The organism is Atopococcus tabaci DSM 17538 (assembly GCF_000429585.1).
GTDB lineage: Bacteria > Bacillota > Bacilli > Lactobacillales > Carnobacteriaceae_A > Atopococcus > Atopococcus tabaci.
Genome location: NZ_AUCD01000008.1, coordinates 1 through 54371, shown reverse-complemented (window position 1 = coordinate 54371; position 54371 = coordinate 1). Strand labels below are relative to the sequence as shown.

Sequence of the window (54371 nt, the reverse complement as noted above, 5' to 3'; positions counted from 1 at the left end):
GTGGACGTCTATTTCAGCCATCCCTACTGCTCCTGGGAACGCGGGACCAGCGAGAACCAGCACCGGCTCATCCGCCGCTTCCTCCCGAAGGGAAAAGCTATCAGCGCGGTGAACGAAGCCCACTGCCTCCGGATCCAGCAGTGGATGAATGACTATCCGCGGAAAATCCTAGCCTACCAGACGCCACACGATTGCTTCGTGAAGGCCATCCGGCAGGAACAGGCGGCAGCCTAAACCAAGAGCCAAAACAGACAGCAATATACCGATTAGGTATGGCCACGTTTTCCCTCGATGGGGGTGGCTAACTTAAACTTGAAATTTACGTTATGAAACAGACATTCAGTTTCAAAAAAAAAAATGAAAGGAATTTCTTATAAAACTTATTTTATAAAAGAAGAGGAAGAAGCGGCGTTTACACTTCCTGTTCCAACTTCACATTTCATTGAGAATGAGTTCTATAAAATTTTTCATGATGAAAAAGGGGTGCATATCCTAGATAAAAGAACGCAAGCCATTCACGAGCAAGCCATACTCATTGAAGATGCCGGAGATGAGGGTGACAGTTTCGATTATTCATATCCGGATTACGATTGGCAGATAACAGATCAATTAGAACATGCGAACATTGATTACACTGCTTCACCATACGAGCAGTCGATGAAAATCAGTGGGTGTATGGAGGTGCCGAGAAATTTACAAGAAAGAAAAGAGAAAAAGCAAACGGGAATCCTGAACTATGAAATAAACTTAAGGCTCGAAACTCAATCTCCGGTTATCAAAATTTCTGGCACATTCAACAATGATTCAGAGCAACATAGAGTGCGCCTGATTTTTACAGGACAACAAGCAAATACTCATTCATTTGCAGGTACACAGTACAGCATCATCAAACGTAAAACATTCAGCGAAGAAGAGACCTACTGGAAAGAAAAAGAATATTTTGAAGAACCAAGTCCAATCTATCCACTCTTGAATCATGTATCAGCAGTTCATGACAAGCAAGTGATGACGGTTTATACGAGAAGCAGTAAAGAATATGAATTTGTCGGAGAAGGATACAAAAATATTGGCGTAACAATTTTTAGAGCATATGGTGCACTGGGTTACCCAGATTTGAACCGACGACCGGGACGACCTAGTGGTTTGGATTATAGAGTCTTTGAGACTCCGACTTGCCAGATGCTGGGTGACAATCATTTCGAACTGGGACTAAGCTACCAAACAGAGTTTGAAGAAAACACTGTATTCAATCAGTATGTTGAATATGCGACAGATTCATCTGTGTATCAAAAACAGTCGTTTGACAAGTCCATTAATCCAATTGATTACTTCCCGACAAACCCATTAAAAAATCAACTGCCAACGGAATGTGAATTTCTAGAGATTGAAAATGGGGAAGGGGTTTTTGGGAGTCTCGTAAAATCCGATCAATCCAATGCTTATCTGTTGAGAGTGTTTAACAGTAAGGCGGAAGAAGTGGATGCCGGACAATTAAAAGGAGCCATTTCAAAAAATACGAGTGTCGTTACTAATCTTGAAGAGACAGAAGAAAAAGCAATGAACGAAAAAACAACCCGTCTTCAATCGGGTGAATTAAGAATAATAAAAATTAATAGAGGAGAGAATTAATATGAAAAAAGTAATCGGAGTTTGTGCATGTCCTGCAGGAATTGCTCACACATATATGGCAGCTGAAAACTTAGAAACTGTTGCAAAACAAAAGGGGTACGAAGCAAAGATTGAGACGAACGGATCATCAGGAGTAGAGAATCCCTTAACTATAGAAGATATCTCTCAAGCAGAATTTGTAATTATAGCTGCTGATACAAGAGTAGAAATGGAGCGGTTCAGAGGAAAAAAATTAATCGAAGTCTCAGTAACCGATGCTATCCGTAATGCTGAAAAGATTTTTAATGAAGTAGAACAAGGGCGAGTAAGTGAATATTAGGAGGGATTAAAATGAACAGAAAGAAAATATATCAACATTTAATGACAGGTGTATCTTATTTTCTTCCGTTTGTTATTGGCGGAGGAATCATTACAGCTTTGGCTTATTTAATTGATGTAGGGAATGCCACATCACAAACATTTGGTTCTTCGACTCCTTTGACTGCTTGGTTTCTGCAAGTCGGTGGTCTGGCAATGGGGATGATGTTCCCTATCTTGGCAGGTTACATTGCTTTTTCCATCGGTGATAAGCCAGCTATTCTACCCGGAATCATCGCCGGTATGTTGGCCCGTGACGGAGAATCGGGGTTCCTTGGAGCCATTGCAGCTGGTTTTATAAGTGGGTACGTCATTCTGTTATTAAAAAGACTGACTCAAAAACTCCCTCGGTCGATGGAAGGGATAAAATCTCTTTTAGTTTATCCTATTGGAGGGTTGTTATTAACGTCCTTAGCAATGGTATTGGTCAATATGGTAGTATCTCCGATCAACGTCGGATTGACAAACTTACTTGTCAGTCTCAGTGACACAAGTGCAATCCTGATTGGAGCAATTATCGGTGTGATGTTGGCGCTAGATTTAGGAGGACCAATCAACAAAACAGCGTATCTTTTTGCGGTCGCCACATTGACCGATGCTGCTGGAAACCCAGTCCCTAGTGTGATTATGGCTGCTTGTGGCAGCAGTGCAATGGTGATCAGTACTTCCTGTGCAGTAGCGGCAACCATTTTCCCAAGAAAATTCAGCCCGGCTTTACGTGCGGCGAAAACAGGGGCGTACATTATGGGATTGGCATTTTTTGTGGAAGGCGCTATCCCTTATGTCATTGCAAAACCAAAGAAAATACTGCCAGCTCTTTGTATAGGTGCAGGAGTGACAGGAGCATTGACATCTGCGATGGGGATAACATTGTCTGCTCCGATCGGCGGACTGGAGACACTTCCATTGGTAAGTAATATCCCTTTGTATTTGCTGTCCTTTATTGTAGGAACAGCGGTCTCAGTGTCAATTATTTACTTCACTACACGCACGGACGAAGATTATGAACTAGTCCCAAACGAGGTATGACTATGGGAATCATTACAGGAGAACTCATTCGATTAGATGCGACTCTGAACGATAAAGAATCGGTCATTGAGTATTTGGTAACTACGATGAAGAATCAAAACCGAATTACTGACAGAGAAAAGTTATTAGAAGATATCTATATTCGTGAAGAAGAAGCATCCACTTCCATGGGGCTGGGCATTGCCTTGCCCCATGCTAAGTCTGAAGCAGTCACACAAACTTCCGTAGTGTTTTTACGGCTCGATCACACAATTAGCTGGAATACGGACAATGACATCCAACTGATTTTTGGCATCTTTGTCCCCATTGAAAATACAGATAATGAACACTTAAAAATACTAGCACATCTTGCAAGGAAATTGATGAGTCAAGACTTTCGAGAACAACTATTGGCTGCTCAAACGGTAGAGGAATGTCAGGATCTGCTGCAATCTCTCAATAAAGAAAAGAAGGATGAAGAAGTAATAAACAATGAGAGGGAGAGGTAAATGTATAGATTGCGTCCTGGGCTGAAACTAAAAAAGCCTGTGGAAGTCACTATAGGGATCGAAAACATTACGAATAAAATAATAAGTGAAATGAACAAGACTGGTTCTCAACAGATAGCGATTGAGAGTCATCCTGGAATTGAAATCAGTAAGCTGGAAAAAGCAGTGAAGCAACATCTTCCGGAAGCATTAGTTTTTGACACCGAAGATCTTTTTCTTTCTTCCCGAGACATTTTCAAAGTAATCCAGGAAGATTTGACTGAAGATAAAGTCTTTGGAAGATTTTCTCATAGAAATTTCTTTGAGTTTATTTCACCTATTGCTTTAAAGAGGCTTTACGAGAAAGTTCAACATCACAGCGGGCCAGTTGTTGCTCTGGGAGTTTGTGCATCAGACGTTATTACTCCGGATACATTGATTTATTTGGATATTCCGAGGTGGGAAATACAAAAGCGTTATAAAAAAGGGTTAATCAATTGGAAAGGATATAAAGAAACTGATTTTAGTGAAAAACTAAAAAGAGCTTACTATTTTGAGTGGCCAGCCGCTTTAGAATTGAAAGAAAACATATTGCCAAAGTGTGATTTTTATATAGATATGACAGACGAAAATGAAGCAAAGATGATACACGGTTCTGATATGCGGGAACACATATTTGAATTTACTCAACAGCCTTTTCGATTGGTTCCATTTTTTGAACCGGGAGTTTGGGGCGGAAAGTGGATGCAGGAAAAATTTGATGTAGGGCGCGATGAAGTGAATTTAGCTTGGTGTTTCGATGGTGTGCCAGAAGAAAACAGCATCATTTTATTTAATGACGGCATCGAAATCGAAATGCCAGCGCAGAATATCGTAAGTTTATATCCTAAGGAATTACTAGGGAGAAAAGTTTTTGGAAGATATGGAAAAGATTTTCCTATCCGTTTTGATTATTTAGATACAATGGACGGCCAAAACCTTAGCTTGCAAGTCCATCCCACACTGGACTACGCGTATAGAAATTTCGGTGCAAAATATACACAAGATGAAAGTTACTATATTCTCGACTGTAAAAAAGACGCTAAAGTGTATTTAGGGGTAAAAAACGAGATTGAGGCTTCACAACTAGTAAGCGATCTTGAAAAAGCTCAAGAAACTGGAGAGTTTAATGACGAGAAATACATTAACCAAATATCGGTTAAGAAGCATGATCATTTGCTGATTCCAGGAGGAACTATTCATTCTAGTGGTAGAGATTGTGTCGTATTAGAAATCAGTTCAACTCCAAATCGATTTACATTTAAGCTGTGGGATTGGGGAAGACTGGATTTGGATGGGAAGCCGAGACCAATATCTATACATCATGGGAAGCATGTGATTAATACTGACTTCGATGAAACCTTTGTTCAAGAAGAGCTCTATAACAAGGTTGATGTGATGCATGAACAAGAAGGGTTCAGAGAAGAACGTACTGGATTACACGAGTTGGAGAGTATTGAAACACGTAGATTAATTTTTTCACGACAAATATCTCAAAAGACTGAAAAGAGTGTAAATATGCTTAATTTAGTTGAGGGAGACCACATAAAAGTCCTTTCACCGACTGATCAATTCGAACCATTTGATGTGTATTACGGCGAAACCTTCATTATTCCAGAGAAAGTCGTAGAATATGATTTGGTGCCGGTCGGAGAGGGTAAAGAAGTCATGGTTCTAAAAGCTTATATTCGATAAAGACTCTCTTTAAGAGTTTTAGCTGTCAGATAATGGATATTTTTACTATTAAACTGTAATATGTCCAAATTCATCATAATAAAAACTGCTTCTCTTTAACGGAGGAGCAGTTTTATCATGTTCAGAGCTTTGAGCTCGCAGACTCACTCAGATAACCAAAGTTGAAAAATATATGAAGAATGGGTTCAAAACCTGGTTTCCACTGTTCCTTTCCTTCAAGCCAAATGAGAGGTCGAGTTTGAAATAGACAGGCGCTAAATTAAACTCAAGGGTTAAAAGAGAGCTCCAGTTTGAAATAGAGGGGTCCTATCTTAAACTCGAGTGATAAAAGAGAGTACGAGTTTGAAATACACCGGCTCTATCTTAAACTGGTAAGTCGAAAAAGAGCATGAGTTTGAAATACGACCGCATTCAGCAAAAAGTTTGGTGGCTTTAGTGATATGGCTGAGGCCCTTTTTTTGTTATGATGGGAAAAGAATGGTTTCGCTGGAAGGAGGGACACCAAAATGGAGCGGTACATCTCGGATACACTCGGCTTATGCATGGGTATCGGGAAATTATTATTGGAAAACGGCGCAGAGACGTACAGGGTGGAAGATACGGTGTACCGTGTCGCCCAGAGCTACGGCTACTTGAACATTCATGTATACTGCGTTCCGAACACCATCATCTTGAACGTGGAAACAAAAGACGGCGACGTGTATAACCGGCTCATGCGTGTCCCGACGCGTGATACCAATTTGGGGAAAGTGAAAGAAGCCAACGAAATGTCGCGCCAAATCACGGCAGGAAAATTGACGGTGACGGAAGCCCGCGCCCAGTTGAAAATCATCACCAACCAAAGGCGGATTTATGAGTCATATGAGCGGTATATCGCTGCTGCGGTTCTCAGCGGATTTTTCGCGCTGATGTTTTTAGGAAGCTGGCTGGATTTGGCAGGATCAGCCGTCGCAGGCGGCATTGGCTACATCTTTTTCAAACAAATCAACCGGCTCACAAACCTCCAGTTTTTCTCGGAAATCACCTCTGCCTTTGTCATCGGGTTGCTGGCGGTCTTTATGGGAACAATTGGAGTGGGCGAAAATATGGATACGATGATTCTTGCCAGTGTCATGACGCTCGTCCCGGGGAGAGCCATCACAAACGGCATCCGGGATTTGATGGCGGGAGATTATGTGTCGGGTCTCAGCATTTTGGCGGACGCCTTTTTGACCGCTGCAGCGATCGGCATCGGTGTGGCAGGCGTGCTATCCATTGTATAGGAGGGAAGCGGCGTGGAGTGGAGTGACTATTTGGTACAATTTCTATCAGGCTTTGTGGTATCTATCGGCTTCGGCATCATTTATGACATCCCGAAAAACAACTTGTTCCATTCGGGGCTGACGGGAGCCGTCGGGTGGATGATTTCATTCGTCATGATTCATTTGTGGGATATCCATTTGTTCATCAGTACGACAGCCGCTTCTTTCTTTGTGGCACTGATCGGGCAGGCCTTTTCCCGGACGCTCAAAACACCCGTCACGTTGTTCATCATGCCGGGCCTCATCCCGCTGGTTCCTGGAGGGGTGGCATTCAACATGATGCGCTCGTTCATCGGGGGCGACAATGCGGGCGGCTCCCAGTACGCAATTGACACGTTTTTGGTGGCCGGCGCCTTGGCTCTCGGACTCGCATTAAACAGTGCCGCGTTCCAGTTGTTCACGACGCGCAACCTTTTCCGGAGAGGCCGGCGGTATATTCCTTAATGAGAAAAGAAGAAGCCCTGTTTTTCCAGATTGCTGGAGAAACAGGGCTTTTTTATGTGCAATGGAAGTCAGAAGACCGTTTGTTGTTATCATAAGTGCAAACGCTTTACGAAAGTGCAAAATGTATTGCGGCACTTCAAATTCTTTGTGTTACTATTTCATTGTGGAGGTGAGACAGATAGAAATAAACTGTATTGTATGCGATTTAGACGAAACCTTATTAAATGATGAGGAAAAGATTGATGGCAAAACAACTGACCTTTTGATAGAGTTGCAAGAAGCAGGAATACTGTTGATTTTAGCAAGCGGCAGGGGCTACAAGCGGATGATCGCTTACGCTGAACAATTACATATGTTTCAACATAATGGCATATTGATCGATGGCAATGGAACATCGATTTTGAATCTGGCCGACGGTAAAAGAGAAAGACTTTCTTATTTGAGTAAAGAAAACAGCAAGGAAATATTTCATACTCTTAGAGATGAAACTATTGAAATTCAATTTAATTTGGACGATGCAATTTATGTTTACATGTCAGCAGAAATTTATGAGCTTAAAAAGAAAATTCGGACTGAAATGCGTTTACCTCATAATTATCCATGGACGGGAGGATCTTACGGCTGGTTGAGTGATATGAGGGATGGATACCCTTTTTCAACGGTTGTAAACCGTATGGAAGACGTACCTGAAAAAATCAATAAAATCACTCTTAATCAAGACAAAGAATATATTGATTCATTAATGAAAAAATTGAATCAAAACAATCTTCTGTCCAGTTATTCCATGACAAAAACTTCAGAGCGGACAGTGGAGATTGTCAAAAAAGGCGTCAGCAAAGGAAATGCATTAAAGAAAGTTCTTGAAGAGAAGAACTTAAGTGGAGAACAGATCATTGCATTCGGGAATGCAGAAAACGACATTTCCATGTTTGCCTGTACTCCTAACTCATACGCAGTTGCTAATGCGTTGGATAATGTAAAGGAGTATGCAAACTACCTCACTGATTCCAATAACAACAGCGGAGTCTATCAAACTCTCTCAAACTTAGTGCGAACAAAATGATTTTTAGACGGAAGCTACCAGTTGCTAAGGCGGGACAATTTTGTAACCGCTTTTAAAAAGATTGAGGAGGGGTACTGTGAATGAGAGACAACGTGACTTAATCCATACTTTGTTGTATAACGTCTCTCCAACTAGTATAAGTCAACTTCAAACTCAATATGGAGTAAGTGAACGAACAATAAAATACGATATCGCGACTTTGAGGCGGGAGTTCAAAAAAGCGAACTTGAGTATTTTGAACAAAAAAGGTATGGGATATTATATTCCTCCGGAAGATAAGCCGCTCGTCTTGGAAAGATATTCTATGGATGATGAACTAGAAGAAAAAAAACAAGAAGATTTTACAAAAATTTTGTTGTACCTTCTCTTCGTCAAAGACCCTGCGAATATTAAAGATATAGCACAAGAACTTTATTTCAGTGAACTCTCAATAAAAAAGTTCATTGAAGAGGGGAAAGAGGGACTTCCCGAAAACTTGACGGTTCAATCGAATCACTCTTCAGATATTTCGCTCGTTGGAGACGAGCGAGACATTCGTTCTTACTACACAACTACCTTGTACGAGAAATTAAAGAAAGCAGGCAAGCAGGAAATTTCAACCGCTTTCCAAGAAGTCTTTTCACACTATGGAGAAAACATCGATGAACAGCGTCTGATCAGGATAGAAAAAACGTTGAATAAAACATTGAACAAATGGAATGTATGGATATCAGGAGATGCGTATATTCACCTGTTTTTACATTTGTATGTAGGCGGCCTTCGAATGAAAAACAAAATTCGATTTTCAATCGAGGAAGCAAATATATATAAAGAATTCCAAGGAGAGTATACGTTCGCACATGAATTATTCACAGAGTTATATTGGGGCGTTTACGACCCTGATGAATTACTTTACCTAGTTGAAGTGATGACCGATAACAACGTATTTATAGACGATCATTTAGAAGCGGAAACAGCTGAACACTTGGATCGGGTATTGAATAAGATGACGGATATTGTGAATGAACGGTACTCCTCCTATAAATTTAATTCAGATGATTTTATTCAAGATGTGACGCCTCACTTGAAACAAGTCTTAAGAAGAGCTCGATTAGGCATAAAAGAAAAGCCGAACCCCCTTTTTTACCAAATCAAACAAAACTATCAAGAATTCTTTTCTGCAGCAAAAATTTTGTACAGGGTGTTCGCAGAAGAGTTCAACTTAACGTATTCTGAAGATGAAGTGAGTTATTTGACGATTTACTTGTATAAAAACATTTCTCATCATTCACAAAAGAAGTATCACATTTACATCGTTTGTGGAACCGGAAGAGGATTTTCAAAATTGTTAAAAACAAGGTTGACCAATATTTTTGACAATATTGAGGTGGTTGATTGTGTCTCTTCCTTTCATCTGTTGAAAAGACAAAAAGTTTTGAAAGCGGATTTTATCGTCAGTACGATAGATTTACCTGCAGTAGGCATACCAGTGATCAAAATTTCTTCTTTTTTAGGGCAAGAAGATGTCAACAAAATTCAGCAGTTATTGGATTATGGCACTCAAGTATCAGCTCTTCCGCTTCCCCCTAAACAAACACAGACAATCATGGAAGAAATACAGGGAATAAGTAATGTGTCCAGCGAAAGTGCGGCAGTGTTTTCGAACTTATTTTTGACTTTATTCAATTTAATGGTAGACCTGCCGGCTGAATACCGGATCAATCAAGAAAAAATCTTAGGAGTCACAATCCACTTGATCATTGCGCTGCCTCGTTATTTCCAATCGGACTTTATCGATGACGATGAAGAAGTTGTGCAAGAAGTGATCAAAATTGAAAAGGAACATCCTATAGTATCTAAAAAAATGGCTGAATTTCTTGAGCTGATTGAAAATGTTATCGGAAAAGGAATCCCTTATGGCGAAAGGTACGCATTGTATCAATATATTGTGAATGAAGGAGAACAAGATGAAAGCAGAACAGTACACGGTTATTAAAGAACATGTACCTGATATTGAAAAGTATTCGAAGGAGGTAGGGTTAATCGAAGAGTTTTTCGTGGAAAAGAATTTGCAGATTGAAAAAACGACGCCTGTCTTTTGGAACCATGTCATCACCTTAATGGAGAGGATTGATAACGATGAACAAAACGACTTAGATCTCGACCAAACAGAAGAAATGTCAAAAACAGCGAAAGAACTGACAAAAGACTTTGTTGACCACTTGAACCAGTCCAGAGCATTTGAGACGACGGATTTTGAAAATTATTTGTTAACCATTTATTTTGAACAATTAAAAAATGAAAAGGAGACTAACCAATGAATAAACCAGTAGTAGTTATCGGGCATAGACTCGGAAAAGGAAACAAGGTGGCGAAGGGAGTCGAAGAAGCGGGGGGAACAGCTATTGTCATCCAAGGGGTGACTGCAGATATGAAATTGGGTGATGTTATGAAAGAAAATGACGGAGATATTGGCATCTCATTTTGCGGATCCGGAGGTGCAGGAGCCATCACTGCACAAACCAAACACGGTTATAAAGCAGAGCATCATTTGAGAACAGTAGAAGCAGGCGTAGGCGCACTTCGAGCAGGGAACCAAGTGTTAGGATTTGGATTTATGGACACAGAAGAGCTGGGAAAAAGGCTAGTAGAAGAATGGAAAAATTTAAATGAGTAGCCATCTAAAAACTGACATACAATGGGTGGAAGTTTCAGGGAAAGGGGAAACTAAGCATCAAGCGATCGAGCAAGCATTCAAAGAGATGCGCAAAAAGGTAGGAGCTGAGTTTTCCAAACCTGTAGTGGCTATCCGGACAGACGATGTGGTGTTGACGCAAGTTGTAAAAGAAGAAAGAGAAGAAGCATTTTTATTCTTTTTTATGAAAAGGATAAGAGAAACATGGAACATTCAAGCAAAAATAAAGCTAAGTATTGATTATGTTGATTTTGACGGGAGTGAAAAGTAATGATTGAGTTGATATTTAAGTCGTTAATCATCGGAGTATTAGTCGGGGCATCTATTTCAGCAGGAGCTGTCAGAATGTTTAAAGCTCCTGAAGTTCAAGGAATGGGAGCCTTTCGTACACTAGGAGAGTTGAACGCAAGTAACGGAGACCCCATTTCACATTTTTCATTTGGATTAGGCTTTTTCATTACATCTGCAGCCTCAGCAGTGGGAACGGGTTCATTGACACAAGATGTATTGCACCGCGTCATTCCTAACTGGAGTGCGGCAATCGTTAACTTTGGAAACAAGAGAGATTTTAAAGAACATATTGTTCCGATGACATTTTGGGGAGCGATCATTGGTGCTGCTGTTTATATCCTATTGAATACCTCCGCCTCTATGGTTCCTGTAGACTTGGCGCAAATGTCCCGAGATATATTGGCACCTGCAGCACAAAACTTGATTGATTTAATCATGCCGCTGTTATTCCTTTGGGCTGCCATGGATTCGGGACGGACAACTGGTGTCTGGTCGATTGTCTTCGGAGGACTAATGGCTATGGTATCAGGAAATGCTCTGCCAGGAGTAATTTTTGGGATTCTTTGCGGGACACTCGCAGAAGAACAAGGATACAAAAAGAGAAGCACCATTACCATGTTTACGATTACAATCGTATTGATTTTACTAATCGCTTACTTTAGAGAATTCCACTTGGTCTTGTTCGATCTATTTTAATCATTAAGAAGGAGTAACTCATGAATAATAAAATAAAAGAATTTTTAGAGAAAGATTCCGCCTTTATTTTGTTGTTAGGTATGGCTTCTGCTGGAGTCATCGGAGGGACATCATTGTTCCTTGAAAGTGGTACAGGACTGTTCAATGAAATCTACATTGGTGAGATGTTTAACGTTGGTCAAGAAACAGGCGACTACACGGCACCAGCTGCGTTCGCTGTTGGATTTCTGATTGCTCGTATTTTGGAAGGTCCACTGGTCGGGATTTTAGATATTGGTGGTTCCTTGATGACAGGTATCGGTGTAGGAATTCCTGCCTTGCTGTTGTCCGCTGGTTTAGGGTTTTTGGTCACAAATTTTGGAATGTCCCTTTTGACAGGGTTTGCTGTAGGCGTAGTGATTGGCGCTGTAATGATCCTCATCAGGAAATTGGCTCCTGACTTATCTCTGGCAACTGCCACCTCAATCATGATGGGAGCAGGAAACCAATCAGGAGAAGCTTTAGGACCGTTGGTTTTGTTGAGTGCAGTTTCTTATAGTATTCCTGTAGGAGTAGGCGCAATTATTGGTTCCGTCATATTTTATAAATACAAAAGACCGATGGTGGGTGGAGCCATCTTAGGAGCTATTATTGTTGGTGGAATTTACCTACTATTAGGCGGAACATTGCCAGAAGTGGCTCAATAATAAGAAAGAAGTGAGTTTATGATTGATTTACTCATTAAAAACGGGAAGCTAATAAATGGAACCGTTGTAGACATCGCTATTGAAAATGGAAAAATTGTAGATGTCAAAGAAAGCATAACCGAAGAAGCATCGGATGTGCTTGAGTTAAATAAAAAGCAGTATGTATCTGCTGGCTGGATTGATGATCATGTACACTGTTATGAAAAAATGGATTTGTACTACGATTATCCCGATGAAATAGGTGTAAAAGCAGGGGTTACTTCGATTATTGATGCAGGTACAACCGGGGCAGAGAATATTTATGACTTTTACGAAACAGCAAAAGAAGCAAGAACAAATGTGTATGCGATGTTGAACATTTCCAAATGGGGGATTGTTGAACAAGATGAACTAGCCGACTTAGAGAAAATTCAAGAAAAATTAGCTAAAAAAGCGGTAGAAGACCTATCAGATTTTATCGTGGGTATCAAAGCCCGTATGAGTAAAACTGTTATTGGAGACAATGGCATCACTCCTTTGAAGTTGGCGAAAAAAATTCAAGAAGAGAACAAACATATTCCTTTGATGGTTCACATAGGAAGTGCGCCTCCAGAACTGGACGAAACCTTGTCTTATTTGTCTAAAGGAGATATTGTCACCCACTGCTTCAATGGAAAATCAAACGGTATCTTGGATCAGGGAATAAATAAAATAAAACCATTTGCTCGAGATGCTTATGAAAAAGGTATTATCTTTGATGTCGGTCATGGAACAGCCAGTTTCAATTTTCATGTGGCTGAAGTGGCGTTGAAAGAAGGAATAAAGGCATCCTCCATCAGCACTGATATCTACTATACGAATCGAACAGAGGGACCAGTATATGACTTTGCAACCACTATGGAAAAAATGCATGTAATTGGATATTCATGGGAAGAGATCATTGAAAAGGTCACTGCTGCTCCGGCTGCTAATTTTCGACTGGAAAATAAAGGACAATTAAAAAAAGGGTACGATGCGGACTTGACGATCTTCACTATTGAAGAGAAAGAAAAAGACTTAGTGGACTCAGACGGCAATCACCGCCAAACGAAAGAAAAGATTCAGCCGTTAAAAGCTATTGTTGGAGGAAATATATATGAAGTCGATTTATGAGAAATACGATTTAACAGAAGTTATTAACGCAAGTGGGAAAATGACTGCATTAGGAGTATCAAAATACCCCGATGAAGCTATAGAAGCGCAACAATTCGGAGGGAAAAACTTCTTTGTGATGGACCAGTTGGCAGAAAATGTAGGCGCATATGTTGCCAAACTAATTGGAGCAGAAGATGCCCATATCGTTTCTTCGGCTTCTGCGGGAATTGCGCAGTCAGTAGCAGCCGTAATTGGAAAGGGAAGTATGTATCACTTGCATCATCCTTTTTCGAAAAAAATTACCCAACGAGAAATTATTGTTCCCAAAGGTCATAACGTAGATTATGGCGCACCAGTAGAAACAATGGTGGAATTGGGAGGTGGAGTCGTTGTTGAGGCAGGATACGCGAATAAATGCACACCTGCGCTTATTGAAGAAATGATCACAGATGAGACAGCGGCCATTCTTTATATAAAAAGTCACCATACCGTTCAAAAGAGTATGCTTTCGGTAGAAGAGGCAGTGGATGTGGCTCATCGACACAACCTGCCATTGATCATTGATGCGGCTGCCGAACAGGATTTACATAAATACCTCGAGTCGGGAGCCGACTTGGTTATTTACAGTGGAGCCAAAGCATTGGAAGGGACAACTTCTGGACTTGTGATTGGCGCTGGCAATCTTGTGAAATGGGTCCGGATGCAGTCATATGGTATTGGCCGAGCGATGAAAATAGGTAAGGAAAATATTTTAGGGCTTGCCGCAGCTATTGAATTATATTTGGAAAAAGGAGCCGAGCCGGGAGAAGAAATGAAAGCAAGATTGTCTCCTTTTATAGAAGAATTATCTAAAATTCCGGGAATCAACGTGTCTGTTGCACAAGATCCGGCAGGTAGGGAAATTTATCGAGCTAAAGTCGTGGTAAGAGACGATGCTCCTTTGAACGCACTCGAATTAATTGAAGAACTGAAAAAAGGTGAGCTGGCTATTTACACACGAGAACATCAAGCGAATAATGGCATTATTGAATTTGATATTCGTTCAGTCAATGAAGAAGAAATGGATAAAATCATTATCCGTATGAAAGAAATTTTGACTAAAAAATAAAAGGAGACAACGAATGAACGTCACTCCAAAGTACCTTAATAACCGTATTTCATTGAACATATTGGCAAACTCAGTAGAAAACGCCAAAGAGTGTTTTGATGCTGCAGAAGGACATATTCTGTTAGGAGTCTTGTCGAAAAATTACGATTCTGATGAAGCAGCGATTGAAGATATGCTGCATTATAAAGAAACCATAGACAATGCATTATCTGTCGGACTGGGTGCTGGTGATCCTAGACAAAGTGAAATGGTGTCTCGAATTTCCGGAAAACTTCAGCCCCAACATGTAAATCAGGTGTTTACTGGAGTTGGAACTTCACGGGCCCTACTGAATCAAAGTGACACAGTTGTCAATGGGTTAATTTCGCCTACTGGTAAAGTGGGGTATGTCAACATTGCTACTGGGCCTTTAAGCAGCCAAACAGAAGAAAAAGCAGAAGTGCCTATTAAAACAGCAATTGCTCTTTTAAAAGATATGGGTGGAAGTTCGGTAAAATACTTCCCAATGAAAGGGCTGACTTACAGAGAAGAATATGAAGCAGTAGCGAAAGCTTGTGCGGAAGAAGACTTTATGTTGGAACCTACTGGGGGCATTACGCTAGACAACTTTGAAGAGATTCTTCAAATCGCGTTGGATGCTGGAGTGAAGAAAATCATTCCTCATGTTTACAGCTCAATCATTGATAAAGAAACTGGAGATTCCAGACCTGAAGATGTGCAGAAATTGTATTCAATTATGAAGAAGTTAGTCGGATGATTAAAGTCAGCAAAGTAAAACAACCAGCCTTGTCCTCTTTATATAGAGGACAAGACTGGTTGTTTTTTTATAGACAAACTTTCAATTTACGCCAAGTACGGAGGTAATTTGATGTGGTTACGGATTTCTTCCAAGTAGGGATTGCCTTCTCCTAGAATTTTGATCAACACCTGTAAAGTATAGTAGCTGATGAAGAAATGCAAGTAATCAATATACGTAAAAGACGGCAATGGATAAGGATTGTCTCTCAAGTATTTATGTACAATGTTTTCGTGGGATTTCGGCCCAGAGATAAATCCGAAATCTTGTTTTTGTTTTTCGGCCCATGCCCACTGGATATAATACATGTTAGCCGCTCGATCCAGCTGTTTGAGAAAACTCGCTTTAGTGATTTCTAATGTCAAAAGAGGGTATTTATTGGCGTACAGCCGAACTTCTTTTTCTTTCGTGCAGAAGACCTTTTTGGACACATGATGCAACGTATACCAACTGGCTGGCTTTTTGGAAGTCCCGCTGTCCGGCAAGAAGATTTGTTCTCCAATCACATGTGGCGTGCACTGTTTGAACCCCAGCATCGCGCCTAAACTTAAGCTCAAATCATAAGGAGAGCCTAAGGAAGCGAAGTACCGATCCATGACTGTTGTTGTTGTTTCCATGGACTTCATTGGGGATTCATTCAGCTGGAACATCAGCGAATTGTATGGTGTGTCGTCATTCTGACTGAGATCCATCACATAGTATGTTTCTTCATCCGGAAAAAGCTCTTGTTGCTCGAAACTCATGTCTACTAAGTCTTGCAACGACTGCCCTGTCAACTTGCTTGGAATGAGGTGAAAGGGCCGGGCCGTTGAAGGACGCTGTTTTTCTTTCGACCATCGTTCTGCGTAATCAGTGTGTCCCACTGATCTTTTGAAAAGAATGTCTTGAGAACGTCGAAAATATCTTATTTTCTCTTGTTCATCGAGCGGATGATTCATGGACAAACTCCTCTCCGTTGTATCACTTCATTTATATTGTATACGCTTTCACTAATGAAATCTACATAAATATCAAAAATTTTGGTTTTTCAATAAATCAGCCTCCGTTAAAAAAATATTTAGTAGTAAGTTAGCGAATAGATATACAGTTTGTAGATTCATATTAAAAAGTTTGTGAGAAAAGAAGACTAAAACACTCAAACAAGGAAGAAAAGGATCCATATTCGTTGGACACGCTGTATTCGGATAAAAGCATGAACTGTTCGGCACTTTGCTGAATGAGGTACTCCTGGCCTATGATTATAAGCGAACAAGGCCTTGTACCAAACGCAAAGGATCACAAACGATGAAGACAAAACGCAAATTGGCTTCAGAAATGGAAGACGATTTTTTCAAGCAGTACAGCGTTGTCGTTTATGGAGCGGTCAAACGCCTGGGGATTTGGCGGTCGCATCCTGATTACGATGATCATGTGCAAGAAGGGTTAGTGGCATTGGTCGATGCGTATGAAACATTCCCGGAACGATTAGAGACAGAAGAGGACTGGGCGCCTTTTGGAGGATACGCATACCAAAAAGTCCGCTGGCGTCTGCTGGATAATTTGCGCCGAAAAAAGAAGCAGACAGACCGGGAAGCCCAGCTGCCGGAAGCGTTCGATACACTCTTTCCTGATACGGACGCGGTATGGGAGACCGATTTGATTGAAAAAGAATGGATGCTGGAGGTGCTTCACCGGCTGAACGAAGAAGAACAGCTGTATGTTTTGGACGCGGTAGTGAGAGGGAAAACGCCAACCGAAATGGCTCGCACACGCGGTGTCAGTCGGAAGACGATTTACAAACGGCGCAAACGAATCGCTGAAAAATTGCAGGGTTTCTTGTTGGAATGGGAAAATGGAGAGGGGAATGAGCATGGGTAAATCCATCATCATTGATGCAGGGCACGGAGGGTCAGATCCAGGTGCAACGGCATTCGGCGTGAAAGAAAAAGACTGGACACTGAAAATCAGTTTGTACCAATACGAACGCTTGAAAGAATTGGGTGCTGCAGTGGCATTGACACGTTCCAAAGATACGACGCTGGATTCGGCCGCGCGAACAAAGGTGTTTCGTGGCCAATATGACTATTGCATCAGCAACCATTGGAACGCCTTCAACGGGAAGGCGCGGGGAGTGGAGACGATCCATTCGATTTTCGCGGACAAAACGTTCGCGAGCCAACTGGCCAAGGCCGTCTCCAATGCATCAGGGCTTCCATTGAGGCGCGTCTTCAGCAAGAAAAATGCGAGCGGAACAGACTGGTATTTCATGCACCGCCTGACCGGGACGACAAAGACCGTCATCATCGAATACGGCTTTTTGGATCATAAAGAAGACCATGCGCGGTATCGGACAGATGCGATATTTTATGCAGCAGCCGAATCCGTTGTCGAAGTGGTGTGCAAAGAACTGGGTATCCGGTATAAAGCTCCTAGTGAAAAGGCGGCAGCCACATCGTTGTACCGCGTCCAAAACGGCGCTTTTTCAAAGAAAGAACAAGCCGAAGCATTGGCAAAAAAATTGACCGGCGCAGGATTTGAAGCGGTGATTGTGAAAGGGTAAAGGTAAAGGGAAAGGAGGTTCCGGCCAGACGGCGGAACCTCTTGTTTTATTTGCTTGCTCATAAGGTCAAATGAGATGTATAAATAATGAATTAATAATTCTTTGTAAAAAAACAATTTTGGTTAAGTATTTTACAATTTGTGGCTGTCATTTGACAAAAACAAATGAAAAGGATTTCTTATAAAAACTTCAGTTTTGCTTAAATTAACTGGAAAATATCTTGACCGGTTAACGTTGTGGTGGAAAATCGCATTAATAAAATTGTTGTTTTTTAAGGGAGAAAATTATCTTTTCACTAAGACTTTTCTTTCCGTTGAAAATGTATAATTGCATAGTCTAATTAATTTTTACTCTTTTTCTTTGTGGGTATAGGAAAAGAAGACGGTTCTCTTTTATGCGATTCCATGATTGCACAGAAGAGAGAAGGAAAGAAAGGAGGGACAGGAAAAGACGGACCGGCGCATGAACGGCTTAGCATTACGCTTTTTACATAAGAAAGATCAAGAGCTGTCCGGCTGGTACTGCCCATTAGAGTTTTAACCAAAAGTCAGGAGGAAATCATGAATTATTGTACACAATGCGGAAATGAACTGCAGGAAAATGCGTTGTTTTGTGCCCAGTGCGGGACACGGAAAGGGGAGACCGTTCCAAAGTCTGACACAGTGGAACTCAATGCCGAACAAGTGAAAGCTAAATTGACCCAGACTTTGTCCAAAACAAAAGGGACTATTGAAAAAAGCGGCTACCTTGATTATTTAAAAGAAACGGCAGCAGCGCCTTCTCGGTCATTGGAGAAATCGGCTTCGAACGTGGGGTGGATTCATTTTAGTGTCTTGACGCTTGTTACCATGCTTTCTTTGTATGGCCTTATCGCGGGCGTCGTCAATATGGCGTTCAATGAAATGGCAATGGGCTTGTTTTCCGGATTCGGAAGCAGTGTGATGTCTGAAGTGAGAAGCATCGCCTTGCCGAGATTGTTGATGGTTTCGTTGACGTATTACGCCATTTTTGCCGGAGCGGCATTTGCAGGATTGAAAGTCCTCTCCCGCAGCACCCAGTCCTTTGCGGAGACATTGGTGCAGTATGGCGGATTGTTCACTCCCAACATGGTGCTTCTTGCCGTGATGGGCGTTCTCACTTATTTCTTTGCATCTGAAGGCACTCTGTATTTTGCTGGCTTCACATTGGGGTTTGTCATTCTGCTTTCATTGATGGGGTTCAACTATTTCTTGTACTCGCGTTCCATCAAAAACAAAATGGACACGCTCTACGTGCTTTTGCTGAGCAATATCGCATTGTTCTTTGTGATTGCACTTGTGCTGTACATCCAAATTGAACCATTGTTGACAGCATTGGACAACATTTCCCAGTATGGCTGGTAAGGAGGCAAAAAAATGAATTATTGTACAGATTGCGGCTCGCAGCTTAAAGAAAGCGCAAAATTTTGCAAAGAATGTGGAGCTGAAACGAATGTTGAAATTGTAGCATCTTCAGTCGAAGTGACTGCTGTAGAACAGACACATAAAACAGCGGACCGCCAACAAGCATCCGCACAGGCAAAACCAAGTGCCGCGGAAGAATCTTTCTTCAACTTCTTAGAATTCTTCAAGCAGGCAGTGATCCATCCGACATCGGTATTCAGCCAAATGGATTGGATTAACGGCATCATCAGCTTGGCTGTTTTCACGTTAATCCAAGCAACCGTCCTGAAAGAGGTATCGGCTTATTCGTTGAGTCAAGGGATTATCCATGCGCCTCTGCCTTTCTTGCCTACTTGGATCCAAAACATGCTGCTTCAAGCAGTTATCGTCGGATTGTTGTTTGTTGTGAATAAACTGGTTTTCCGTGCACCTGTCTCTATCAAAAATGTGGTGACAGAGTATGGGGGAATGATGGCAGTACAGTCCGCCTTGTTGATTTTGGCTGCTGTATTTGGCTTGGTCAGTGAAGCTGGAAAAGGAATAGTGATGATTGTGGCAATGTTGAATCAGCTCAATATCATCACGATGTATTTGTTCGCAAACCGAGAAAGAGGCACGAGAAAACTGGATGGGTATTACCAAATCATCCTTTCTTATTTTGCATTGACTGTTTTGACCTCCTTATTGTTGGGTAGCGTGGGATAATGGGGAAAATAACGTGCAGAAATTGCAACAGCGTGTTGAACCAGGCGACCGCCTTTTGTCCTGTCTGCGGCCAAAAGCTGCAGCCGAAAAAGAAACCGAAAAGTTCTCTCTTAAAAAACAAATGGCTGTTGGGCGGCATCGCATTGGTTGCGGTGGCTGGACTTGGGACTGCGGCGGTTTTTGTGTTTTCGGATAATCAGCCAGTGAAACCGTCTGGAGAAACAGTCGAAACAGCTGAAAAACCAGTTCCTGAAAGCGAAGAGATTCAGCCGGTTCAAGAAGAAGTGGTGGAAGACGTGGCATATGAGGAATTCATAGGGTACTGGATGCCGTTTGATACCTACAGCATCACGGAATATCCAATGGGCAACTATGGATTTTATATTGGAGATGACTTCACACTCTACGTGGAAATTCCAGGAGAAGCTTGGTATGCACACACACATGACTTTTCCATTGAAGGCAACACGTTGACCACATGGGAAGAGAATTTGGATGCCATGGAAATCAGCGAATACTTGGAATGAGGAGTAAGGGATTACGTCGAAAGAGAAAAAAGGGAGAACCGGTATACGTTGTTCCAAGAGGATGACCGCGACCGCTTAGCGATTCATGCATCAGGCGTGGTATTGCAGCGAGTCTCGGAAGATGAACTGGCTTCCACTTCGATCGACGGAAGCGACACTTATCTGTACCCTGCTTTTGCGGAACATGCGGCCGATCAAACCGATTATTTACGTCAAATGTACAAGGATTTGAATGAAGACGCCGTCCGGTATACCACTTATCCGATTGAAGAAGACAGTATCACCATCCATCTGGAAAATTACCCGTACAGTTTAGGCGAGTTGTCAGAAGAACAGCTGCTGGAAGAAAAACAAGTGATCCAAGGAGAACGCTCTCATCCCGAAACAGATGTGTCGGAGGAAGAAGCGGTTGAGCAACTGTTGACGGGTTCGTTTGAGAGCACTCCCTCATATGACTACGTCAAGCACTGGGACTTGGGATATCACTTTCATAATGACGAAATAACAACCGGTGTCACAGTAGGGCATGGTGCCCGGACCAATTGGAGTTCAGGGCCGGCTTACAGCGACATAGCAGACGTGGCGTTTTCCGATCATGTGTATACCGTCCATTACACAGAATCCACGGTCTCTCCTGATAAAGTCGACCGATTCTATCGGATCAGCGAAGATATTTTGTATGCAGAAGATGAAAACGGGGAATTCACCGTACGGTACGAACAAGGAACAGACTGGAAAGATTTCCAAGGATTACCAGACCGGGAATGACCCATGAGTTTATGAAACGAGGCGAAAAAAAATGAAACAATGTGAACATTGTCAACACCAAAACGAAGCGGACGCGAAGTTTTGTGAAAACTGCGGGAAAGAAATGGGCGCTCAGTCCGCTGCGTCGATTCCAACAGAGGTTCCAAAAGCAGTACCCCGACGTAAAGAAGACCGGAAGCCGCTGACGAAGAAACAAAAAATCACGGTTGCTGCGGCAGGTGCTGCTGCGGTCGTTTTGATTGGAGGGTACGCATTCGCTGAGAACTACTATAGCTTTGAAAATCAAGCGCAGCGCTATGTGGAAGTTTTGAACACAGGAGAAGCCAAGAAGATAGCGGGTGTTGCCACGTCAACGGATTTGAACTTTGACATCACAGAAGAGTCTGTCCAACCCTATGCAGACTATATTAAAGAAAACAAAAGTTATGTGCAGAGTCTGCAAAGCCAAATGGCAGACGAATATTCAGCGACGGATGCCAGTTACGATGTGTACTTGAACCAAAATGGGAAAAAATTCTTTCTTTTCGATAACTATGACCTCGTCATGAATTCTGTCTACGTGGATTTGTCCACTAATATGGAAGGCGCGGCTTTGGCGATGAATGGAGAAGAAGTGGCGCAAGCTGATTCGGATGACTATTCCACAACTGTCGGACCGATTGCGCCCGGGAAATACACATTCGCTTCCCGTTCCGGAAGCGGCGTATCCGAATTAACCAATGAACAGCAAGTGGAGTTTGTCGACGGATACTACGAAAATTATGTGGATTTGTCTTTGACAGGCGTCGATTTCGATGTGGTCTCCAATGTGGAAGATGCAATGGTTTATTTGAACGACAAGGAAATCGGCCAGCTGACAGAAGGAGAAGCTTCTTTTGGACCGGTATCCTGGCAGGAAGACAGCGTCATTACCCTCAAAAAAGAATACCCCGGCGGAGTTTTGGAATCGGGACCAGTGGATTTGGGTGATTACGACGATGTCTACAGCATTGATTTGCTGATCATTGATGAATACGAAGCGGAACAACTCCTGTCCAGCATGTATTACTATGCTGAACAATTGACATCTTATGATGACAGCGATACGTTCGAGTCATTGGAAGAATTGTTGGTGGGCGGAACAGAAAACGCCTTGTACCAAACTTTCACGAACATCGGGAAGAAACTTCGCGACGATGAAGAGGTCAGTTACGTGAACTATGAACCTACTTTGGTGAGCCTCGAACAAACGGACATTTACACGTATAAAGCGGTGTATGAAATGGACTCCGAAACAAATTACAGCTATAGCTCAGGCAAAGAAGATGAAGAAAGCACATTGACTTTCAACGCGGTATTCAAAGTGGAAAATCCTGAAGTGACAGGAGACGGGTATTACAACGCATATGAGTACGATTTGAAAGTGGAAACAGCTGAATTAGCGGAATAAAAAAAGGATGAGACTGGGACTTTTGTCCTAGTCTCATTTTTATTGTGCTTCAATTTAAACTGGAAGGTCTTTTTATTCCCTCACTTTAATATAAGAGCCCTGTATTTCAAGCTCGGCTCTCAGTTTGCGGCGTGAGTTTGAAATAGACGGGGTCTAAATGAAACTGGAGTTTGTTTGGGAAGCGTGAGTTTGAAATAGGTGCTCTCTAAGTGAAACTTAGCTCTGGTTGGGAGTCGTGAGTTTGATTTCCACTGCAAAGCCGCGCAACCACAAAAAGGCATTGGTGAGTTGCTTTGACTCACCAATGCCAAATAAAGAAGAACCATTTTGATTCTTCAATAAAAATACTTCACCTTAATGTGCTGCGCATAATCTCCGAAGTGTTCGCCAAACAAGTTGAGCCCGCCTGAATTGGGGGTGTCGGCAGGGGCGGTAATTTGGAAGTCCAGCGCATTTTTTTGGACCGCCAACACTTCTTCAAGGGTGCAGCCGCTCACTTTCAAGCCGTTCAAAAAAGTTCCTTCATCGGATACTTTTAGCGTAATCAATTCACCGTATTCGGTTCCGAGTTCCCACCAAGAGGGAGTGTAATTTCCTTTTCTGCCGCCGTAATCCCCGGGAGCGGTCCACGTCACCAAATCGATGCCGTTGAGAGAAAACGCGATGTCCGATTTGAACCGGTTGTTGTATCCGGGATACTCGGCACAAATTTCAAAAGAAATCTCCAAGGAAGCCAAGTCATCCAACGCGATGTCATAGGTCGGGATAAAGTAGGCAATGTGTCCGGAGGTGAACCAGATGAGCTGGATTTTCTCTCTTTCAGGATAATAAAACACATCTGGGTTGTCGATGTGCCCGATCAATGATTGCTTGGAGGCCATGCCGCACGGTTCAGATACATGAAAATCATGGTACGATCCGATGGGGATGGATTTTTCCACCATCCGTTCATTTGGCGCTTCGTAGTTGTTGTTGAAAATCAACATCACTTCGTAAGCATTCAACTGGCACATTTTCAAACGGCCGCGAATGCCTTTTTCAGAATACGAGCGGATGATGTCCGCTTTTTCAAGGATATTCACATGTTTCGTAATCACGGCAGAAGACAATCCCAGCTCGCTGCTGATGTCTTGAATGGATAAACTTTTATTTTGGATCAGTTCGATGATTTTCAATCGTGTCTCCGAAGCTAAGGCGCTGAAGAACGGACTGTGGCTTGAATCAACCTTTAGATACGTACGGTTCACTTCTTTCATTATCATCCTCCTCAACGTGTTTAAATATAGTATACCATTTGAACAACAAACTGTTGACAGCGGAATCATTCTTTCTTATTATTGTAATTAGCTAATTGATTAACTGAAGTACGAAATAGCTAATCAGTCATAAGGGGGAAAACAAACTATGTTGGATTATGAGAAATTGTCGTTTCCGAATCCTCAGAAAATACGTAAAAATTGGAAAGATTTGAATGGAAAATGGGATTTTTATTTTGATAAAGATGAAAGCGCGAACAGACATGAGCCGCTGCCGAGTGAACGGTTTGATCAAGAAATCGTGGTGCCCTATAGTTACACTTTCGAGAAATCAGGCATCGAAGAAAGCACATATTATCCGGTCGTTTGGTACCGCTTAAAATTTGAAGCGGAAAAGAAAGCGGGCAAACGGTACGTATTGAATTTTGAAGCGGTGGATTACCGCAGTGACATTTGGCTGAACGGTGTCCATGTCGCGTCCCATCAAGGAGGGCACGTGCCATTTGAGATTGATGTGACGGATGAATTGAAAGCGGTCAACGAACTGCAAGTGCGGGTGGAAGACTACAACGAACCGGCTCAGCCACTTGGAAAGCAAAGCTGGAAGCAGTCGAACTTCTTGTGCTGGTACACGCGCACCATCGGCATTTGGCAAAACGTGTGGCTGGAAGAAACCGGCGAAGTGTATTTGACAAATCATCAAATCAAACCGAACATCCACGAAGCAGAGCTGGAGATTGACGCCATGATCAACCGTGACGTTCCGGCAAGCTTGATCGTCGAAGTCAGTTACCAAGGACAAACAATCACGAAAGCAAGCACGATGTTCAAAAACCGCCGCGCGAAGTTTTCAGTGGATGTGAGCAGCGACTTAGCGAACTTCCGTCTGTTCTTCTGGCATCCGGACAGCCCTGAATTGTATGACGTCACATACCGTGTGGAATATGCTGGGGAAGTGACGGATGACATCACCGGGTACTTCGGCATGCGGGACATCGAAGCGCGCAACAACAAAGTCTACTTGAACGACCAAGAGTTTTATCAAAAGTTGATTTTGAACCAAGGCTATTACCATGATGGCGGCATGACCGGAACAACAGAAGAAATGTTGGATGATTTGTTGAAGGTCAAAGAGATGGGCTTCAACGGCATCCGGATGCACCAAAAGATTGAAAACCACAAACTGCTGTATATGTGTGATGCATTGGGATTGGTGATGTGGGCAGAGATGCCAAGTTTCTTCGAGTTCAGCAACGAAGCGGTTGAAAACGTTTTTGAAGAGATTCCAGGATTTGTCCAAAAACACATCAACCACCCGAGTGTTATCGCCTATGTTGTCATGAACGAATCCTGGGGCGTCAACGAGATTTCCCATAACGAAGAAGAGCAGCATTTGGTGAACGCGTTGTATTACAAAGTAAAAAGCTTGGACCGCACGCGGTTGGTCATCGGAAACGACGGATGGGAACAGACGCTGACAGACATCAGCACCATCCATGACTACAACTCGAACGAAGAAACGATGGCACAAAGTTACGAGGACAAAACCGATGCCTTTGAAACGAGCCCATCGAAAACGAGCGGCCGCAAAATGTTCTGCGATGGCTACGTGAACGAGGACGTGCCGTTCATGGTGAGCGAATACGGCGGAGTGGCTTACCAGGAAGAAGAAGTGGAAGCGGCTTGGGGCTACGGCGAGCGCATCGCTTCAAAAGAAGAAGTGATCGACAAAATTGCCGCCCTCACAGAAGTCGTCATGGACATCCCTTACGGCGTTGGCTTCTGCTACACGCAACTGACGGATGTGGAGCAAGAAGTCAACGGCTTGTTAAACCACCGTCATGAATACAAATTCGATCCGGCAGTGATTCGGTCCATCTTGGAGTCAAAACGTCAGTACGGATTCATCTTTAAATAACCAGGAGGAATAAAAATGGAGCACGCAACTCAGCAAGAAGCTGTTGTATATGAAAAAATACCCTTTAAAGAATACCTCGCGTACTTTTGTTACGGCTTCGGACAATGTTTCAGCTTTGGATTGGTTGGAACGTTCATCTTGTACTTTTACACAGACATTTTGGGAATCACAGCCGGGGCAGCCAGTATCATCTTTTTGATTGCACGTTTGTGGGACGCATTCAATGACCCTATGGTTGCCGGAATCATGGACTCGCGCCAGACAAAAACTGGGAAGTTCAGAGGGTATTTGAAATTCACCCCGATCTTGATTGTTGCTTCCACGATTTTGTGCTTTATGTCTCCGGACATCAGCACAACCGGTAAAGTGATTTATGCGGGAGCCACTTATATTTTGTGGGGAACTGTCTACACGATTTCTGACATCCCGTTCTGGTCCATTGCAGCGGTCATTTCCAAAAACGGACAAGACCGCACGAACTTGCTGACGACAGCCAACTTAGGTGTATACGGCGGACAAGGACTTGTCGGATTCGTCGTACCGTTGATGGTCGGCATGTTCCGCAACAACAACTTTGCGGCCGACACCAGCTACTTGTTGACTGTCAGTGTCATCATGGTAGTTGCGTACTTCTTGATGTTGTTCGGCTACAAAAACGTGAAAGAGCGGGTCGACACCAAACGTGACGAGAAAGTGAAAGTCAGCGACTTGATCGATTCGTTGAAAGCCAACAATTACTTATTCAAGATTTTGTTGATTTTCTTCTTGAACATTTTCATGAATATCGTTCAAGGCATCATCGTTTACTTCTTTACGTATAACTTGAGTGCACCGGAATTGATGAGTACATTCGGATTGATCGGAACGTTCAGTGCGGTCGGATTTTTCTTAATTCCGGCATTGACGAAACGATTCAAAAAGCGGAATTTATTGATGACGATTTTGGTGATGGATATCGCACTCCGTATTGCCTTCTTTGCAATTGGTTACGACAACGTGGGATTGGTCATTGCATTCTTGGCGATCACACAGACTCTGTATTCCTCAACTGGCCCATTGATTTCATCCATGCTGGCCGAAACGATTGAGTACAGTGAAGTGAAAACCGGCAAACGCTTCGAAGCGATCGCATTCAGCGGGCAGACGTTTACCGGGAAATTGTCCGTGGCTCTTGCTGGAGCGACTACCGGAATCATTTTGTCCGTGATCGGTTACCAGCCGAACGTGGCGCAATCTCCTGAGACACTGACCGGATTGTTCTTCGTCATTTCCTTGCTGCCGGCATTGGGGTCATTGTTGAGACTCCTATTGCTTATGCGCTATGACTACACCGAGACAGAATTTAATGAAGCTTTGAAGATTTTAGAAGAAAGAAAAGCTGCAAAAGAACAGTAAACGCAAAGAGGTTCCGTCCAATCGGCGGAACCTCTTTTATAACCATCATTTGTTACGAAAAAGCGTTTTTTGATTACAGTTATGTTAAAAAAGAAAAAATGTGTAGTTATAATCAAAAAAATCAGTATACTAATAAAGTATTCTAAATTCTGAGAAACCAATTTGACCTTAAAGGAGAAGAACAGCCACATGACCGTACGCACGATCACACATAAAGTGTCAGAAACATTTAAACAGCGTGTACTTAAAGGTTCTGTTAAATGGATTGTCGCCGCCGCTTCTTTCACCGTGTTAGCCGGATCCGCAAGCATGGAGGCCTATACTGCAGATGTTCCTACTGAAGCTCCTTCTCAAGAAATGATTGTAAAAGTGGCTGGGAAAACAACCGCCATTCCAAAACTGAAAATACCAGCAAAAGGCAGAGTGAGCTCTCCTTTCGGCTACCGCATTCACCCGATTTATAAAACAAGAAAATTCCATGCCGGAATTGATATCGCCGGCAGCGGTCCGATTGTGTCTGCCCAAAGCGGGAAAGTCACACGCGTCCGCTACGACAAAGGCTGGGGCTGGTACGTGAAAATAGATCATGGAAACGGCTTGCAAACCTTGTATGCCCACATGAAAACAGGCAGCTTGAAAGTCAAGGAAGGCCAGAAAGTCAAAGCCGGACAGCAAATCGGCACGATGGGCACAACCGGCGCATCCACCGGCGTCCACTTGCACTTTGAAGTTTACTTGAACAACAAACAAGTCAATCCCGCACCGTATATTGGATTGAAATAATAATTTTTGAGCCGTCCTCTTATAGAAAGAGGGCGGCTTTTTTCACGCAAATTTATCTGTTCTTTGCGAGATGACTACGCTAAAATAAAAAGAAAGCCTTATCATTTGGCTGAAGGAGAGCTCACATGAATGCATACGATAAGCTGCACAGCAGAGAAATTTATGACCCCAACGATGCGGAGGTGCTGGCCCGTCAACAGGTGTGCTTGGAGAAGTTGTACGACTTTAACGCAACGCGTCCATCTGAAGGCAAGAAGAGGGCGGAGCTGCTTCAAGAGATGTTTGCGGAAATTGGAGAAGGCTGCTACATCGAGCCGCCGCTACGAGCCAACTGGGGAGGCCAGCATGTACATTTCGGGAAAAAGGTGTATGCGAATTTCAACCTCACACTGGTGGATGATACGCATATTTACATAGGAGATTATGTGATGATCGGCCCGAACGTGACCATTTCAGCAGGGACGCACCCGATCAAGCCGGAGCTGCGCAGAAAAGGGCTGCAATACAATCTGCCTGTCCGCATCGAGGATAACGTGTGGGTTGGGTCAGGCGTTCAAATCATGCCGGGCGTGACCATCGGAGAAAACTCCATCATCGGAGCAGGCAGCGTCGTGACAAAAGATATTCCGAAAAATGTGGTGGCGGTGGGGAACCCATGTCGGGTGATGCGGGAAATTGGGGAAGAATGAGGTCGGTAAGGAAGCAGCAAGCTGGATCGGAAGCTGGACTCAATTAATGAAGTGGCGCTGGATATTTGGTTCAGTTCATTAATTGGAAGGTTCTACTAATGAACTGAGGTGATTTTTTGCCTCTACTTCATTAATTGGCCCTCTCTATTAATGGAGTGAGCGACAAATTTGAGTTTACTTCAGTAATAGAAGAGGGGAAACAAAGCGCCTCATAAAATAAGGAGGGGAAGCCCATGTACCCAGAAGAACGGTTGAAATGGTTGCTGGAGTACTTATTGGAGATGCGTCAGCCAGTTGGTTCATCAGCTATTGCGCAAGAAATGAAGGTTTCCCGGCGGACGGTCCAGTATGACATCAAGCGGTTGGACGAGTGGCTGGAGACTCAAGGCTTTTCCCCGGTGCAGCAGATTCATAAAGAAGGCTTTTTTCTGAAAAAAGCAGAAAAAGATGCCATCAAGCAAAAGCTGGGCGAATTGGATGAGACACGTGTGTTCACACCGCTTGAGCGGAAAATCCGTTTGTTGTTTTGGGTAGCGCTGAGCGACAAGAGGCTCGTTAATGAAGACATTGCGTATTTGAACGATGTCAGCCGAGCCACGGTGATGCAAGACTTGAAAGAATTGAAACAGGAGATGGCGCCTTATTTTGTCGAGCTGGGGCATGACCCGAAGAAAGGGAAAAACTTGAAAGGGGAAGAACAGCACATCCGGCAGTTTCTGGTCTTGTATTGTTTGGAACAGCATCGTGAAACCACGTTGACGCAGGAGCTGCTGCTGATTCAAGAAAACTGGGAAGAGCTGGAGTTCGAAACGCTGCATCAAACGGTGTCGGAAAACCTCAACAAAGTGGAAGAGGTGTTTGGTGTTCATTACACAGATGAGATGCAGGAGCTTCTTTTGCAGATCGCGTTATTGTTTCTCGTGCGCATCCGACAAGGACACATTGTAGAAGCAGGAACTTCTGACAGCAGCCTCCTCCAAAAATCAGGAGAACTTCTTTACCAAACAGTGTTGGAAGACCATTGGCTGGCCGCTCATCCGGAAGAAGCGGTTTTCATCGGTCAATTCCTGTTCGGGGCAAACCGGCTGCGGGATGAGACGGAAACCGAAGCCCGGCTGGAACACTGTGTGGAAGAAGTCATCCACCGGTTTGAAAAGTTCGCTTCAGTGACATTCGATCAGCGGGGCCAACTGAAAAAAGATTTGATTCTCCATCTTAAGCCCGCGTTCTTCCGTATCATGTATGGGTTCCATACCTCCCTTTCCATATATGAAGACATCCAAAAGGATTATTCGGAAGTGTACGAACTCACGAAACTCGCGGTGCAGCCGTTTGAAGAGCTGCTCGGAAAACGAGTGCCGGAAAACGAGTTGGCACTGATCGCCATTTTGTTCGGTGGGTATTTGCGCCGGGAGAAAAATCCTTTGGTCCAACAAATGACGCTTCAAATCGTGTGTTCCAAAGGCATTGGGACGTCGCGTTTCATTGAAAACCAGTTGAAAGAACTGCTGCCGGGGCGGGTGGCGTTTCTGCCGCCGCTTTCGTTGAGGAAATTTGAAGAAAAGCAGCCTGACGCCGATTTGATCGTCACCACCATCCCTTTGGAAGCGAAAGGACGGAAAGTGGTGACGGTGGAGCCCTTGTTGACCCAAACGCAAAAAGAAGCCGTCCTCATGGAAATGGGATTGAGCACACAAAGCGTGTCTTCCCGGCCGATTGCTGATTTGCTGGATGTGATTGAACGGCATGCGACCATCCATAACAGAAGCGCATTGAAAGCCGATTTGGAACGTTTTTTGTATGCCAAATCTGCACCAGACAAACAACCCGGCGGAAAAAGTCTCTTGGATTCGCTTCCGGAGTCGCATATCCGGTTTGAAAAGCAGGCGGCAGACTGGCCGAGCGCCATTTGGAAAGCGGCTGAACCGCTGCTGGAAAAAGGGTTCATCACCGACGACTACCCGAGGGCGATGATTGAAAATATTTTGGAATTCGGACCTTATGTGGTCTTGGCTCCAGGAGTGGCGATGCCGCATGCGGAAGCCGCTAGAGGCGTCCGCCGGTCAGGGATGAGTTTGCTGCTCTTGGAAGAGCCAGTCCCGTTTTCCGATAAAGAACGAGACCAAATTTCTGTTGTATTGGTACTGGCTTCCGACAACCAGTCTGATCATTTGCAGGCCTTGCGGGAATGGGGAAAGATTATTGGGAAACCGTCGTTTCTCGAGAAACTGAAACAGGCTGCGCAAGCCAAAGACGTACGCGAACTTCTCGCTTCCATTTGAATGAGACTTCTCTTTTCGTAAAGAGGGGTCTATTTTTTTGCGCGAATAAATGAAAGAATTTGCTCTTTTTTCATTGAGGGGAACTTGGTATCTTAAAGGTGAAGAAAGCGATACCAAAAAGAGAAGAGGAGGCGAGTCATGTCTTTTTTGGATGAAACGCTTGTGCGGCTGAATGTGCAGGCGGAAAACGCAGAAGACGCCATCCGGCAGTCAGGAAGGTTGTTGGTCGAAGAAGGCTATGCAGAAGAAGGCTACATTCAGGCGATGGTGGATTCGTACCGGGAAAATGGAGCGTATTTTGTGATTGCGCCATCTGTGGCCATTCCGCATGCCCGGCCGGAAACCGGCGCGTTGGAGTCCGCCATTTCATTTGTGCAATTGACGGAAGGGGTGGCATTCGGCCACGAAGCAAACGATCCGGTCCGTCTGGTATTCGGGTTGTCGGCTGCGTCAAGTGAGGAACACGTCAAAGTGATCCAAAAAATCGCTAAGCTGCTGGGAAAAAAAGGCAACATTGACAAACTGTTGGAAGCCGATTCGTATGATGTGATTCATCAATTAAAGGAGGAAATAAAATGAAAATTTTGACGGTATGCGGTGTGGGGCAAGGAACCAGCTTGATTTTGAAAATGACGGTGGAAGATGTGCTGACGAAAATGGGTGTGCAGGCAGATGTTGAAAACACGGATGTCTCGACGGCTCGTGCCATGAACAGCGACATCATCGTATTGAGCCAAGATTTGGCCAACACATTGGGCGAAGAAACAGGCGCAGAAGTGGTCGTGGTAAACAACTACTTTGACGAAGACGAAGTGGAAGCCGCCCTCAGCAAAGTCATCAAATGACGAAAGGATGAGATAGAGTGGAAATCATCACATGGATAGCCAATAACTTTTTCGGCACACCTGCGATTCTCCTCGGTGTGATTGTGCTGATCGGTTTGCTGCTGCAAAAGAAACCGGCCAGCCAGGTCATCACCGGAACCTTCAAAGCCATCATCGGATTTTTGATCATCGACGCAGGTTCCGGAATCATCGTCGGCGCGTTGACGGTGTTCGAACCGATGTGGGCGGAAGTGTTCGGACTGGAGGCGACGGAGCTTGGTTCCTATATGGGGCAGGAAGCCTTCAACGCCCAGTTTGGGAGTGCCGTGACGCTTGCCATGACACTCGGCTTTTTGTTGAACGTGTTGTTGGCCCGTTTCACACCGTTCAAATACATTTATTTGACAGGGCACATGATGTTTTGGACCACGACAATTTTTGCCGGAACCATCGTCCAGGCCGCTGGAGGAGACATCGGATTTTGGCCACTGGTCTTGATGCTGACAGTCATTTTGGGAATTTACTGGACACTGCAGCCGGCAGTCACCCAGCCAATGGTGCGGCGCATCACCGGAGGCGACAAGATTGCCTTAGGGCACACCTCCGCGAGTGCCGGTCTCCTTGGGGCGTTGATGGGGAAACTGTTTGGGAACAAGGAGCAGGATTCTGAAAAGATCAAGATGCCAAGCGGATTGGAATTTTTGCGTGACAACAACGTCATCACCGCTTTAACCATGGCGCTATTGTTCTTGGTGGGAGCCGTCATCCTCTTGACGCGCGACACACCGGGAGCACAGGCTCTGATGGAAAGTGCTGGAAATCAAAGTTTTGTCGTCTATTCCTTGATCCAGTCGTTCCGCTTCGCAGCCGGTATTGCGGTTGTGCTGCAAGGGGTGCGCTTGTTTGTCGGTGAAATCGTACCGGCTTTCCGCGGAATCGCCACGAAAGTCGTCCCGGGCGCTCGTCCAGCATTGGATGCACCGGTATTGTACACCTATGCACCGAACTCTGTGATCCTTGGATTTTTGGGAGCCTTTCTTGGAGCCATCATTTGGCTGGTCGTTTTAGGTGCGACCGTCGGATATGTCTTCGTGCCGACGATGATCGTGTTGTTCTTCCATGGGGCAGTCGGGGGGATTTTCGGAAACGAAACCGGCGGAGTCCGCGGGGCGCTGCTGGGCGGGTTTGCGACAGCCACTCTCGTTGCCTGGGGACAATACTTCATGGTGTCGTTTTTGGTGGACACCACCGTCCCGGATACGGCGATGTGGGCGGCGGACTCGGACATGTTCCTCTTGAGCCCGATTATTCGCCTATTGGCAGAACTGTTCTTCTAATAAACTGAACCGGACGTCCCTTTTCACTATTAAAGAAGAGGGACGCTTTCTTGAAAGGAGAAACGAGATGGCATTTGTACGCACTTTTTTCAAAGACATGGACCCGAGCGAGATGGGGTTCACGTATTCCCACGAGCACATCGTCTGTGTGCCGCCGTATTGGTCGGAGCGGCAGGAAGACGATTTGCTGCTGGACAGCCGGGTGAAATCGCAAAAAGACGTGGAGGATTTCAAAGAAAACGGCGGACAGACCATTGTGGACGCCACTGCAGTCGATTACGGCCGGCGGGTGGAAGATGTGGCGGAAATCAGCCGCGAAACGGGCATTCATATCATCGGGACCGCCGGCTTCAACAAGAGTTTCTTGTGGAAAGCGGATTTGAAACCAACATTGAAATCGTTGGTAGGAGATTACCGGACATACGGGGAGTGGATCGAGAATGCCTCCATCAACCGCTTGGCAGAATTTGTGATCCGCGAAGTGGAAGAAGGACTGGAAGGCAGCGCGTACCGCGGAGGACAGGTGAAATTCGGGACGGGATACAACACGATTTCGCCGCTGGAAGAAAAAACGATCCGTGCCGTAGCGCGGGCACATTTGGAAACCGGCGCTCCTGTACACTCCCATACAGAAGCTGGAACGATGGCGTTGGAACAAATTGAAATTTTACGCGAAGAAGGCGTCAACATCGAATACCTTTCCATCGGGCACATGGACCGCAACCTGGACCCGTATATGCACCAAAAAGTGGCGGAAACCGGTGCATTCTTGTCGTTTGACGGGATCGGAAAAGTGAAGTATGCACCCGAAAGCGCCCGTATCGAAGCGATTTTGCAGTTGGTGGACAAAGGGTTTGAAGATCAAATTTTGGTGAGCGGCGACACCGCACGGAAATCGTACTACAAGCATTACGGTTATGGACTGGGGCTCGAGTACATCATCAAAAAATGGGTGCCGCGGTTCAAAGAAGAAGCTGACACCAAAGGATACGACGGCGACAAATTGGTGCGGAAAATTTTTGTCGACAACCCGCAGCGCTGCTTTGCGTTCAAGAAATGAGGGACGATATGCGTTACGCACAATTGACAATGGATGAAATCAAACAGTATTTGAACGAAGAGACACCGGTGATCTTGCCGATGGGAGCGGTGGAAGTCCATGGGCCGCATCTGCCGCTTGAGACCGACAATTTGCTGGCGGAACGGTACGCTGACTTGTTGGCGGAAAAAATTGGGGCGCTCGTTTTGCCGGTGTTGCCGTACGGACAAGTGTGGAGCCTGCGGAATTTTCCGGGCAGTTTGACGGTGTCGGATGAGACGATGGCGGCATTTTTGTTTGAGATGGGAGAGAGTGTGTACCAACAGGGAACGCGTATGGTCATATTTTTCAGCGCCCATTTAGGCAACATGGCGGCCATGAAGACGGCCGGGCGCAGACTGTATGATGCGTACCCAGATATCAAAATGCTGTACTTGTTTTATCCGAATTTGCTGAAGTTTGCCCAAGACATCCGGGAAGGGAAAAGCGCGCACCACACGTATGTGCATGCGGAGGAAGTGGAGACATCGTTGATGCTCTATTTGGCTCCGGAAGCCGTCGATATGGATAAAGCGATTGATGACCCGCCGGAGATTCCGCTTTCTGCGGATTTTACGCCTACGCCTTGGGAGACCTTTACGGAATCAGCGGTATTAGGGGAAGCGACGCTCGCTTCCAAGGAGAAAGGCCAGTATTTGGTGGAAAAGACATTGGAACAGGCAGTTCGTTTGATTGAACAACTGAAGGAGTGAAGCGCATGATTGACGCGTATTTTGAAAAAGCAGGTCAACTGATGGAACAGGTCAGGGAGTCACAAAAAGAAGCGATGCTGGAAGCCGGCAGGAAAATTGCCGAATCGATTGGGCAAGGGGGAATCGTCCATTTGTTTGGGTGCGGGCACTCCCATATTTTGAGCGAAGAAGTGTTTTACCGCGCAGGCGGGCTGGCGGCGATCTCTCCGATTTTGCACGAACCGTTGATGCTGCATGAAGGAGCATTACGGTCGTCCCAGTTGGAAAGGAAGAACCACTACGCGGAAGAATTTCTGCCGTCTGTTTCGTTCCAATCCGGGGATGTTTTGATCGTCATGTCGACTTCCGGACGCAATCCGGTGCCGGTGGACGTTGCATTGTGGGCAAAGGAAAAAGGCGTTTATGTGGTGGCGTTGACCTCAATAGCGTATTCCGACAGCCAGCCTTCGAGGCATGAGAGCGGCAAACGGCTGTATGATGTAGGAGATGTGGTGATTGACAACAGGGTGCCGCCGGGGGATGCTGCTTTGGAACTGGACGGAGTGCCTGTCCCATTTGCTCCAGTGTCCACGTTAATCGGAACCGCGATCATCCAATCGGTGTTGGCACAGGCGGTCGAAGAGATGGTGAAAAACGGTGTGGAACCGCCCGTCTTTTTGAGCGGAAACATCGAGGGCGCCGACGAACACAACCAGCGTCTGGCTGAGCGCTATGCAAAACGGGTGCCGCTGCTGACTGCGGGATTGAAAGAAGAGTGATTGAATGTGTAGGGAGAGGCCGAAACTTTTTCGGCCTCTCTTTTTTCTATTTCAAACTCATCTCGCTTTTTGTAGGCTGAGTTTGAAATAGAGAGCTCGTAATTTAAACTGGGCTCACTTTTTTGACGCTGAGTTTGAAATAGATGCGTTTTAACTTAAACTGGGCTCGCTTTTTTAACGCTGAGTTTGAAATAGAGGCTCCATAACTTAAACTCAGCCCATTGTTAAAGTTGGGAGATTCATCTTTCGCGGAATCTGAGTTTGAATTATCATCCATCTTACAAAGAAAATAGCAGTTATTTATTACAAATTTTTACAAATCGGTTAAACGCGAGCGTTTCTCACCACTTTTTTTTGAATCGTTGTTAGGGTGGAAATTGGCACCAAAATAATCAATTTGCAGAAAGTGAGGAATGAGTGGTCTTATGCAGAAAAAAGCAGGACAAAAAGTGAACAAGAAATGGGTGGCGGCGGCTGCCACAGCGGCATTGATTGGAGCAGGCGGGGTTATCCCATTTGCCGGTCCAACGACTGTACACGCAGCGGAGGAAAGCAGCGTCCCGGCTTGGAGCGCAAACTCGGTTGAAGAAGTGGCACAAGAATTGGAAATCCAAAATGCCGAACAAACCCTTTCCTACCAAATTCAATGGGGCGACACGTTGAGTGCATTGAGTGCAGCAACGGGAGTGTCTGTCGCAGAAATTGCAGCGCAAAACAACATAGAAAATCCTGATTTGATTTACGCAAATGAGTACTTATACGGCTCTTCAGCAGTAAATCAAGAAGTTGAAGAGACACCAGTTGAGCAAACCGAAGCTGTAGAAGCAGCAGAGCAAACCGAAGAAGCAGCTGAACCAGAAGAGCCGGTTGAAACGGATGAAGCAGAAGAAGTGACTGAAGAGGAAGAAGTGGATGAATCCGCGCTGCCTGCTCCAGGTGAAACAGTGGAACCGATGGAGATGACAGAAGAAACGCCTGTCGCAGAAATTGTGCTGCCGGAAGATCCAGAAGAAGAAGTGGTTGAAGAGGTCCTTCCAGAACCAGAAGAATTGGAAGAAGTTGAAGTTCAAGAGGTCACAACAACCGATGAAATGGTGGATCCGAACGACCAAATCGTGACGGAACAGCTGGTTGCTGTGGTGACGGAGCCGGAATCACACAAAGAACCATCTGAAGCATTCATCATGCCGGCGCAAGGACGGTTGACCTCCGGATACGGGTACCGCAACCATCCAATCAGCTCAATCAGAAGATTGCACGCTGGAATCGATATCGCTGGCGGCGGACCAGTCTCAGCGGTTCAAAGTGGGACAGTTGTCGCAGCGCAGTATGACAGCGGCTGGGGCAATTACGTGAAAATCGATCACGGAAACGGCCTCCAAACGTTGTATGCTCATTTGCAAGACGGAAGCACACAAGTGTCTGTCGGCGATCAAGTTTCCCAAGGCCAAACTATCGGCACAATGGGTAGAACAGGTTCTGCCACAGGCGTCCACTTGCATTTTGAAGTATACGTCAACGGCATCCAAGTCGACCCTGCTCCATATTTGCCGAACGTCTAAATCGATTGCATCACGATAAAAAGATCTCCTAAAAGATTCAGGTCCTTTAGGAGATCTTTTTTAGTATGCGCAATCTTTACCAGCCGACGATGGAACCGTCTGTCCGGGATTCCGTTCCGCCGACCAACACACCGGTCTCGGGATCCCGCCAGATGATTTGACCGCGTCCAAAACTGTTGTTTTCCACTTCGATTTGGATCTCATGTCCTTTTTCCGCGAGCTCTTCCGCCAAGTAATGAGGGAAGGTGTTCTCGACAGAGACTGTCTTGTCTTTGAGCCATTGCCACCTTGGGGCATCCAGCGCCGCTTGTGGATTGAGGTGGAAATCCACAGTGTTGCTCACCACTTGGACATGGGCTTGCGGCTGCATCGCCCCGCCCATTACGCCAAACGGTCCCACCGGCTGTCCGTCTTTTGTCAAAAAGCCGGGGATAATCGTATGGAATGTTTTCTTCCCGCCGGCTAAGGCATTGACGTGTGTTTCGTCCAGCGAAAAATCGTGTCCGCGATTTTGCATGGCGATTCCGGTTCCCGGAACGACCACACCGGACCCGAATCCCATGTAGTTGCTTTGAATCAATGAAACCATGTTGCCGTCTTTATCGGCTGTGGCCAAATAAACCGTCCCGCTTCCGAAAGGCTCACCTGCTTCAGGAATTTGAGCGTACTCTGAAATCAACTCCCGCCGCTTGTCCAAATACGCTGGATCGAGCAAATTGGCAGAGGGAAACGGCATATGGATTTCTTCAGTAACGTATTGTTTGGCATCGGAAAACGCCAATTTGATGGCTTCGATTTGCTTATGGTACAACTCGACGTTTCCTTTGGAAGAAAAGGTATACTCATCCAACAGCCCCAGCGCTTCAAGAGCGACGATGCCTTGACCATTTGGCGGAATCTCCCAGACATCATAGCCATGATACCGGGCGTGGATGGGATCGACCCATTCAGGCCGGTACGCCGCTAAATCTTCATGGGACAAAAATCCGCCTGCTTCTTTGGACGCGCGGACCATTTTTTGAGCCAGCGCTCCATGATAAAAGGATGCGGATGTTGTCTCGGCGATTTCCCGCAGTGTCGCTGCATGACGGGGTGACGACCAGATTTCCCCCACTTTTGGCGCTCTTCCATCGGGAGCGAAGACGGTGAACCATTCCGAAAGTTCCGGCAACTTTTCCTTGGCCGCTTCATATTTGACAAACGCTTTTTTCCAAAATTTCGCAATGGTGGGGGAGACGGGGAACCCTTCTTCTGCATAAGAGATGGCCGGCTCCAAGAGTTCTTCAAATGGGAGGACACCGAAGCGGTCGGATAATTCCGCCCAAGCACCGGGAGCGCCCGGCACAGTGACGGGAATCCAACCATATGTCGGCATCGTCTCGTGGCCTTTTTCCTTGAGGGCATCAATGGAAATGGATTGAGGCGACTTGCCGCTCCCGTTCAATCCGTGTAGCTCGCCTTTTGTCCAAACGAGGGCAAAAGCGTCTCCGCCGATGCCGTTGGTTGTCGGTTCCACCACTGTAAGGCAGGCGGCAGTGGCGATGGCTGCGTCAATGGCGTTGCCGCCTTTTTGCAAAATGCTCAGTCCCGCTTGAGCGGCTAACGGCTGGGAGGTGGCCACCATACCGTTTTTGGCATAGAGCGGTTTTCGGGAGATAGTATACGGATTGGATGGATTGGTCAAAAATTTCATGCGGACAGTCCCTTCTGGTTTTTGGTATGTATAAACCAGAATACCACTCTTTAAAACGTTTGGCGACGGAGAAATGTTTGCGGTACCAGCTGAAACGAAAGAAGGAGAACAGGATGAAATCCCGTTCTCTTTCTTTTTGACCTATGGATTTGAATAAAAAAGCCTCTATCTTAAACTCAACTCTTTTTTTGAGCGTGAGTTTAAGATAGAGGCCGCCTAAATGAAACTCGAGCCTCATTTTGAACCGTGAGCTTCATATAGAGGGGTGCTAATTTAAACTCAGCTTCTTTTGCAGGCCTCGAGTTTAAGATAGCCGCTCTTTGAAAGAAGGGGAGCTTATACAATTTTCCTTTTTGGCGCTAAAAGAAAAACAATGCAAAAAGTCATTGGTAACGCATACAAACTTTGCTATGCTGAACGTATAAGTATACGAAAAGCAGTTTGGAGAGGGGCTTTTTATGGAATAAAAAAAGAGCGTTGATGATTTTGTAAGCGGTTGCCACGACACTTACTTAAAAAGGAGACGGTTAACATGAAGTCATCAAATAATTTTGTTGAAGACAAGCTGATGCCGATTGCCGCGAAAATGTCCGCCAACAAGGCGTTGATTGCCGTACGTGACGGGATTACGCTGGCTATGCCGTTGATCATTATCGGGTCCTTGTTCATGATCATCGCCAGTTTCCCGATTCCAGGTTGGTGGGAAGCATGGCTGGGAGAAATTGGGGTTGCTCCTTACCTTTGGAAAGGCGTGGACAGCAGTTTCGGGTTGATCGGTTTGGTTGCCAGTTTCGGGATCGCCCAAAGTATGGCGAACCAGTATGGAGCGGATGGAGTGGCCGCAGGAATCATTTCGCTTTCTTCATTCATTACGGTTACTCCTTTTGTGACTGGGGAAACTGGAACAGGTATCACGGTGTCCCGCATGGGGGCAGCCGGGTTGTTCGTTGCGATCATCCTCGGACTGCTTTCCGGGTACATTTACCAATGGTTCATTGCCCGCGACTTGCAAATCAAAATGCCGGACAGTGTTCCCCCGGCAGTGGGAAGAAGTTTCAGCGCCATCATCCCGGGAGCCTTCATCATCACGATGTGGCTCATTATTTCGAGTGTGCTGGATGCAACGGGACTTCCGGATCTGCACAATTTGGCTCAAGCCATCTTGGGTGGACCATTGAGTTTGTTGGGTAGTAACGTGTTTGGAACGATGCTCATGGCAGGGTTGAACAGTATGTTCTGGTTTGTGGGGCTCCACGGCGGAAATACGGTGAACCAAATTATGAGCCCGATTTGGCTGGCCAATTTGGATGAAAACATCGCAGCTTACCAATCCGGAACAGAACTCCCGCATATCATCACCACACCTTTCATGGATAACTTTGTCTACATGGGAGGCGGGGGCGCCACACTTGGTTTGGTCATTGTGCTGGCAGTCTTGGCGCGGAAAAGAAAGGCTTCCAAGCAAACGAAAACGTTGGCGCCGTTGACACTGGTTCCGGGAATCTTCAATATCAACGAGCCGGCCATGTTTGGGATTCCAGTTGTATTGAACCTATTGCTGATCGTGCCGTTCATCTTGGCGCCGATTGTCAACGTCCTTATTGCCTATACCGCCATGTCGATCGGGCTTGTCCCGCTCACACGAGTCGCCACCGCTTGGACGATGCCGCCGATCCTCAGCGGATTCTTGACAACAGGAAGCATCGCCGGAGCGTTGCTGCAAGTGTTCATGATTGTGGTGAATGTCCTCTTGTACCTGCCGTTTTACTATGCGGTGGAGAAAAACAATTTGAGGCAGGAAGAAAAAGAAACCAGTGAACAGCTGAAAGAAGAAACCGTCTGAAGACTGCACCTCCAAAGATACCCTCTTTGGGGGTGATTTTTATATTGTTATACCTGTCCCGTTTTGGTAAAGTAAGCGTATACTTTAACCTCTTCAGTTTTACCTCTTGTATAACACCTCGTCACACCACATCTCTCACCGAAAGGCGGATCACCATGACCAAAAACAGAACCATCATCGGTTTCAGAAACGGCTTTTTCCTGTCGTCCATCCTTTGGGGCATCATCGGACTCTTTTTCCGGCTTCTCTTTTACTGAAATCAGTATGCCTATACCCGCGGAAGGGTAGAGCCTTCTGCGGGTATTTTGTGTTGTGTTTTTCCAAAGAACTGATTAGAATGAGAGCAGCGTTTGTAGGAGAAGGAGAATCGAAATGAAGAAACGACTATGGCCTCTATTGCTGATGATGCTTGGTTTCCTGCTGTCAGCTTGCGGACCGCTCGAAGCGGTACTGGAAGAAGTGGCCCAGATGGAAACCACTACGGTGGATGAGGAAACTCTTGATGAAGACGGTTATTACAGCAGTCCGGAAGATGTGGCGCTTTACTTGTACACGTTTGAAACCTTGCCGGACAATTACATCACAAAAGCGGAAGCGCGCGACTTTGGATGGGAAGCCAGTGAAGGCAATTTGTGGGAAGTCACCGATCAGCTGATCATCGGCGGCGACCGTTTCGGAAACCGGGAAGGCTTGCTTCCCGAAGCGCCGGGCAGACAATATTACGAAGCCGACGTCAATTACAACGGCGGGTACCGCGGGGAAGAACGGCTCGTCTACTCCAATGACGGATTGATTTACTATACCGATGACCACTACGACAGCTTCACGCTGCTTTACGGGGAGGAATAACATGCAGACCATACAATTGGACGGTACACATATGCAAACGAAAGAACGGCTTCATGCGTATCTGCATGCCCAGCTGCCTTTGCCGGGTTATTACGGCTGGAACTTGGATGCGTTGTACGACGCACTGACGTCTTACGACAAACCATTGTCCATCATGCTGATCAACAAGCCTGAATTGTTGAATCAGCTGGGCACATACGGCGAAACCTTTGTCCAGACACTGAGAGACGCTTCAGAAGTGAATCCACAAGTGGAATTCAAAGTCATCTAAACTCAAAAGACCTTGCGTATCACAACGCAGGGTCTTTTTTCGTATAATGAAGAAAAGAAAGGAGGGCGCAGATGAACTGGCGAACGGTATTTTTGGTGATGGGACTTGTCTTGTCTGCAGCCTCTAAATGGCTGCAGCTCCGCTATTCCTCCGTTTGGGGAGATGTGATCATTCTTCCGGCTGCGGTCTTTTTCGTATTGGCGGTGCTGCTTTCGATCCCTTCTTTTCAAAATTATTTGGCTGAAAAGTCGACAAGGAACCGCGCAAAAAGATTTGCGCTCTTCAGCTGCCTGACCATTTTAAGTTTTCAACTGTTCACCATGATGACATTTGGAAGAGGCTTTGCTTGGGGATGGGTATTCCTGGTTCCAGTATTGATTTTTGCCGGTTCAGCTGTGTACGTGTGGCGTCATTTATCACAACTCTGAAAATAAAGTGGAGTTATGAAGAATAACTCGCTTTATTTCTCACAATCCGCCCCAACGAAGAGGAGTTATGATAATTAAATGCGTTTATTTCTCATAACTTCCTTTTACAGGACCGGGTTATGAGAATTAAGCACCTTTTTAGAAGCAGGGAGCGCAGGTTCTCTGCTTCTTTTTTTGTCCATTCATGAAGTGAGCCTCGAAATGAGCGCCACTCTATGAATTGACGCTTTCTCGTTTCCATTTTTACCAAAGATTTATAAAGTTTGCACGTTCCTTACGGTATTTTGGGGCTAGTTTTTACAATCCAAACCTATACTTGGGTTGTGAGCACGAAAGGAAAGGGAGAGTGCGATGATGGTAACGGCGCATTCCGGAAGCGACGGCACTCCGGAGAACAGTCTTGTCTTTTTGGAAGAGATGCTGGATGGGAAAGCTGCGTGTGTAGAGGTGGACGTGCGGCGGGCGGAGTCAAACGTGTTGTACTTAAGTCATGATGCACAAGAAAACATCGATGGGCTGGTGACGCTGGAAGAGGCGTTCGAGCGGATGGCGTGGGACGAGGAATGCTGGATCAACTGTGATTTGAAAGAAGGGCATTTGGAGCAGCCGGTGTTTGATTTGGCCAAGAAGTACGGTATTTGGGACCGGCTGATTCTTTCAGGAAGTGTCTATATCTCTCAGCTGCGGACGGTCCGCGAGCGGGGAAAGGTGTTTTATAATCCTGAAAACTTGATTCCCAATATGTCCAGTACGTTTACAAAAAGGAACTTGGACGAGCTGCTGGCGTTTTGCAAAAAGAATGCGATTCAAACACTGAATGTCAATCATCACTTTGCGGAAGAATGGGTGATTGACCACTGTCGCCAAGAAGGGATCGGGCTTTCCGTGTGGACGGTGAACGATCTGAACCGGATCGATTGGTTCAAATCCCAAGGTGTCCGCAATGTCACGACTCGGCGCGCGAAGGTTTACCAAGAAAGGGAGCAGATGAAAGAAGAGGTGAGGAATGCATGATTGAATCGAAAAACAATGCGGCGAACCAGCGGGCGTTGGAAAAACGGACGCCGGTTTGGACGGCGATGGGCGAAGTCGTCACCAGCTTTTTCAAAGGATTGAACGTGCGGCGCTTTTATCATGGAGTAGGAAAGAAGAAGTTTTTTGAATTTCTCTTGTTCGCTGTTTTCTTGTTGTTCTTTTACGGACCGCTGATGAACACGTTCATGCTGGCGTTTGCCAATATTTACCAATTCCCGGACGTGGTGCCGCGGGAATTCGGTTTCCAGTGGTGGGACTTCGTGTTGTCCCAAAACACACTCGTTGAATCCATCGCGACCTCTTTCTTGTTGGCGGCGGGAACGACAGTGGTGTCACTGATTGTGTGCCTGCCGGCGGCGTATGCGTTGGCGCGGTTTGATTTCAAAGGCAAGAAGCTCTTTATGTTTTCCTTTTTGCTGTCCAATGCATTTCCAAAAATTGGACTGTACACCGCGATGGGCATCATTTTTTACCGTTTCAACCTGATGGGGACGATTCCGGGAGTGGTGATTGTTCATTTAATCAACTCGTTATTGTTCATGATCTGGCTGCCGGCCGGGGCGTTCCGGAATGTCCATTCCCAGCAGGAAGAAGCGGCGCGGGATGCCGGGGCCTCGCCATTTCAGACATTTGTCAAAATCACGCTGCCGCTTGCGGCACCGGGAATCGCAGTGGCTTCCATGTACACGTTCCTCGGGTCGTTGGAAGAAGCGCAAGGCACGTTGCTGGTCGGCTTCCCCGAAATCAATACGATGGCGACATCAATGTACGGCGTCATTTTGGATTACCCAGCAACAGCAGGCGCGGTGTTCGCGTTGATTTTGATCATTCCGTCGCTTGTCGTTGTCTTGTTGTTCCGCAAATATTTGGTGCCGTCATCGATCGGAAAGAGTTTGACAGGAAAGTGAGGAAAACACAATGAAAACAGCCACACCGAAAGTGGAAATCAAACAACTGGCTAAAGTGTACCCAAACGGCGACGGAGTCCGGGACATCAACTTGGACATCCGGGAAGGAGAAATCATCACGCTCTTGGGTCCTTCTGGATGTGGGAAGACGACCATATTGCGCGCTTTAGGAGGATTTATCGATGTGACACGGGGAAGCATCTCCATCAATGGGGAAGAGGTCACCCATTTGCCGCCGGAACAGCGTCCCACAGGAATGGTGTTCCAAAGCTACAACTTGTGGCCGCACATGACGGTGGAAGAAAACTTGGCGTTCGGATTGAAACTCCGGAAGACTCCTAAGAAAGACATCAAGCGCCGCATCGAAGAGATGCTCGAGATCATGCGCCTGCCGGGAACCGAGAAGAAATACCCGAATCAATTGTCCGGAGGCCAGCAGCAGCGGATTGCCATTGCGCGCTCTCTTTTATTGGAGCCGGCCGTTCTGTTGATGGACGAACCGTTTTCGGCGCTAGATGCCAAAATCCGAATGCAGATGCGGGAAGAGTTGAAACGAATCCAGGCGGAACTCAATATCACCGTGGTATTTGTGACGCACGACCAAGAAGAAGCGATGTCCTTGTCGCACCGGATTGTGGTGATGGACAAAGGGAAAATGGCGCAAGTGGGCACGCCGGCAGAAATTTACGACAAACCGGCTTCCACCTATGTCGCGTCTTTCATCGGCGAAATGAACTTTTTGGAGCGGGGCGGCGAACAGTTGGCTTTCCGCCCGGAAGACGTCAGCATCCATACAGACGGAAACGGGATGCGCAGCGGTGTCATTCGAAGCATCATGCTGTTGGGGCACTATGCATCGGTCACCATCCAGACGGAAAACACAACGATCAAAGCATTCGTTCCGCGGCATGAAACCGTGGAGCTGGAAGAAGGACAGACCATTTCATTTGATTTGAACAAACTATTGACCTACAAAAAAGGAGCGTAAACCATGTTGAAAAAGAAGAAGCATATGGGGTTGTTGATGGCAGGAGCGGCTTTGCTGGCGGCATGCGGAAACGATGCAGCAGCTGGAGAAGACGGGAAAGACGTGGTGACACTGTGGGCAGGCGGATCGGATAATGTCCGGATCGCTATGGAATCGGTTGTCGATGCCTTCAACGACAGCGAGTACGGCGAGGATTACGAATTGGAACTCGAATACATACTGTCCGGATCAGGCACCCAAAGTCTCCGCGACCGCATTGTTGCCGCACAAAAAGCGGGGGAAACCGACACCGACTATGACTTGATTCTCACATCCGACTCGGAATTTGTTTCGTACGTCGAAGAGGGCGGGGAAGACATCTTCACGCCGGTTGACTTTGAAAAAGTACCGAATGCGGAAAACTTACAAGCCTCTGTATCCGTCGGGGAAGACTATTTGGTGCCTTACAGAGGAACGACCGTTGTTTTGGCCTACAATTCCGACAACGTTCCCACTCCTCCAAAAACAGCGGACGAGTTGTACCAGTGGATCAAAGACAATCCAGGGCGCTTTGCGTACAACACGCCCGGTTCCGGAGGGGCGGGCAGTTCGTTTGTGACGACGGCGGTGTACAACTCGCTTCCCGAAGAAGCCTTGACGTCTCAAGATGAGTCGTGGAAAGACCAATGGGACGAAGGGTTCGGCCTATTGGAAGAGCTGCACCCGCATATGTACCAGTCAGGCGGGCAAGTCGTTTATCCAAACAAAAACCAAGGCACGCTGGATTTGTTGGCGAACCAAGAAGTGGACATCATCCCGGCGTGGGCAGACATGGTGATCCAGCAGATCGGTCAAGGCACGCTGCCTGAATCCACTAAAATCGCGCAGATCGACCCGAGTTTCACAGGGAACGTCGATGCGATGGTGATGCCGTCGATCGGAAGCGATGTGGAAGGCGCGCATGCCGTGATGGACTTCATGCTGACAGAAGAAGCACAAAGCATTTTGCTGGACGAGATGGCGGCCATTCCGTTGATCGATGCGGCGAACTTGGAATCTGAAAACTCCGCACTCTTGGAAGGCTTGGACGTCAGAGAGTTCCGCGTCTCCAGTCTCGGCACACTCGGCACCGAACTCAACGAACGGTGGGATCAAGACATCGCATCGCTGCAGTAGAAAGGAAGAACCCTCATGAGCAGCCAGAAACTCAAAAAATGGACACCGTATTTGCTGACCGCTCCGTCTTTGCTGGTCGTTGTCTTGTTCGTGATCTACCCGATTCTCAACTCGGTATTCAGAAGCTTCCAAAATAAAGAAACAGGCGGCTTCACACTCGAGCATTACCAGTACTTTTTAACGGACCCTTTGCAGCAAAGCAACATCCTCTACACCTTGAAAATCGTGCTGTGGACCGTCCTCATCACGCTCGTGTTCAGCTACTTGCTGGCGCTGTACCTTCGTTTTTCGGGAAGCCGTTTGAGTAAGTGGATGGGCATGCTGACGCTGTTGCCGCGCTTCATTCCAGGACTCGTGGCCGTCTATGCCGTCATCTTGGTGATCCGCGATTCAGGAGTCATCAACCGCTTGGGTATGCTCGTGGGACAAGAGTGGCAATTGGGATGGATGTTCAACGAAAAAGGGATTATCTTGATGAACATTTGGTTCAATATCCCGTTTTCGACACTGATCATCTTCGCTTCCTTATCGGGCATTCAGCAGTCCATCATCGAAAGCGCGAAAGATGTCGGCGCCAGCAAATGGCAGATTTTCCGCTCGATGATTTTACCGCTGTCTTACAAAGACGCGCTGGTCGCTGTGACGTTTACATTCATGGGCAATGTCGGTTCGTTCACGACGCCGTTTCTGATGGGCGGCAACTCACCGAAGATGCTCGGCATCGCCTTATACGACCAATTCAACAGCTACATGGATTACGAACGAGCCGCCGCCTTGTCGGTGTTGATGTTCCTAATCTGTTCCTTGTCCGCAGTGGTTTATATTTACAGCAACTTGAAAGAGAAAGAATGGGAAAAGAGAGCTTAGTCAATGCAAAAAGAGACAGGGATTTGTTCCCGTCTCTTTTTTTGCGCTCGGAAAATTACGGATTCGACCAACTCGAGTCCAATTTAGTTTTGAATAAAAAGGAGGCTATTTCAAACTCGGAGATTCTTGTACAGCTTGAGTTTGAAATACAGAGGGTCTATTTCAAGCTCGCACCTATTTCGGAACCGTGAGTTTAACTTAGAGGGGGTCTATTTCAAGCTCGACTCAGTTTTAGGACCGCGAGTTTAATATAGAGGGAATTTATTTCAAATTCGCTTTGCGGAAGAGGGCATCCGCAAAGTTTTTTTTGATTGATTCCAGCTCAAAAAGAAATTGGCCCTCGAGTTGGAATCAAAACGCTGATTGATTCCAACTCAAAAACGGAACTGCCACTGAGTCGGAATCAAAACCTCGTTTGATTCCGACTCAACTAGAAATGGTTCATCGAGTTGGAACCAAACGTTTTTCTGGACGCGGGATGACTCTTCATTCCCCAAGTAAGCGCTGGTTTACGATAAGTTAACAGAGGTTGCGTAAAGCTAACGGTTTTTTAGGAAAAGAGTTTACATACGGAAAGTAGAATAAGGATAGGAAGATCATGTAAGAAAGAAGGGGTTGGCAATTAAAGCGATCATCAATCAACAGCTGGTGTTGACGCCGGCGGACAATCAGACGAACATTCCATTGACGTTTCAACTGGAGAAGGAATACGAACGGCTGGTCATTGAGTTTGCGTATGGACCGAGTCATGCGACGGAAGCGGAAGCCTTCGAGCAGGTGAGAGAGGCTTTGGGAAACTATTTTCCTTCCGATGAACCGGTGGCGGATGAACTGGTGCGCGCTCATCTGCCTGTGGAGAACTTGGTGACGCTGTCTCTCTCGTATAACGGGGAGTATTTAGGCGCGCGGCATACGAAAGAACGCGACTTGAAAGTGGTGCTGTCAGAAGAAAAAGCGAGTTTAGGATTTGCGCCGCAGCCGATTCTTCCAGGGAAATGGGAAGTGCAATTGAATGCGCACAGCGTGGCATCAGAAAAAGTAATAGCCAATTTGCGTGTTTGTGCGGAAGGAGTGAGCGTGGATGAACCAGTACGCAGTGGAATTGCACAGCCACACGAATCACAGTGACGGCGACTTTACAGTGGATGAACTCCATCAGCAAGCGCTGGAGTATGGATACGACGGCTTGATTTTGACGGATCACAATACGGCGTCAGGATACAAGGAATTGGAAGAACGGGCAGAAGAAAGCCGGCTCGTGACTCTGGGCGGCATCGAGTGGACCACGTATTTCGGGCATATGCTCGTCCATGATGCCAAACGGCTGGTGGACTGGCGGACGGCCAAGCCGGATACGATTGATCAGCACATTTTGGAGGTGAAAGAAGCGGGCGGGCTGGTCGGCATCGCGCATCCGTATGCGGTGGGGAGCCCGATGTGCACCGGCTGCCACTGGTCGTTCAATGTGACGAATTGGGACAACGTCGATTACATCGAGGTTTGGAACTCAGTCAGTCCTGACGATCAGTATTGGAGCTGGGATGCGTACAGTCTGTGGGCTGGTCTTTTGGACCGCGGCACCCGGATATCGTGCAGCGCCGGCAGGGACTGGCACCGGAAGGAGCCGATGGAAGAAAATCCGGCGATCACGTATGTGGAAACTGAGGGCCCGCTGATCAAATCGAGTTTTCGCGGCGCGTTGGAACAGGGGGCCTTTTACATCACGCTGGGCCCATCGCTCGATTGGGCGATTGAACAAAACGGGCGCTATGTCCGAATGGGTGAAACATTGAAGGCTGGTCAAGGACAGCTGCAGTTGAGTGTGCTGCCGGTCATGAATAAAACACTGCGGAAGTTTGCACCAAAAGTGGAGCGGGTGAAAGTGATTCACAACGGAAAAGTCTGCGTGGACGAACAGGTGGAAGAAGAGACCGTATCCGTTCCGCTGGAATTGGCTCCCGGTTATGTGCGTGTGGAACTGTGGGGAACCATCAAAGGAAAAAGCAACGAACTGTTGACCATATCCAATCCGATTTACATTGACTGAGAAAGGGAATTAAAAAAAGAAGAAGCGGGGCTTTAAGATAAGCGCCGCTTCTTCAGTCTGCTTATTTCAATAATGATTTCGCCAGTTCCATCCGCATCGTCACATTCGGGTTGACCACTTGGCAGGCATGCAGGTTCCCGGCCATCGATAAGAGCATGCCGGCTTGGTTGAATGTCAGCTCGGATTTTTTCTGAATCAGGTCCGCCATGTTTTCCGTGGCGAGACGGCCCGCTTCTTCCAATGTGGCCCGCGAACCGATCGTGATCCACAAGTCATCGGTTTCGACCAACGGCACAGGAAGATCAAAGTTTTTGACAACTTCGACTGTCACTTCGACTTCGCCTGGAATTTCCAGTCCGTCACCCATGATTTCTCCGTCACCCATCGCCGCATGCAAGTCGCCCATCGCAAGCAGGGCACCTTCCACGTTGACCGGCAAATAAAGTGAGGCACCTTCCGCGATGCGGGTGGTGTCCATGTTGCCGCCGTGGTCATGAGGCGTGCCGGTGTTCACCGGTTCGCCGGCTGGAGCGGTCCCGATAACGCCGATCATTTTCCGCAAAGGAACGTTGATGCCTTTGTACTCGACATGGTCATCGGTCACTTTGCAGATTACGGTTTCTTCTTCCACGATGCTGCCCGACAAATTGCCCAAACCTGGTGCCGTCACAATGACACCTTGATCCGGAAGCGTGATGGAATGAATCGTAACTTTCAACGTGTCGCCTGGCTCTGCGCCGTTGACGAACAAGGGGCCAGTCGCCGGATTGACTTTGCTGAAATCAATCGCACTCACCAAGTCCTCGCTTGATTGGACGGTATTTGAAAAACAGTCCAACGTTTCAAAAACGACCGTCGCTCCGCTGTCCACAGAGAGTGCCGGTTTATTCGCTTTTTCCATACTGAAAACAACGTGCTCACTGGAAATTCTCATCTCTTTTCCCCCTAGAAAAGTAATCAATGTTCACTTTGATTATGAAGGGTTTGCGCAAATAAGTCAAAGCGGGATTGGATTTATAACGGATGTAAGGAAATATTTTCTTTAATCAAATATTGACGAAAACATTTCCAAAACGTATACTAGGCGTACAAAGGTTTCACATTAGGAGGGGAAAAGAATGAATAGATTTTTTGAGAAAGCCCAGCAGTTTGGGAAATCGTTTATGCTGCCGATCGCCATTTTGCCGGCAGCGGGGTTGTTGTTGGGAATCGGGGGAGCTTTATCAAACCCGAATACTGTAAACGCTTATCCGGTTTTGGACGTTGCTTGGCTGCAAGCCGTTTTTACCATCATGGCGAGCGCGGGCAATATTGTCTTTGCCAACTTACCGATCATTTTTGCGGTAGGGGTAGCCATCGGGTTGGCCAAATCCGATAAAGGCACAGCCGGCTTAGCTTCGTTGATCGGGTATTTCGTCATGCACGCCACGGTGAATGCCATCTTGACCATCACCGGCAATTTGGCCGCAGAAAACATGGCGGCTGTCGGACAAGGAACAACAGTCGGCATCCAATCGTTAGAAATGGGTGTGTTCGGGGGAATCATCATTGGGATTGTGGCTTCCATCCTGCACAACCGGTTCAACAAAATCGAGCTCCCGCAGTTTCTCGGCTTCTTCGGAGGGTCGCGTTTTGTTCCGATCATCACATCCGTTGCAGCTATCGCAGTAGGGGCGGTTATGTATTTTGTCTGGCCATTGTTCCAGCAGCTGATCGGCGGATTGGGAGATTTGGTCAACGCCACAGGATACATCGGAACATTGATTTACGGGTTCGTTTTACGTATGCTTGGACCATTGGGCTTGCACCACATTTTTTACTTGCCGTTTTGGCAAACAGGATTGGGCGGCACGATGGAAATCGGCGGCGAAGTGGTGCAGGGAACACAAAACATCTTCTTTGCTCAGCTGTCTGATCCGTCCACTCAAGAATTCTACATCGGCACATCCCGCTTCATGTCGGGGCGTTTCATCACCATGATGTTCGGGATGGTCGGAGCCGCATTGGCCATGTACCGTACAGCCAAACCGGAAAACAAAAAGATTGTCGGCGGTTTGATGCTGTCCGCTGCATTGACATCCTTTTTGACAGGAATCACGGAGCCGATTGAATTCTCATTCTTGTTTGTTGCTCCGCTGTTGTATGTGGTTCACGCATTGTTTGACGGATTTGCCTTCATGCTGGCGCACATTTTTGAAATCACGATTGGCCAAACGTTCTCAGGCGGATTTATCGACTTCATTTTGTTCGGCGTCTTGCAAGGGAATGCCCGCACCAACTGGGTGTATGTCCTTTTGATTGGAACAGCGTGGTTCTTCTTGTACTACTTCACATTCACGTTCTTAATCCGCAAATTCAATTTCAACACTCCTGGACGGGGAGAGCAACTGGAAGAAACGGTAGGTACTCAAGGAACCGAGAGAGCCATGGCAATCATCGCCGCATTGGGCGGAACCGAAAACTTGGCGGGCGTAGACAACTGTGCCACTCGTTTGCGGGTGACGGTCAACAACGCAGATCAAGTCAATGAATCCGATTTGCAAAAGACTGGCAGCAAAGGTGTGGTGAAAAAAGGGAACGGCGTACAAGTCATTTATGGACCGCAAGTTTCTGTCATCAAAAATGAAATCGAAGAAGCGTTAGGAGAATGAATATGTTAAATGAAGTGAAATCTGGCTTGATCGTATCATGCCAAGCATTGTCCCATGAGCCTCTTCACAGTTCGTACATCATGGGCCGGATGGCAGCTGCCGCAAAAGAAGGTGGCGCTCAAGGGATTCGGGCAAATTCAAAAGAAGACATCATCGAAATCAAGAAAACTGTCGATTTGCCGGTTATCGGTATTGTCAAACGGGATTACGACGACTCCAAAGTGTTCATCACTGCCACCATGAAAGAGATTGATGAACTGGCTGAATCCGGCTGCGAAATGGTGGCGTTGGATGCCACTGATCGTGTCCGTCCGAATGGCGAGACATTGGAAACTTTTGTCCAAAAAATCCGTGCGGCTTATCCAGAATTGCTGTTGATGGCGGACACGTCCACGATTGAGGAAGCGAAAAAAGCGGAAGAACTGGGCTTTGATTGTGTCTCCACCACATTGATGGGGTACACGGAAAAATCAGAAGGCCACAACATCGCAGACAACGATTTTGAGCGTCTGAAAACCATTTTGAAAGAAGTTTCGGTACCGGTAATCGCCGAGGGACATGTCGATACGCCTGAAAAAGCGAAACGCTGCTTGGAATTGGGCGTTCACGCAGTAGTGGTCGGCAGTGCCATCACACGTCCGCAGCTGATCGCAGAAAAATTTGCAACAGCGATGCAAGAAGCACACAACTAATCAAAAGGAAGAGGCCGGGCATATGTCCCGGCCTCTTCCTTTTGCTATTTCAAACTCACATGCCTGAGAAGGGGCTGAGTTTGAAATAGACAGCGGCTAAGTTAAACTCAGAACCAGAAAAAGAAGGCGAGCTTAACTTAGATGGGGTCTAAGTTAAACTCGAGGTTCTAAAATAAGTGTGAGTTTCATTTAGGAGGCTTGTAAGTTAAATTTGCACTCTAAAAATAGAGCTTAGTTTAACTTACATCGCTTCTTCCTGCAATCAAAAAAGCAGCCCGCAAGGAGTTCACTTGAAATGAACTTTTTGCGGGCTGTTTGTTTAATTGATTTCCAAAGCTTCAAGCGTCTTCCGTCTATTATTGAGATATGTGTCGTTTTTCAGCAACAAGTAGCACAATATATCCAATATATAATGCGTCGCGAGCTGGCTGTTGATGAACTTTTCATCCGGAACAGAAATCCGGTCGGACGCAAACAAGATTTCATCCGCTATTTCCGTCAGTTCCGTATAATTTTGACTGGTGATGGTGTAAATGGGCGTCTTTCGCTTTTTAGCTGATCTGCATGTCGCTAAAATGGCATCCGTTTTTCCAGTACTGGATAAGGCGAGAAGCATGTCGTTTTCATCGAGAAGCGATGTCCGCATCAGCATCATATGCGGGTCGGTGATGGCTTCAGCCTGCAGGCCCATGCGCATCAATCGGGACTCCAATTCGAAGGCGCTCAATCCTGAGTTTCCGATGCCGCAGACGATAATGCGGCTAGCATTCGCGATGGCTTCAACAAATTTCGAACATTGGGCAATATCCAACAGCTCCGTGGTGGATTGAATGACTTGATGATAATAAGAAGAAATGGTGTTCACAACATCCGCAAGCGGCAAATCATCATGGTCTTCCCGGGTGATCAGGGCTTTGAAATCTCCAAAACTGCTGTACCCCAATTTGTTCATCATACGCGAAACGGTGGAATTGGATGTGTTTGTTTTGGAAGAGATTTCTGTGATGCCCATTTGTTTGATGGATTCTTTGTTTTCAAGTAGAAATTTTGCGATGTGTTTCTCTTTTTTGGAGAGCAACTCCAGATTTTGTGTGACTCGATTGGCGAAACTCAATTCTTGCACGGTCATCTCTCCTCCGACTGTATTCGGTAAAAGTATAGCATAGAAGTGGAAACCGCTGAAAGGGCAACATCAGAGGGTCATGACTTATGCAAATGATTTTCCAATTAAACGAAGGCAGATTTTATAATGAAGCTAGCCACCGCCAAAGAAAAAACGCCACGTGAATTTCTGGTATATTGAGGTTACCACTAACTCTCAATAGACAAGGATGAATTCACGTGACACAAACCCATCTTAACACAGAATCCCGCAAGGGAAAACACCTTTCCTACGCCGAGCGCTGCCAGATCGCGGTCCTGAAGAAGGAAAAGTACTCGAATCGCGATATTGCCCAGGTGTTGGGGCGGGCTCCGGAGACGATCAACAGCGAAGTCAGAAACGGGACGGTCCAGCAGCTCCGCCGCCAGAAGCAGAACGGGAAGACCTACGACTACTATGAAAAGGTCTAT

General features: G+C 46.0%; 56 protein-coding genes. 51 read left to right on the top strand and 5 right to left on the bottom strand.

The window, feature by feature from the left end; translation table 11 throughout:
• The 18 genes from G470_RS14530 to dagF all read left to right on the top strand — a co-directional run.
• On the top strand, positions 1-234 hold a 234-nt coding region (locus G470_RS14530; protein WP_028273456.1), incomplete at its 5' end, for a hypothetical protein.
• Positions 235-357: 123 nt separating this feature from the next.
• Positions 358-1629: a glycoside hydrolase family 38 C-terminal domain-containing protein gene (locus G470_RS0102490; RefSeq protein ID WP_028273455.1), complete on the top strand. Its 1272-nt coding sequence runs from the start codon at positions 358-360 to the stop codon at positions 1627-1629.
• A gap of 1 nt (position 1630) precedes the next feature.
• Positions 1631-1948: a PTS fructose transporter subunit IIB gene (locus G470_RS0102485; RefSeq protein ID WP_028273454.1), complete on the top strand. Its 318-nt coding sequence runs from the start codon at positions 1631-1633 to the stop codon at positions 1946-1948.
• A gap of 11 nt (positions 1949-1959) precedes the next feature.
• Complete coding sequence (locus tag G470_RS0102480) at positions 1960-3015, top strand: PTS fructose transporter subunit IIC (protein WP_028273453.1); 1056 nt, start codon at positions 1960-1962, stop codon at positions 3013-3015.
• Between the two features lie 2 nt (positions 3016-3017).
• Positions 3018-3503: a PTS sugar transporter subunit IIA gene (locus G470_RS12440; protein ID WP_051258375.1), complete on the top strand. Its 486-nt coding sequence runs from the start codon at positions 3018-3020 to the stop codon at positions 3501-3503.
• Positions 3504-5216, top strand: coding sequence for a class I mannose-6-phosphate isomerase (locus G470_RS0102470; protein WP_035444896.1), 1713 nt, complete (start codon positions 3504-3506; stop codon positions 5214-5216). It begins immediately after the preceding gene.
• A 506-nt stretch (positions 5217-5722) separates the two neighbouring features.
• The gene (locus tag G470_RS0102465; protein ID WP_028273451.1) at positions 5723-6478 is read left to right on the top strand and encodes a threonine/serine exporter family protein; all 756 of its coding nucleotides are present in this window, start codon (positions 5723-5725) and stop codon (positions 6476-6478) included.
• Positions 6479-6490: 12 nt separating this feature from the next.
• Positions 6491-6961, top strand: coding sequence for a threonine/serine exporter family protein (locus G470_RS0102460; protein ID WP_028273450.1), 471 nt, complete (start codon positions 6491-6493; stop codon positions 6959-6961).
• A gap of 169 nt (positions 6962-7130) precedes the next feature.
• Positions 7131-8024: an HAD family hydrolase gene (locus tag G470_RS12435; RefSeq protein WP_205617868.1), complete on the top strand. Its 894-nt coding sequence runs from the start codon at positions 7131-7133 to the stop codon at positions 8022-8024.
• A gap of 76 nt (positions 8025-8100) precedes the next feature.
• Positions 8101-9999, top strand: coding sequence for a BglG family transcription antiterminator (locus G470_RS0102445; protein ID WP_028273448.1), 1899 nt, complete (start codon positions 8101-8103; stop codon positions 9997-9999).
• Positions 9971-10324: a hypothetical protein gene (locus G470_RS0102440; protein WP_028273447.1), complete on the top strand. Its 354-nt coding sequence runs from the start codon at positions 9971-9973 to the stop codon at positions 10322-10324. The genes G470_RS0102445 and G470_RS0102440 overlap by 29 nt, the downstream gene beginning before the upstream one ends.
• A complete protein-coding gene (locus G470_RS0102435; RefSeq protein ID WP_028273446.1) occupies positions 10321-10680 on the top strand; it encodes an SFCGS family glycine-rich protein in 360 nt (119 codons plus the stop codon). The genes G470_RS0102440 and G470_RS0102435 overlap by 4 nt, the downstream gene beginning before the upstream one ends.
• Positions 10673-10969 (top strand): DUF4312 family protein, encoded by a 297-nt coding sequence (locus tag G470_RS0102430; protein ID WP_028273445.1) that lies wholly within the window; start codon positions 10673-10675, stop codon positions 10967-10969. Before G470_RS0102435 ends, G470_RS0102430 begins: the two co-directional genes overlap by 8 nt.
• Entirely contained in the window at positions 10969-11685 is a 717-nt protein-coding gene (locus G470_RS0102425) for a DUF4311 domain-containing protein (RefSeq protein WP_028273444.1), read from the top strand. Before G470_RS0102430 ends, G470_RS0102425 begins: the two co-directional genes overlap by 1 nt.
• A gap of 20 nt (positions 11686-11705) precedes the next feature.
• Positions 11706-12371 (top strand): DUF4310 family protein, encoded by a 666-nt coding sequence (locus G470_RS0102420; RefSeq protein WP_028273443.1) that lies wholly within the window; start codon positions 11706-11708, stop codon positions 12369-12371.
• An 18-nt stretch (positions 12372-12389) separates the two neighbouring features.
• Positions 12390-13502: an amidohydrolase/deacetylase family metallohydrolase gene (locus G470_RS0102415; protein WP_028273442.1), complete on the top strand. Its 1113-nt coding sequence runs from the start codon at positions 12390-12392 to the stop codon at positions 13500-13502.
• A complete protein-coding gene (locus G470_RS0102410; protein ID WP_028273441.1) occupies positions 13486-14592 on the top strand; it encodes a DgaE family pyridoxal phosphate-dependent ammonia lyase in 1107 nt (368 codons plus the stop codon). Before G470_RS0102415 ends, G470_RS0102410 begins: the two co-directional genes overlap by 17 nt.
• A 13-nt stretch (positions 14593-14605) precedes the next feature.
• The gene (dagF, locus tag G470_RS0102405) at positions 14606-15349 is read left to right on the top strand and encodes a 2-dehydro-3-deoxy-phosphogluconate aldolase (RefSeq protein ID WP_028273440.1); all 744 of its coding nucleotides are present in this window, start codon (positions 14606-14608) and stop codon (positions 15347-15349) included.
• Positions 15350-15435: 86 nt separating this feature from the next.
• On the opposite strand, the gene G470_RS0102400 is transcribed toward dagF, so the two are convergent.
• Positions 15436-16326, bottom strand: a complete 891-nt coding sequence (locus G470_RS0102400; protein WP_028273439.1) for a competence protein ComK — start codon at positions 16324-16326, stop codon at positions 15436-15438.
• 346 nt (positions 16327-16672) lie between these two features.
• Between G470_RS0102400 and G470_RS0102395 the strand changes: the two genes are divergently transcribed.
• From G470_RS0102395 to G470_RS0102365, 7 genes are all read left to right on the top strand, one after another.
• Positions 16673-17245 carry a sigma-70 family RNA polymerase sigma factor gene (locus G470_RS0102395; protein WP_028273438.1) on the top strand — a complete coding sequence of 191 codons (573 nt, stop codon included), beginning with the start codon at positions 16673-16675 and terminating at the stop codon, positions 17243-17245.
• Entirely contained in the window at positions 17238-17927 is a 690-nt protein-coding gene (locus tag G470_RS12430) for an N-acetylmuramoyl-L-alanine amidase (RefSeq protein ID WP_051258374.1), read from the top strand. Before G470_RS0102395 ends, G470_RS12430 begins: the two co-directional genes overlap by 8 nt.
• A gap of 560 nt (positions 17928-18487) precedes the next feature.
• A complete protein-coding gene (locus tag G470_RS0102385) occupies positions 18488-19309 on the top strand; it encodes a zinc ribbon domain-containing protein (RefSeq protein ID WP_028273437.1) in 822 nt (273 codons plus the stop codon).
• Between the two features lie 12 nt (positions 19310-19321).
• Positions 19322-20053, top strand: a complete 732-nt coding sequence (locus G470_RS0102380; RefSeq protein WP_028273436.1) for a zinc ribbon domain-containing protein — start codon at positions 19322-19324, stop codon at positions 20051-20053.
• Positions 20053-20580 carry a hypothetical protein gene (locus G470_RS0102375; RefSeq protein ID WP_156907907.1) on the top strand — a complete coding sequence of 176 codons (528 nt, stop codon included), beginning with the start codon at positions 20053-20055 and terminating at the stop codon, positions 20578-20580. Before G470_RS0102380 ends, G470_RS0102375 begins: the two co-directional genes overlap by 1 nt.
• Positions 20581-20628: 48 nt before the next feature.
• Positions 20629-21348: a hypothetical protein gene (locus tag G470_RS0102370; protein WP_028273434.1), complete on the top strand. Its 720-nt coding sequence runs from the start codon at positions 20629-20631 to the stop codon at positions 21346-21348.
• A gap of 31 nt (positions 21349-21379) precedes the next feature.
• Positions 21380-22777 carry a zinc ribbon domain-containing protein gene (locus G470_RS0102365; RefSeq protein ID WP_028273433.1) on the top strand — a complete coding sequence of 466 codons (1398 nt, stop codon included), beginning with the start codon at positions 21380-21382 and terminating at the stop codon, positions 22775-22777.
• A 335-nt stretch (positions 22778-23112) separates the two neighbouring features.
• On the opposite strand, the gene G470_RS0102360 is transcribed toward G470_RS0102365, so the two are convergent.
• Positions 23113-24033 (bottom strand): ArsR/SmtB family transcription factor, encoded by a 921-nt coding sequence (locus G470_RS0102360; RefSeq protein WP_035444889.1) that lies wholly within the window; start codon positions 24031-24033, stop codon positions 23113-23115.
• 148 nt (positions 24034-24181) lie between these two features.
• Between G470_RS0102360 and G470_RS0102355 the strand changes: the two genes are divergently transcribed.
• From G470_RS0102355 to G470_RS13725, 12 genes are all read left to right on the top strand, one after another.
• Positions 24182-25951 (top strand): glycoside hydrolase family 2 protein, encoded by a 1770-nt coding sequence (locus G470_RS0102355; protein WP_035444887.1) that lies wholly within the window; start codon positions 24182-24184, stop codon positions 25949-25951.
• 15 nt (positions 25952-25966) lie between these two features.
• Entirely contained in the window at positions 25967-27346 is a 1380-nt protein-coding gene (locus G470_RS12425; protein ID WP_051258373.1) for an MFS transporter, read from the top strand.
• 189 nt (positions 27347-27535) lie between these two features.
• Positions 27536-28129, top strand: a complete 594-nt coding sequence (locus G470_RS13730; RefSeq protein ID WP_051258372.1) for a M23 family metallopeptidase — start codon at positions 27536-27538, stop codon at positions 28127-28129.
• A 125-nt stretch (positions 28130-28254) separates the two neighbouring features.
• Positions 28255-28818, top strand: coding sequence for a sugar O-acetyltransferase (locus tag G470_RS0102340; RefSeq protein WP_028273430.1), 564 nt, complete (start codon positions 28255-28257; stop codon positions 28816-28818).
• Between the two features lie 233 nt (positions 28819-29051).
• Positions 29052-31100, top strand: a complete 2049-nt coding sequence (locus tag G470_RS0102335; RefSeq protein ID WP_028273429.1) for a BglG family transcription antiterminator — start codon at positions 29052-29054, stop codon at positions 31098-31100.
• Positions 31101-31238: 138 nt separating this feature from the next.
• A complete protein-coding gene (locus G470_RS0102330; protein WP_028273428.1) occupies positions 31239-31679 on the top strand; it encodes a PTS sugar transporter subunit IIA in 441 nt (146 codons plus the stop codon).
• On the top strand, positions 31676-31945 hold the full coding sequence (locus G470_RS0102325) for a PTS sugar transporter subunit IIB (RefSeq protein WP_028273427.1): 270 nt from the start codon (positions 31676-31678) through the stop codon (positions 31943-31945). Before G470_RS0102330 ends, G470_RS0102325 begins: the two co-directional genes overlap by 4 nt.
• A 17-nt stretch (positions 31946-31962) precedes the next feature.
• The gene (locus G470_RS0102320) at positions 31963-33261 is read left to right on the top strand and encodes a PTS ascorbate transporter subunit IIC (protein WP_028273426.1); all 1299 of its coding nucleotides are present in this window, start codon (positions 31963-31965) and stop codon (positions 33259-33261) included.
• 67 nt (positions 33262-33328) lie between these two features.
• Positions 33329-34321, top strand: a complete 993-nt coding sequence (locus G470_RS0102315; protein ID WP_028273425.1) for a phosphotriesterase family protein — start codon at positions 33329-33331, stop codon at positions 34319-34321.
• An 8-nt stretch (positions 34322-34329) separates the two neighbouring features.
• Positions 34330-35052 carry a creatininase family protein gene (locus tag G470_RS0102310; RefSeq protein ID WP_028273424.1) on the top strand — a complete coding sequence of 241 codons (723 nt, stop codon included), beginning with the start codon at positions 34330-34332 and terminating at the stop codon, positions 35050-35052.
• A gap of 5 nt (positions 35053-35057) precedes the next feature.
• Entirely contained in the window at positions 35058-35810 is a 753-nt protein-coding gene (locus G470_RS0102305) for an SIS domain-containing protein (RefSeq protein WP_028273423.1), read from the top strand.
• Positions 35811-36259: 449 nt separating this feature from the next.
• Complete coding sequence (locus G470_RS13725) at positions 36260-37372, top strand: LysM peptidoglycan-binding domain-containing M23 family metallopeptidase (RefSeq protein ID WP_169720315.1); 1113 nt, start codon at positions 36260-36262, stop codon at positions 37370-37372.
• A gap of 76 nt (positions 37373-37448) precedes the next feature.
• Here G470_RS13725 and G470_RS0102295 read toward each other — a convergent pair whose 3' ends face one another.
• The gene (locus G470_RS0102295) at positions 37449-39065 is read right to left on the bottom strand and encodes a gamma-glutamyltransferase family protein (RefSeq protein ID WP_028273421.1); all 1617 of its coding nucleotides are present in this window, start codon (positions 39063-39065) and stop codon (positions 37449-37451) included.
• A gap of 532 nt (positions 39066-39597) precedes the next feature.
• On the opposite strand from G470_RS0102295, the gene G470_RS0102285 reads away from it, so the two are divergent.
• The 11 genes from G470_RS0102285 (at position 39598) to G470_RS0102225 (ending at position 49456) form a co-directional block, all read left to right on the top strand.
• Positions 39598-40908, top strand: coding sequence for a PTS sugar transporter subunit IIC (locus tag G470_RS0102285; protein WP_028273420.1), 1311 nt, complete (start codon positions 39598-39600; stop codon positions 40906-40908).
• A 372-nt stretch (positions 40909-41280) separates the two neighbouring features.
• Positions 41281-41757, top strand: coding sequence for a ribonuclease domain-containing protein (locus G470_RS0102275; protein ID WP_028273419.1), 477 nt, complete (start codon positions 41281-41283; stop codon positions 41755-41757).
• 1 nt (position 41758) lies between these two features.
• The gene (locus G470_RS0102270) at positions 41759-42028 is read left to right on the top strand and encodes a barstar family protein (protein WP_028273418.1); all 270 of its coding nucleotides are present in this window, start codon (positions 41759-41761) and stop codon (positions 42026-42028) included.
• 71 nt (positions 42029-42099) lie between these two features.
• On the top strand, positions 42100-42456 hold the full coding sequence (locus tag G470_RS0102265) for a hypothetical protein (RefSeq protein WP_028273417.1): 357 nt from the start codon (positions 42100-42102) through the stop codon (positions 42454-42456).
• Positions 42457-42807: 351 nt separating this feature from the next.
• Positions 42808-43470: a glycerophosphodiester phosphodiesterase gene (locus tag G470_RS0102260; RefSeq protein WP_028273416.1), complete on the top strand. Its 663-nt coding sequence runs from the start codon at positions 42808-42810 to the stop codon at positions 43468-43470.
• On the top strand, positions 43467-44399 hold the full coding sequence (locus G470_RS0102255; RefSeq protein ID WP_240470627.1) for an ABC transporter permease: 933 nt from the start codon (positions 43467-43469) through the stop codon (positions 44397-44399). Before G470_RS0102260 ends, G470_RS0102255 begins: the two co-directional genes overlap by 4 nt.
• Before the next feature lie 10 nt (positions 44400-44409).
• The gene (locus tag G470_RS0102250) at positions 44410-45387 is read left to right on the top strand and encodes an ABC transporter ATP-binding protein (protein ID WP_028273414.1); all 978 of its coding nucleotides are present in this window, start codon (positions 44410-44412) and stop codon (positions 45385-45387) included.
• A gap of 3 nt (positions 45388-45390) precedes the next feature.
• Entirely contained in the window at positions 45391-46542 is a 1152-nt protein-coding gene (locus tag G470_RS0102245) for an extracellular solute-binding protein (protein WP_028273413.1), read from the top strand.
• Positions 46543-46557: 15 nt separating this feature from the next.
• Positions 46558-47409: an ABC transporter permease gene (locus tag G470_RS0102240; protein ID WP_028273412.1), complete on the top strand. Its 852-nt coding sequence runs from the start codon at positions 46558-46560 to the stop codon at positions 47407-47409.
• Positions 47410-48024: 615 nt separating this feature from the next.
• Positions 48025-48537, top strand: a complete 513-nt coding sequence (locus tag G470_RS0102230) for a hypothetical protein (protein ID WP_028273410.1) — start codon at positions 48025-48027, stop codon at positions 48535-48537.
• The gene (locus G470_RS0102225) at positions 48491-49456 is read left to right on the top strand and encodes a CehA/McbA family metallohydrolase (protein ID WP_028273409.1); all 966 of its coding nucleotides are present in this window, start codon (positions 48491-48493) and stop codon (positions 49454-49456) included. The genes G470_RS0102230 and G470_RS0102225 overlap by 47 nt, the downstream gene beginning before the upstream one ends.
• Positions 49457-49517: 61 nt before the next feature.
• On the opposite strand, the gene G470_RS0102220 is transcribed toward G470_RS0102225, so the two are convergent.
• On the bottom strand, positions 49518-50390 hold the full coding sequence (locus G470_RS0102220; RefSeq protein ID WP_028273408.1) for an acetamidase/formamidase family protein: 873 nt from the start codon (positions 50388-50390) through the stop codon (positions 49518-49520).
• Positions 50391-50574: 184 nt separating this feature from the next.
• Between G470_RS0102220 and G470_RS0102215 the strand changes: the two genes are divergently transcribed.
• Positions 50575-52107, top strand: a complete 1533-nt coding sequence (locus G470_RS0102215) for a maltose/glucose-specific PTS transporter subunit IIC (RefSeq protein ID WP_028273407.1) — start codon at positions 50575-50577, stop codon at positions 52105-52107.
• On the top strand, positions 52104-52799 hold the full coding sequence (locus tag G470_RS0102210) for an N-acetylmannosamine-6-phosphate 2-epimerase (protein ID WP_205617867.1): 696 nt from the start codon (positions 52104-52106) through the stop codon (positions 52797-52799). Before G470_RS0102215 ends, G470_RS0102210 begins: the two co-directional genes overlap by 4 nt.
• Before the next feature lie 319 nt (positions 52800-53118).
• Here G470_RS0102210 and G470_RS0102205 read toward each other — a convergent pair whose 3' ends face one another.
• Positions 53119-53922: a MurR/RpiR family transcriptional regulator gene (locus G470_RS0102205; protein WP_240470626.1), complete on the bottom strand. Its 804-nt coding sequence runs from the start codon at positions 53920-53922 to the stop codon at positions 53119-53121.
• Positions 53923-54140: 218 nt separating this feature from the next.
• On the opposite strand from G470_RS0102205, the gene G470_RS12410 reads away from it, so the two are divergent.
• The coding region (locus tag G470_RS12410) for a helix-turn-helix domain-containing protein (RefSeq protein ID WP_028273810.1) at positions 54141-54371 on the top strand (231 nt) is incomplete at its 3' end.

Bases quoted from the DNA above. Each gene is read 5' to 3' on its own strand.
- G470_RS12430 (WP_051258374.1), top strand. From the start codon at position 17,238: ATGGGTAAATCCATCATCATTGATGCAGGGCACGGAGGGTCAGATCCA.
- G470_RS0102440 (WP_028273447.1), top strand. From the start codon at position 9,971: ATGAAAGCAGAACAGTACACGGTTATTAAAGAACATGTACCTGATATT.
- G470_RS0102415 (WP_028273442.1), top strand. From the start codon at position 12,390: ATGATTGATTTACTCATTAAAAACGGGAAGCTAATAAATGGAACCGTT.
- G470_RS0102400 (WP_028273439.1), bottom strand. From the start codon at position 16,326: ATGAATCATCCGCTCGATGAACAAGAGAAAATAAGATATTTTCGACGT.
- G470_RS0102435 (WP_028273446.1), top strand. From the start codon at position 10,321: ATGAATAAACCAGTAGTAGTTATCGGGCATAGACTCGGAAAAGGAAAC.
- G470_RS12425 (WP_051258373.1), top strand. From the start codon at position 25,967: ATGGAGCACGCAACTCAGCAAGAAGCTGTTGTATATGAAAAAATACCC.
- G470_RS0102310 (WP_028273424.1), top strand. From the start codon at position 34,330: ATGCGTTACGCACAATTGACAATGGATGAAATCAAACAGTATTTGAAC.
- G470_RS0102410 (WP_028273441.1), top strand. From the start codon at position 13,486: ATGAAGTCGATTTATGAGAAATACGATTTAACAGAAGTTATTAACGCA.
- G470_RS0102340 (WP_028273430.1), top strand. From the start codon at position 28,255: ATGAATGCATACGATAAGCTGCACAGCAGAGAAATTTATGACCCCAAC.
- G470_RS0102250 (WP_028273414.1), top strand. From the start codon at position 44,410: ATGAAAACAGCCACACCGAAAGTGGAAATCAAACAACTGGCTAAAGTG.
- G470_RS0102315 (WP_028273425.1), top strand. From the start codon at position 33,329: ATGGCATTTGTACGCACTTTTTTCAAAGACATGGACCCGAGCGAGATG.
- G470_RS0102225 (WP_028273409.1), top strand. From the start codon at position 48,491: ATGAACCAGTACGCAGTGGAATTGCACAGCCACACGAATCACAGTGAC.
- G470_RS0102325 (WP_028273427.1), top strand. From the start codon at position 31,676: ATGAAAATTTTGACGGTATGCGGTGTGGGGCAAGGAACCAGCTTGATT.
- G470_RS0102255 (WP_240470627.1), top strand. From the start codon at position 43,467: ATGATTGAATCGAAAAACAATGCGGCGAACCAGCGGGCGTTGGAAAAA.
- G470_RS13730 (WP_051258372.1), top strand. From the start codon at position 27,536: ATGACCGTACGCACGATCACACATAAAGTGTCAGAAACATTTAAACAG.
- G470_RS12440 (WP_051258375.1), top strand. From the start codon at position 3,018: ATGGGAATCATTACAGGAGAACTCATTCGATTAGATGCGACTCTGAAC.
- G470_RS0102365 (WP_028273433.1), top strand. From the start codon at position 21,380: ATGAAACAATGTGAACATTGTCAACACCAAAACGAAGCGGACGCGAAG.
- G470_RS0102305 (WP_028273423.1), top strand. From the start codon at position 35,058: ATGATTGACGCGTATTTTGAAAAAGCAGGTCAACTGATGGAACAGGTC.
- G470_RS0102375 (WP_156907907.1), top strand. From the start codon at position 20,053: ATGGGGAAAATAACGTGCAGAAATTGCAACAGCGTGTTGAACCAGGCG.
- G470_RS0102260 (WP_028273416.1), top strand. From the start codon at position 42,808: ATGATGGTAACGGCGCATTCCGGAAGCGACGGCACTCCGGAGAACAGT.
- G470_RS0102245 (WP_028273413.1), top strand. From the start codon at position 45,391: ATGTTGAAAAAGAAGAAGCATATGGGGTTGTTGATGGCAGGAGCGGCT.
- G470_RS0102265 (WP_028273417.1), top strand. From the start codon at position 42,100: ATGAACTGGCGAACGGTATTTTTGGTGATGGGACTTGTCTTGTCTGCA.
- G470_RS0102380 (WP_028273436.1), top strand. From the start codon at position 19,322: ATGAATTATTGTACAGATTGCGGCTCGCAGCTTAAAGAAAGCGCAAAA.
- G470_RS0102465 (WP_028273451.1), top strand. From the start codon at position 5,723: ATGGAGCGGTACATCTCGGATACACTCGGCTTATGCATGGGTATCGGG.
- G470_RS0102215 (WP_028273407.1), top strand. From the start codon at position 50,575: ATGAATAGATTTTTTGAGAAAGCCCAGCAGTTTGGGAAATCGTTTATG.
- G470_RS0102425 (WP_028273444.1), top strand. From the start codon at position 10,969: ATGATTGAGTTGATATTTAAGTCGTTAATCATCGGAGTATTAGTCGGG.
- G470_RS0102295 (WP_028273421.1), bottom strand. From the start codon at position 39,065: ATGAAATTTTTGACCAATCCATCCAATCCGTATACTATCTCCCGAAAA.
- G470_RS0102395 (WP_028273438.1), top strand. From the start codon at position 16,673: ATGAAGACAAAACGCAAATTGGCTTCAGAAATGGAAGACGATTTTTTC.
- G470_RS0102285 (WP_028273420.1), top strand. From the start codon at position 39,598: ATGAAGTCATCAAATAATTTTGTTGAAGACAAGCTGATGCCGATTGCC.
- G470_RS0102430 (WP_028273445.1), top strand. From the start codon at position 10,673: ATGAGTAGCCATCTAAAAACTGACATACAATGGGTGGAAGTTTCAGGG.
- G470_RS0102480 (WP_028273453.1), top strand. From the start codon at position 1,960: ATGAACAGAAAGAAAATATATCAACATTTAATGACAGGTGTATCTTAT.
- G470_RS0102335 (WP_028273429.1), top strand. From the start codon at position 29,052: ATGTACCCAGAAGAACGGTTGAAATGGTTGCTGGAGTACTTATTGGAG.
- G470_RS0102360 (WP_035444889.1), bottom strand. From the start codon at position 24,033: ATGAAAGAAGTGAACCGTACGTATCTAAAGGTTGATTCAAGCCACAGT.
- G470_RS0102420 (WP_028273443.1), top strand. From the start codon at position 11,706: ATGAATAATAAAATAAAAGAATTTTTAGAGAAAGATTCCGCCTTTATT.
- G470_RS0102210 (WP_205617867.1), top strand. From the start codon at position 52,104: ATGAATATGTTAAATGAAGTGAAATCTGGCTTGATCGTATCATGCCAA.
- G470_RS0102275 (WP_028273419.1), top strand. From the start codon at position 41,281: ATGAAGAAACGACTATGGCCTCTATTGCTGATGATGCTTGGTTTCCTG.
- G470_RS0102330 (WP_028273428.1), top strand. From the start codon at position 31,239: ATGTCTTTTTTGGATGAAACGCTTGTGCGGCTGAATGTGCAGGCGGAA.
- G470_RS0102240 (WP_028273412.1), top strand. From the start codon at position 46,558: ATGAGCAGCCAGAAACTCAAAAAATGGACACCGTATTTGCTGACCGCT.
- G470_RS0102470 (WP_035444896.1), top strand. From the start codon at position 3,504: ATGTATAGATTGCGTCCTGGGCTGAAACTAAAAAAGCCTGTGGAAGTC.
- G470_RS0102220 (WP_028273408.1), bottom strand. From the start codon at position 50,390: ATGAGAATTTCCAGTGAGCACGTTGTTTTCAGTATGGAAAAAGCGAAT.
- G470_RS0102355 (WP_035444887.1), top strand. From the start codon at position 24,182: ATGTTGGATTATGAGAAATTGTCGTTTCCGAATCCTCAGAAAATACGT.
- dagF (WP_028273440.1), top strand. From the start codon at position 14,606: ATGAACGTCACTCCAAAGTACCTTAATAACCGTATTTCATTGAACATA.
- G470_RS0102385 (WP_028273437.1), top strand. From the start codon at position 18,488: ATGAATTATTGTACACAATGCGGAAATGAACTGCAGGAAAATGCGTTG.
- G470_RS0102490 (WP_028273455.1), top strand. From the start codon at position 358: ATGAAAGGAATTTCTTATAAAACTTATTTTATAAAAGAAGAGGAAGAA.
- G470_RS0102270 (WP_028273418.1), top strand. From the start codon at position 41,759: ATGCAGACCATACAATTGGACGGTACACATATGCAAACGAAAGAACGG.
- G470_RS0102485 (WP_028273454.1), top strand. From the start codon at position 1,631: ATGAAAAAAGTAATCGGAGTTTGTGCATGTCCTGCAGGAATTGCTCAC.